The sequence below is a fragment of the Desemzia sp. FAM 23989 genome (genome assembly GCF_045528345.1).
GTDB lineage: Bacteria > Bacillota > Bacilli > Lactobacillales > Carnobacteriaceae > Desemzia.
This window is the reverse complement of sequence record NZ_JBGQQT010000017.1, coordinates 1-57,671: the sequence shown is the minus strand read 5'-3', so window position 1 is coordinate 57,671 and position 57,671 is coordinate 1. Positions and strand designations below refer to the sequence as shown.

Annotated in this window: 49 protein-coding genes, 1 pseudogene and 1 CRISPR repeat array (1 of these 51 running past the window's edge); of the genes and pseudogenes, 12 read left to right on the top strand and 38 right to left on the bottom strand. The window is 37.4% G+C overall.

The window, feature by feature from the left end; all coding sequences use genetic code 11:
- From ACEN36_RS09865 to ACEN36_RS09810, 12 genes are all read right to left on the bottom strand, one after another.
- Positions 1-729: the start of a lipopolysaccharide biosynthesis protein gene (locus ACEN36_RS09865; RefSeq protein WP_407126514.1), read on the bottom strand. Its footprint begins 774 nt before the window's first position; the window shows 729 of its 1,503 coding nt (coding positions 1-729); its start codon is at positions 727-729; the stop codon falls past the left edge of the window.
- A gap of 16 nt (positions 730-745) precedes the next feature.
- Positions 746-2,128 carry a hypothetical protein gene (locus tag ACEN36_RS09860; RefSeq protein ID WP_407096548.1) on the bottom strand — a complete coding sequence of 461 codons (1,383 nt, stop codon included), beginning with the start codon at positions 2,126-2,128 and terminating at the stop codon, positions 746-748.
- A gap of 32 nt (positions 2,129-2,160) precedes the next feature.
- On the bottom strand, positions 2,161-3,357 hold the full coding sequence (locus tag ACEN36_RS09855) for a glycosyltransferase (RefSeq protein ID WP_407126513.1): 1,197 nt from the start codon (positions 3,355-3,357) through the stop codon (positions 2,161-2,163).
- Between the two features lie 67 nt (positions 3,358-3,424).
- Positions 3,425-4,456: a glycosyltransferase family 2 protein gene (locus ACEN36_RS09850; protein ID WP_407126512.1), complete on the bottom strand. Its 1,032-nt coding sequence runs from the start codon at positions 4,454-4,456 to the stop codon at positions 3,425-3,427.
- Between the two features lie 11 nt (positions 4,457-4,467).
- A complete protein-coding gene (locus tag ACEN36_RS09845) occupies positions 4,468-5,691 on the bottom strand; it encodes a glycosyltransferase family 4 protein (RefSeq protein ID WP_407126511.1) in 1,224 nt (407 codons plus the stop codon).
- Between the two features lie 42 nt (positions 5,692-5,733).
- Positions 5,734-6,933, bottom strand: coding sequence for a DegT/DnrJ/EryC1/StrS family aminotransferase (locus ACEN36_RS09840; RefSeq protein WP_407096552.1), 1,200 nt, complete (start codon positions 6,931-6,933; stop codon positions 5,734-5,736).
- A gap of 66 nt (positions 6,934-6,999) precedes the next feature.
- The gene (locus ACEN36_RS09835; RefSeq protein WP_407126509.1) at positions 7,000-8,031 is read right to left on the bottom strand and encodes an ATP-grasp domain-containing protein; all 1,032 of its coding nucleotides are present in this window, start codon (positions 8,029-8,031) and stop codon (positions 7,000-7,002) included.
- Positions 8,028-9,608, bottom strand: coding sequence for a hypothetical protein (locus ACEN36_RS09830; protein ID WP_407126508.1), 1,581 nt, complete (start codon positions 9,606-9,608; stop codon positions 8,028-8,030). Before ACEN36_RS09830 ends, ACEN36_RS09835 begins: the two co-directional genes overlap by 4 nt.
- Positions 9,605-11,233 carry a hypothetical protein gene (locus ACEN36_RS09825; protein WP_407126507.1) on the bottom strand — a complete coding sequence of 543 codons (1,629 nt, stop codon included), beginning with the start codon at positions 11,231-11,233 and terminating at the stop codon, positions 9,605-9,607. The genes ACEN36_RS09830 and ACEN36_RS09825 overlap by 4 nt, the downstream gene beginning before the upstream one ends.
- Positions 11,172-12,185 carry a 1-aminocyclopropane-1-carboxylate deaminase/D-cysteine desulfhydrase gene (locus ACEN36_RS09820; RefSeq protein WP_407102933.1) on the bottom strand — a complete coding sequence of 338 codons (1,014 nt, stop codon included), beginning with the start codon at positions 12,183-12,185 and terminating at the stop codon, positions 11,172-11,174. Before ACEN36_RS09820 ends, ACEN36_RS09825 begins: the two co-directional genes overlap by 62 nt.
- A gap of 22 nt (positions 12,186-12,207) precedes the next feature.
- Positions 12,208-13,173, bottom strand: a complete 966-nt coding sequence (locus ACEN36_RS09815; RefSeq protein ID WP_079650522.1) for a GNAT family N-acetyltransferase — start codon at positions 13,171-13,173, stop codon at positions 12,208-12,210.
- A complete protein-coding gene (locus ACEN36_RS09810; protein ID WP_407102931.1) occupies positions 13,170-13,859 on the bottom strand; it encodes a sugar transferase in 690 nt (229 codons plus the stop codon). Before ACEN36_RS09810 ends, ACEN36_RS09815 begins: the two co-directional genes overlap by 4 nt.
- A 669-nt stretch (positions 13,860-14,528) precedes the next feature.
- Between ACEN36_RS09810 and ACEN36_RS09805 the strand changes: the two genes are divergently transcribed.
- From ACEN36_RS09805 to ACEN36_RS09785, 5 genes are all read left to right on the top strand, one after another.
- The gene (locus ACEN36_RS09805; RefSeq protein WP_407126506.1) at positions 14,529-15,335 is read left to right on the top strand and encodes a hypothetical protein; all 807 of its coding nucleotides are present in this window, start codon (positions 14,529-14,531) and stop codon (positions 15,333-15,335) included.
- 281 nt (positions 15,336-15,616) lie between these two features.
- Positions 15,617-16,435, top strand: coding sequence for a DUF3100 domain-containing protein (locus tag ACEN36_RS09800; protein WP_407126505.1), 819 nt, complete (start codon positions 15,617-15,619; stop codon positions 16,433-16,435).
- On the top strand, positions 16,422-16,883 hold the full coding sequence (locus tag ACEN36_RS09795) for a hypothetical protein (protein ID WP_407126504.1): 462 nt from the start codon (positions 16,422-16,424) through the stop codon (positions 16,881-16,883). The genes ACEN36_RS09800 and ACEN36_RS09795 overlap by 14 nt, the downstream gene beginning before the upstream one ends.
- Positions 16,884-16,898: 15 nt before the next feature.
- On the top strand, positions 16,899-18,101 hold the full coding sequence (locus ACEN36_RS09790) for a M20 family metallopeptidase (protein ID WP_407126503.1): 1,203 nt from the start codon (positions 16,899-16,901) through the stop codon (positions 18,099-18,101).
- Between the two features lie 792 nt (positions 18,102-18,893).
- Entirely contained in the window at positions 18,894-19,421 is a 528-nt protein-coding gene (locus tag ACEN36_RS09785; protein ID WP_407096562.1) for a DUF421 domain-containing protein, read from the top strand.
- A 36-nt stretch (positions 19,422-19,457) separates the two neighbouring features.
- Here the strand turns inward: ACEN36_RS09785 and ACEN36_RS09780 are convergent, their stop codons facing one another.
- The 6 genes from ACEN36_RS09780 to mazE all read right to left on the bottom strand — a co-directional run bounded on the left by ACEN36_RS09780 (position 19,458) and on the right by mazE (position 25,350).
- Positions 19,458-20,315, bottom strand: coding sequence for an AAA family ATPase (locus ACEN36_RS09780; RefSeq protein WP_407096563.1), 858 nt, complete (start codon positions 20,313-20,315; stop codon positions 19,458-19,460).
- A 64-nt stretch (positions 20,316-20,379) separates the two neighbouring features.
- Positions 20,380-21,351 (bottom strand): diaminopimelate dehydrogenase, encoded by a 972-nt coding sequence (locus ACEN36_RS09775; protein ID WP_079650484.1) that lies wholly within the window; start codon positions 21,349-21,351, stop codon positions 20,380-20,382.
- A 110-nt stretch (positions 21,352-21,461) separates the two neighbouring features.
- Positions 21,462-21,836 (bottom strand): DUF1801 domain-containing protein, encoded by a 375-nt coding sequence (locus tag ACEN36_RS09770; RefSeq protein ID WP_236746822.1) that lies wholly within the window; start codon positions 21,834-21,836, stop codon positions 21,462-21,464.
- A gap of 337 nt (positions 21,837-22,173) precedes the next feature.
- Positions 22,174-24,078, bottom strand: a complete 1,905-nt coding sequence (locus ACEN36_RS09765; protein WP_407126502.1) for an endonuclease MutS2 — start codon at positions 24,076-24,078, stop codon at positions 22,174-22,176.
- A 686-nt stretch (positions 24,079-24,764) separates the two neighbouring features.
- Positions 24,765-25,130, bottom strand: a complete 366-nt coding sequence (locus ACEN36_RS09760; RefSeq protein WP_079650631.1) for a type II toxin-antitoxin system PemK/MazF family toxin — start codon at positions 25,128-25,130, stop codon at positions 24,765-24,767.
- Positions 25,120-25,350, bottom strand: a complete 231-nt coding sequence (gene mazE, locus ACEN36_RS09755) for a type II toxin-antitoxin system PemI/MazE family antitoxin (protein ID WP_207558043.1) — start codon at positions 25,348-25,350, stop codon at positions 25,120-25,122. The genes ACEN36_RS09760 and mazE overlap by 11 nt, the downstream gene beginning before the upstream one ends.
- A 440-nt stretch (positions 25,351-25,790) precedes the next feature.
- Between mazE and cas9 the strand changes: the two genes are divergently transcribed.
- From cas9 to ACEN36_RS09725, 6 genes are all read left to right on the top strand, one after another.
- Complete coding sequence (cas9, locus tag ACEN36_RS09750) at positions 25,791-29,075, top strand: type II CRISPR RNA-guided endonuclease Cas9 (protein ID WP_407126501.1); 3,285 nt, start codon at positions 25,791-25,793, stop codon at positions 29,073-29,075.
- Positions 29,076-29,217: 142 nt separating this feature from the next.
- Positions 29,218-30,120 carry a type II CRISPR-associated endonuclease Cas1 gene (gene cas1 / locus ACEN36_RS09745; RefSeq protein WP_407126500.1) on the top strand — a complete coding sequence of 301 codons (903 nt, stop codon included), beginning with the start codon at positions 29,218-29,220 and terminating at the stop codon, positions 30,118-30,120.
- On the top strand, positions 30,104-30,433 hold the full coding sequence (gene cas2, locus ACEN36_RS09740; protein ID WP_223156040.1) for a CRISPR-associated endonuclease Cas2: 330 nt from the start codon (positions 30,104-30,106) through the stop codon (positions 30,431-30,433). The genes cas1 and cas2 overlap by 17 nt, the downstream gene beginning before the upstream one ends.
- A complete protein-coding gene (locus tag ACEN36_RS09735) occupies positions 30,430-31,386 on the top strand; it encodes a hypothetical protein (protein ID WP_407126499.1) in 957 nt (318 codons plus the stop codon). The genes cas2 and ACEN36_RS09735 overlap by 4 nt, the downstream gene beginning before the upstream one ends.
- A gap of 10 nt (positions 31,387-31,396) precedes the next feature.
- A CRISPR array of direct repeats spans positions 31,397-35,848; the repeat unit is 36 nt; unit sequence ATTTTGGTACTCTCTCAACTTTTGGTATGAAGGAAC.
- A gap of 147 nt (positions 35,849-35,995) precedes the next feature.
- Positions 35,996-36,361, top strand: coding sequence for a type II toxin-antitoxin system RelE/ParE family toxin (locus ACEN36_RS09730; protein WP_407126498.1), 366 nt, complete (start codon positions 35,996-35,998; stop codon positions 36,359-36,361).
- A 2-nt stretch (positions 36,362-36,363) separates the two neighbouring features.
- On the top strand, positions 36,364-36,639 hold the full coding sequence (locus ACEN36_RS09725; RefSeq protein WP_079650787.1) for a helix-turn-helix transcriptional regulator: 276 nt from the start codon (positions 36,364-36,366) through the stop codon (positions 36,637-36,639).
- 57 nt (positions 36,640-36,696) lie between these two features.
- On the opposite strand, the gene pglZ is transcribed toward ACEN36_RS09725, so the two are convergent.
- From pglZ to ACEN36_RS09675, 10 genes are all read right to left on the bottom strand, one after another.
- Positions 36,697-39,249 carry a BREX-1 system phosphatase PglZ type A gene (gene pglZ / locus ACEN36_RS09720; protein WP_407126497.1) on the bottom strand — a complete coding sequence of 851 codons (2,553 nt, stop codon included), beginning with the start codon at positions 39,247-39,249 and terminating at the stop codon, positions 36,697-36,699.
- A 17-nt stretch (positions 39,250-39,266) separates the two neighbouring features.
- Complete coding sequence (gene pglX / locus ACEN36_RS09715) at positions 39,267-42,809, bottom strand: BREX-1 system adenine-specific DNA-methyltransferase PglX (RefSeq protein WP_407126496.1); 3,543 nt, start codon at positions 42,807-42,809, stop codon at positions 39,267-39,269.
- A gap of 11 nt (positions 42,810-42,820) precedes the next feature.
- Complete coding sequence (gene brxC / locus ACEN36_RS09710; RefSeq protein WP_407126495.1) at positions 42,821-46,480, bottom strand: BREX system P-loop protein BrxC; 3,660 nt, start codon at positions 46,478-46,480, stop codon at positions 42,821-42,823.
- 21 nt (positions 46,481-46,501) lie between these two features.
- Positions 46,502-47,083, bottom strand: a complete 582-nt coding sequence (locus ACEN36_RS09705; protein ID WP_407126494.1) for a DUF1788 domain-containing protein — start codon at positions 47,081-47,083, stop codon at positions 46,502-46,504.
- Complete coding sequence (locus tag ACEN36_RS09700) at positions 47,080-47,688, bottom strand: DUF1819 family protein (protein WP_407126493.1); 609 nt, start codon at positions 47,686-47,688, stop codon at positions 47,080-47,082. The genes ACEN36_RS09705 and ACEN36_RS09700 overlap by 4 nt, the downstream gene beginning before the upstream one ends.
- Before the next feature lie 288 nt (positions 47,689-47,976).
- Entirely contained in the window at positions 47,977-49,155 is a 1,179-nt protein-coding gene (locus ACEN36_RS09695; protein ID WP_407126492.1) for a DUF1186 domain-containing protein, read from the bottom strand.
- Positions 49,156-49,240: 85 nt separating this feature from the next.
- A complete protein-coding gene (locus ACEN36_RS09690; RefSeq protein ID WP_407102118.1) occupies positions 49,241-49,381 on the bottom strand; it encodes a hypothetical protein in 141 nt (46 codons plus the stop codon).
- A 581-nt stretch (positions 49,382-49,962) separates the two neighbouring features.
- Positions 49,963-50,253, bottom strand: coding sequence for a hypothetical protein (locus ACEN36_RS09685; RefSeq protein WP_407126491.1), 291 nt, complete (start codon positions 50,251-50,253; stop codon positions 49,963-49,965).
- 67 nt (positions 50,254-50,320) lie between these two features.
- Complete coding sequence (locus ACEN36_RS09680) at positions 50,321-50,596, bottom strand: hypothetical protein (protein ID WP_407126490.1); 276 nt, start codon at positions 50,594-50,596, stop codon at positions 50,321-50,323.
- Positions 50,597-50,695: 99 nt separating this feature from the next.
- On the bottom strand, positions 50,696-51,274 hold the full coding sequence (locus ACEN36_RS09675) for an alpha/beta hydrolase (protein WP_407126489.1): 579 nt from the start codon (positions 51,272-51,274) through the stop codon (positions 50,696-50,698).
- Between the two features lie 46 nt (positions 51,275-51,320).
- Between ACEN36_RS09675 and ACEN36_RS09670 the strand changes: the two genes are divergently transcribed.
- Positions 51,321-52,286 (top strand): VOC family protein, encoded by a 966-nt coding sequence (locus ACEN36_RS09670; protein ID WP_407126488.1) that lies wholly within the window; start codon positions 51,321-51,323, stop codon positions 52,284-52,286.
- Positions 52,287-52,364: 78 nt separating this feature from the next.
- Here the strand turns inward: ACEN36_RS09670 and ACEN36_RS09665 are convergent, their stop codons facing one another.
- From ACEN36_RS09665 to ACEN36_RS09620, 10 genes and pseudogenes are all read right to left on the bottom strand, one after another.
- Positions 52,365-53,078, bottom strand: a complete 714-nt coding sequence (locus ACEN36_RS09665; RefSeq protein WP_407126487.1) for a B3/4 domain-containing protein — start codon at positions 53,076-53,078, stop codon at positions 52,365-52,367.
- Between the two features lie 2 nt (positions 53,079-53,080).
- Entirely contained in the window at positions 53,081-53,611 is a 531-nt protein-coding gene (locus tag ACEN36_RS09660) for a GNAT family N-acetyltransferase (RefSeq protein ID WP_079650817.1), read from the bottom strand.
- 26 nt (positions 53,612-53,637) lie between these two features.
- A complete protein-coding gene (locus ACEN36_RS09655) occupies positions 53,638-54,090 on the bottom strand; it encodes a MarR family transcriptional regulator (RefSeq protein ID WP_407126486.1) in 453 nt (150 codons plus the stop codon).
- 252 nt (positions 54,091-54,342) lie between these two features.
- Entirely contained in the window at positions 54,343-54,603 is a 261-nt protein-coding gene (locus tag ACEN36_RS09650) for a metal-sensitive transcriptional regulator (RefSeq protein ID WP_079650570.1), read from the bottom strand.
- Positions 54,603-54,899, bottom strand: a complete 297-nt coding sequence (locus ACEN36_RS09645; RefSeq protein WP_079650573.1) for a rhodanese-like domain-containing protein — start codon at positions 54,897-54,899, stop codon at positions 54,603-54,605. The genes ACEN36_RS09650 and ACEN36_RS09645 overlap by 1 nt, the downstream gene beginning before the upstream one ends.
- A complete protein-coding gene (locus ACEN36_RS09640; RefSeq protein WP_407126485.1) occupies positions 54,899-56,551 on the bottom strand; it encodes an FAD-dependent oxidoreductase in 1,653 nt (550 codons plus the stop codon). The genes ACEN36_RS09645 and ACEN36_RS09640 overlap by 1 nt, the downstream gene beginning before the upstream one ends.
- Positions 56,551-56,856 carry a rhodanese-like domain-containing protein gene (locus ACEN36_RS09635; protein WP_079650811.1) on the bottom strand — a complete coding sequence of 102 codons (306 nt, stop codon included), beginning with the start codon at positions 56,854-56,856 and terminating at the stop codon, positions 56,551-56,553. Before ACEN36_RS09635 ends, ACEN36_RS09640 begins: the two co-directional genes overlap by 1 nt.
- A gap of 15 nt (positions 56,857-56,871) precedes the next feature.
- The gene (gene trxA / locus ACEN36_RS09630; protein WP_407126484.1) at positions 56,872-57,192 is read right to left on the bottom strand and encodes a thioredoxin; all 321 of its coding nucleotides are present in this window, start codon (positions 57,190-57,192) and stop codon (positions 56,872-56,874) included.
- A gap of 26 nt (positions 57,193-57,218) precedes the next feature.
- Positions 57,219-57,383: pseudogene (gene yidD, locus ACEN36_RS09625) on the bottom strand (membrane protein insertion efficiency factor YidD); the annotation flags it as partial.
- Between the two features lie 91 nt (positions 57,384-57,474).
- Positions 57,475-57,671 (bottom strand): transposase domain-containing protein (locus tag ACEN36_RS09620; RefSeq protein ID WP_407126483.1); only part of this gene is annotated, 197 nt, incomplete at its 5' end.

Sequence of the window (57,671 nt, the reverse complement as noted above, 5' to 3'; positions counted from 1 at the left end):
CATAGTGGGGCTGATCACCTTTCCAATCACCAATCCGTATGAGTTGGTGTACAAGGTGTCCAGTAAAGTTGAGGTCAGCATCTTCCAACCGAAAGAAAGCAGTTTTTTGATGCGTTGAAATGAAAAAATCAGCTTTGGCCGCCAGCTCACTGTAAACCATAATACGAAAGTGTCAATAAAAATGTTGGAGAGCTGCTGCCCAACTAATGCCCAGACACCAAATCCTTCATAGGCTAGATAAACGCCTACGACACCAGAAATGAGTGTGCCGCTCAAGCTGCTGAAAAAGAACTTTTTAAATTGCAGTGTGCGGGAAACAATGGCGTATTGGATCGAGTTTAAGGGGCCGCAAAATAAGGAGAGTGCCAGCACTCGGATAACGGGAACTAACTGGAGTTTGCCATAAAAGCCGACAATGACAGGGGCTGTCAAAAATAAGCAGATATACAGCAGAACGGTTAAAAAAGAACTGAAATAAAAAGCTGAAGCGTAGTCCAGTTCATCTATTTCTTTAGCTTGGATCAGCGCAGTCGTAAAACCGGTCTGAATAAACACATTAGCCAAAGCGATAAAAATAGCGATCAGAGCGATCAGACCATAATCTTCGGGAAGAAGCAGACGAGCCAACATCAATTGAATGATGAATTGGATAACCTGATCTCCTCCTCTTTCCAAGAGTTTCCAGACCAATCCGGACAATACATTTTTTCTAGTCGCAGTTTCCTTCATTTGCTCATTCACTTCCTTAGTGGTCTGAACGAATCATCGCCAACCGATTATTTTCTTCTATCTGAACAGGTTTTGCCAGACTGTTAATGCCGATCAAGACTAAAAAGAGATGAACGCCGAAGTAATGCATGATGAAGGAATCTAATGCAAAGTTGGTGATCAGCAGCAACAACAGTGTAATGGATGAATAGTGGAAAAAGGATAAAGAGGTCTGCCGCTTCAGATTAAAACGCAAAATGGAATTCATTTGGAAAAAGAGCTGCAATACAATCAAGATTCCCACTATTCCTAAGTAATACCAAGCAATGAGATACATATTATGTGAAATCTCACCATTCAAGTATTCTCCAGTGACACCATTTCCAAATACCATCAATTTAAAGTCTTTTGTTATTCCGTACAAATAGTGGAGCCAAATTGTGGAACGTCCTGTAGTTAATGAGGAAGCATCTGTTCCTTGACTTAAAAAGCGGAACAGAAATGCTTCATAAAAGTAATCTTTTGCGTAGATAAACCCCACTGCCAATAAGCCTGTCAACAAGAACAAGACTTTTATCAATTGCTTCAGATCTGTTTTGACTAGTTGCAGCAGAAGAAACGTCAACAGTAATCCCAGACTCAATAAAAACATTTTAGAAAGAGACAAAAGGCCAAAGATGATGAGCAGCAAAGACAGCAAGTAATCAATCAGCTTTGCTTCTCTTGCCAACACCAACATCACCAGACAAGATAAACCGATCAAAATTTGGATCGCATAGTAATTGGGGTCAATGTCGAGTCCTGAAAAACGGCTATACAGTTGCCCTTCTGTATTGACTGTGTATGCAGTAGCGTAGCTTTCGAGATAAGTCCTGATCCTAGGAATGAATGAACCGAGGAACGTTATCACGCTGGAGACCGCCAGTCCCGCAGCATAGGTTCTGGCACAACTCTTGAACGTATCGCGCTTTTCAATGAAGATCACTGCTAAATAAACTGCAGCAAAAGTTGCCAGGAAACTAACCGCCCCTTTTAAAGAAGTCGAAGCATTCAACATCAATGAAAAAAGAATATAACCTACAAAAAGCAGCATACTGATTAAGTAATAAGGCGGAATTTGAATTCGATTCATCAAGATCGTCATCAGCATGATCAGACAATACATCATAGTAATGACCGTAAATAAGGAAGTCTGAGTAAAATGAAACTTGATGGCATACGCCCACGGTGTAAAAAACAACAGCAATTTGATTTTATTCTCTGGCTTTTCCAACAGCATTCCTACCCCTGCTGTTGCTAAAAAAAGAATTAAAAAGAGATTGCTTCCTGAAATCATTTTAAGTAGTACAAACAAGGTGCCAAAAAAGCAACTCATACTGCTCGCATTGACGAATGGTGTTTTGCTTGATTCTATTTCCATAAGGACTTCACCTCTTCTGTTCTAACTGCTGACTATCCCTTCTTTTCTAATACGATATCCAGCTGCTCCATAGCCATTTGATTCGTTAGCGGATGTTTTTGAATATAATTTTTAAGTTGCTGAATCTTTGCAGGATCTTCCAACAGCCTTTTCAGCTGTTGGTACAAATCTTCGATATCCATTTTAGTGATGATTCCGTTGCAGCCCGACTCAACTTGCTCTGCAGCTGCTGCATAAGGAGTCGTAACTACTGGAACACCTAAGATCAATGCTTCATTGACGACCATTGGATACCCCTCATATTGCGACGTCAGTACAAATAAATCACTTTGCGCTATTGCAGGGTACGGATTCAACTGTGAACCGCGGTATACGATAAAACGCTCTAGTCCAGCCAATTGAATTTGTTCTTGATTGCTTTTTAAATCTGGCCCTTCCCCAATGATCTCCCAATGAAAGTTCGTTACCTTGTTTTCAATCAACTTTTTCCCAACTTCTAAAATACGATCCAGCCGTTTTTGTTGATTATCGATGCGAGCTACTGTCACTAGTTTTATAAGTGGCGTATCAAGAGGGATCTGCATTGCTGATTTGATAGACTGTGCTTTTTCTAGAATCTCTTCTAAAGGAAAAAAGTTGTAGACCGTTCCAATTTTACCGGCATATTCTGGTAAAAATTGTCTGAATTTCACAGCACAAGCTTCCGAAACACAAATGATCCGATCGAAATTTCCATATACTCGGCGGCAATGATCTACTTCAAAATGCCCTTCAAATGGATCGTTGTGAATCCAAGCGATCTTTTGTCGAGCTTCTACAAAGTCTGCTACGTATTGATTGGTTCCTTGATTGAAGTAGCCATGTGGGATATCTGTAAAATAGGAAATCGCAACATCATAGCCCCCAAACATTTTTTGACGCTTGAACAAATCAGCATAGAATCTATGAGGATTTTTAATCCGAACTGCCATTGTTAGTCCTAATCGATACCAATAATCGAAACTGTTTTTTTTCTGGGCTAGTTTATGATAAGGCGTAGCCACTAACTGCAATCCCTTAGTACCTTGGTAAAAATTCACTTCTGGAGGCACTTCTGAAGCATAGTCCCCAGTGCCGAATAAGAAAAGATCGATCGTATGTTGTTGCTTGACCAGTTCTTTTAATGTATTGACCAAAGCAATCTGGACACCACCTTGCTGCAAATTTTGTCCAACAAAGAGAATTTTCATCTTACTTTCTCCTTTCCCGACATAAACGCCATCAACATTTATGTTTTTTTATCTTCCATCAGTAGACCTATCTTTTTACGAGCCTTGAAGCAGTCGGCAGTAAAAATCGGGTCGTAAGATAAAATAAGTGTGTGCGTCTTTTTTTTATCAGCTGGTAATAAACTCGTTTGTAGCGATTCATTTTCTCTTCTTCCATGTAAGGGAAACATCCTTGCAGTTCTTGGTGTCCAAATAGTTCCTTCAGCTGCCGAATCGTTGCTCGATAAGAAGCCGGGTTTTCTTCTGAACAAATATTCAATGCCTGCCATAAGCTGATAGAGACCTGCCTTCTGCGCAATTGCTGCTCCAATGATAATTCCTGACTGATTGGCTGGCAATACTGATCAATAGCAACTGTGGCACTGTCAAAATTTTTATTGGGTTGGAATCGACTCGTGACAGATTCAATTTGTTTTCGATAGCCGTATACGTGCTGGTCACTCAAATAGCAACAGCTGGTTGAATGAAGCAGGTACATGACATTGAATAAACCATCTTCATTTAAAGCCACTTCTTCTTGAAACCGAATGTGATGCTGCTCGATCAATGCTCTTTTGTACAAAGCTGCCCCCACCGATCCAAATAAGATGCCGGATAAGGTCCCATCGTCGATCAATTGTGACCTGAGCTCTGTTACAGGATAGATTCCTCCTGGTATTCGGGGTCCGCGATAAACTTTTCGATCATTGTAGAGGTAAAAATAATTGGCAAAAACAACCTCTACTTGTTTTTCTTCGAGTGTTTGAACGAGTATCTCTAACGCCTCTTCAATCAGCGTGTCATCAGCATCCAGAAAAGCAATGTATTCGCCTTTTGCCCATGCCAGACCTAGATTTCTAGTTGCCGAGACTCCTTCGTTTTCTTTATTGATCACAGTGACTCGTGAATCCTGTTGCATAAAATGCCGACAAATAACCGCTGAGCTGTCAGAAGATCCATCATCTATTAGCAAAACCTCGATATCTGTCAACGTTTGTGCTAAGACACTTCTAACACAAGAAACTAAAAATGCTTCAGCATTGTAAATCGGAACAATGACACTCACTTTTGGATTGATCATGTTTAACACCCTCATCTTGTCGTTTTCTTTTGTTCTGAGGTCAACGTTGCTGCGGTAAAAGACATGGAGATCGCCGTCTGCAACGTTTCTTGATAAAGAGTTTTCATTTTAAGCGAGATCGTGTTGATGCCGTATTGCTGTACCAGCTCTAAGCTCTGAGCTCCAAATGATTTACGCAGAGCTTTTGATGCATACAGCTCCTTGATTGCTTCAGCAAACTGAGCCGCTTCTTCTTCGACCACAAAACCGTTTTGTCCGTTGCGAACCAAATCTCGGTTTCCACGGCAGTTGCTGACTACTAAGGGCAGACCAGTTGCCATTCCTTCCATGATATTGACGGGCAGTCCTTCTTGTTTGGAAGAAGAAACTACGACATCCGCCATCTGCATCAGTTGGTTCACATCTCCACGGTAGCCTAATAGTTCAACTTGTTCTTCCACCCCAAGTTCACTGATTTGGTGAATATACTGTTCTCTTTTATCTCCTTCTCCGACCAACAGCAGCTTAAGATCTGCTATATCCGGTGCCAGCAACTTTGCAGTTTCAATAAGTACCCGTTGATTTTTCCGGGTGCACAATTCGCCGACATAAATCAGAATAAACGCCTCTTTTGGGAAACCAAGTTTTGTTCTGACCTCTTTTCGAAGTGCATCATTCGTGGGGATAAAACGCATTTGATCGATCCCTACTCCTTCCATCATAGTCAGATAACCGACTTTAAATTTGCGAAGGTGAGCCGCTTCATAGTCTTCTCCATTAATAGTGATCAAGCAGTCGGTATAACGCGCTAACCATTTTTCAACTGGATAGTACAACAGCCAATTTTTTCTAGGAGCCCCATTAAAGAAATGAAAACCATGAGCCGTGTAAATAACTTTTGTGCCGCTTTTCCGAGCTTCTGCAGCAGCCAGTCGAGTCAACACACCTCCTATTGGTGAATGGCAATGGATCAAAGCATAGTGTTCTTGGTCAAAGATTTTTTTGATGTGAAAAAATACTTGCAGGTTGGTTTTTTTCAATGGATTTCGGTCTATTGCAACATCAAAGACCGTTACGCCTTTAGCTTCTAACTCTTTTCTAAACTGTTGGTTCCGGCCTGTTGGCTTTTCACTGTCTTCAGCAAAATTAGCTAGTACGTGGACTTCAAGCCCCATTTCTTGCAGCAAGCGAATGTTGTCGCGATTAAAAGATGAGATCATAGGAGCGATGGATGCCATCACTAAAGCTTTTGACATACTGGATTCCTCCTTTTTCAATGAATGGTTGAGATAAGGAAGTTAGTAATCAGAGAATGCTGGTGTTTTGATGGTTGGTGCGTAGATTAGTTGAGGATTAAAGATTTGATGGAGTGTTTCAATGACACGGTATTGCTCTTCCAGTCTCAAATTGCTTCCTGAGGGGAGACATAAGCCCATAGCAAACAGTAAATCAGATACAGGACTCGTTCGTTCATTATGGCGATAGAACTTAGCTTGTTTGAACAGAGGTTGCAAGTGCAGTGGTTTCCAAAGCAAACGCGTTTCGATGCCCACTTCATTCATCAGCTGCATCACTTCAAACGGCTTTTGCTGAATGATAAAGGGATCAATCAGCAACGTCGTCAGCCAACGATTAGAAACAGACCCTTCTAGTTCAGGCATGAACCGGATTCCTTCGATGTTGTTCATTTCCTGTGTATAAAGATCGAATACTGCTCTACGGCTGGCTACTCTTTCTTCCAAGACTTGTAATTGAGCGATCCCAATACCTGCTGAAATGTTGCTCATCCGGTAGTTGTAGCCTATTTTTGAATGTTGGTAATAAGGAGCTGAGTCTTTAGCCTGAGTAGCCAAAAATCGAGCTGTTTCGACTAATTCTTCATCGTCCGATACTAGTGCTCCTCCACCAGATGTAGTAATGATTTTATTCCCATTGAAAGAATAAACACCGATTTTACCTAATGTTCCGCTCTTTTTATCTTTATACGTTGAACCTAAGGACTCAGCAGCGTCTTCTATAATCGGAACACCATATGCATCCGCAACTTCAAGCAAGGCTTCCATATTGGCGCTTTGTCCGTATAGATGGACAACAATGATGGCTTTTGGCAACTGATTCTCCCGCTTAGCTGTTTTTAAAGCTCTAGCTAGGGCAATAGGCGACATATTCCAAGTGTTTGGCTCTGAATCAATGAAAGCCAAGTCGGCTCCTAGATAAAGAACTGGATTGGCACTAGCAATAAAAGTAAACGTAGAGCAAAATACTCTATCCCCTTTTTGGACACCCAAGACAGCTAACGCTAGATGAATAGCAGCAGTTCCTGAGTTGGTCACTGTAGCTGCTTTTGTTCCAGCGTAATGAGCCAAGTCTGTTTCAAATTGATTCACATTCGGTCCAAGCGGGGCGATCCAATTGGTTTGAAAAGCTTCATCAATGTACCTCAATTCGTTTCCCGACATATGCGGGGAAGAGAGTAATATTCTTTTTGGTTGCTCCATAGCGTTCACTCCTGTTTCGTCTATTTTTATTTTTAACCGCTTTTCATCAGAGCGTTAAACAACGAGTCAGCTCTGAGAAGAAGCGGCGTCTGGAATTGGTAAGGAAATCATCATCTCTTTAGGCAACTCTGCTGCTGGAATAATCTTGATCTCATTGTATTTGGCCATATAGATATCTGCTTCATACTCTCCTATCTGAGAAGGATTTACTTTTCCTTCCAGATTATTGAGGAGCATGCGAGGAAAAGATACGCCACAGCCATAAGCGTGCGGATAGCCGCCGCCGAAGCGCGGGTTGATTTCAGAAATCACATACTCATCTCCGACTTTGAATAAATCAATATCCAGCATCCCGGTCAAACCGACCTTCTCAACAACAGATTGAATAAGATCAAATAATTTCCCCTCTTTTATAGAACGGGCTTTGTCTGTCTCTCCGGCACGCATTTTGATTTTTTCTTTGGTGAAAATAGAGACCACTTTTCGAGAAAGCAAATCAACATAAACATCTGCCCCTATTTCAATACCATCCATAAATTCTTGGATCATCAGATGATCGTCACATACCATCAAGTCTTCCATTTCATCACTGGAATGCACTTTATGAATCTGCATACTGGCACTGCCATCATAAGGTTTTATAATGACCGGAAAAGAGATCAGCCCTTTTCTCATATCCTGTAAAAATTTATGTTCTTCCAAATAACTTATTGGAGTAGGAATCTGTGCTTGCGTCAAAAATTCATATAAAGCATACTTATTAAAGCACATCGCAGCTTTTTCTACATCTGAAATAATAGGGATCGTGCCGATGGCTAAAAAGTCTTTTTTGTATTTCGCCAACAAATTGAGTTCAGGATCGATTAAAGAAAAAACAGCTTTGATCTTTTTTTCTCTACACAATGACAACAGCGTCTCTAAATAGTGCTTGTCTTTGATAGACGGAACAATTACCGCCTCATCGGCTTCATAGAGCGCTGGAGCAAGCGGACTGGAATCAGCTGCAACGACCTTTCCTTTACCAGCTAGTTCTTGTCTGAAATACGCTACGATTTTATTGCGTGTACCGCAACTTAGGATAAGAATATTCGTACTCATGATTTAACTACCTCCTGTCTTTTATACGATCGGTTTCTAACTGTTTCTGGTAACGTTTTGGGCTGCCTTTCTAGTCCTGTTCGATATTTTTCCATCTGTTTGGCAACTCCCCAAAGAAAAAGATAGGAAGGGAGCCCCGGATTTGAAACGCCATCAAATTCAATCTCTTTAAAAGGAACTTTGATTCCTAAGCGATGAAGCAATACACCACTATAGATTCTTTTAGTATTCCAAAAATACTGAGCCCAACGGAAAATATTTTGATAAGATTTTCGTCTATGGGTAAGAAAATACGTGTAAAAAGAGTGGTACGAATGAGGAGACATCCGTTTTTTCAAACGATTAGAATTGTCATAGCGATAATTAAAACCAGCACCGGCCTTTTTAAATCCAAATTCTTCCCGATTCACTCCTCTTGTTTCAACCATTCTTCTAGGAATAGGTCGATCATAGTCCCCACCCACCGAATAGGGCTCCATCTCTGATGATTGTGATATTTGATCTAACGAAGGCCACTGTACTGCCCCATAATAAGGAACAGGAACCAAGATGTAATCTGCTTTCAGTCGGTTTTCTACTTGAGAAGTTCCTGCGAACACAAAATCATTAAAGCGCAGATCGTTATTAACATCTAGTGCATTTTTGCCCCAAACACAATCACCGCGGTGTCCAATAAAAACCAATTTCCTTTTAAATTCCTCTTCAAAAGCTGCATAAACGATCCCGGTTCCCAAATCACCTGAAGAAACGAATTCAGATTCAAGGAATTCTTTATTCTCTAGGTACCTATTGGCATCTTTTTGAATGATGTGAGGATAATTTAATTGTCGTGCTACTTCTTCTCCAGAATCTGTTGCATACTTTTCAGGCTGATTAAAGGTCACTGCTATCTCGCAGCCGATTTCTTTAGCCAGAGCAGCGCAGGCTGCAGAATCGTACCCTTTTGAAATGGTAGTGACTAAGCCATAAGTAGTTAACCTTTCCGATACACTGGCATTGTCTCTCAAGCGCTTCAACGCAGTTAACAAGCGATCTTCATAGTCTTTGAAGTCAGCAAACGGCTCCATATCCCTTTTTTGCTGAACTGCCATTTCCAATTGGCTGTTCACTAGAAAATTGCAATGATAAAACAGTTGCAGCCGCTTGTTTCCAACCAGTGGAATCCATTTTTTGACTGATTGAAGACCGTTTAGAATCGTGTTGAGGTCTTCTTCATATCGAGAATAATGTCCGTCTAAATGGGTTTCTGATTGAACGAGAATAAACGGCAGCGAGTTTGAGACGTATAAATTTCTTTCAACTCTAACAGCATACAACCGTTCTAAAGTATGCGACGGAGTAGCAAATAAAAGTTGTTCCTCACCCTCCCTTGTTACATGCTTTCCCCCCGACCCCATCAGAAAATCGGCCAAATCAAATTGAAAACTTGTAAACTCTCCATCCCACGCACCTTCTACAAAACCTTCTTTTCTTGTTTCAACTTTACTGCCATGAGTTAATTCCACAGCCAGCGTTTCTTTTTCAATTTTGGCACACCAAGCTAAGGGTGCGATGCTTTCTGTTTCAATAAACTTCATTTTCCATTCCCCCTTCCAGTCTCAACAGTCACCTTGTCCAAATGTTGGTTGCCGTTTTCACTTGAGACTGTTTCAGCCCTCAGCGCTGTCAAACGTCTTTTATCTTTCTTTTCAAATGCGCTTTGATATCTTTTCTGTATTTCTTCGACTCCCCAATGAATCAAAAAAGCAGGAGCACCGGGATTTGTCTCACTTTCTGCATTTGGCATGGTTAGATTGCTCTCCACCCCAATCTTTCGAAGCGCTACATGTAGGTAAACATTTTTAGTATCTAAAAAGTAACGCAACCAGCGTTGTAAGTATTCCTTATCAAATTTCCGATGGGTTTTGTAATAGTCTGTATAAGAATCAAAAGATTTTTTTGACATTCTTTCTTTCAAGCGTAAAAAGCTGTCATACCGATAATTGATGCCTACACCTTTTTTCTCTACCCCAAAGGATTCTCTGGGAATTCCGGCTGTTTCTATAATTCTTCTTGGAATAGGCCGATCATAAGAACCGCCGACAGAATACGGCTCCATCTCAAAAGAGTTGCTTAGCTCCCACAAACTTTTCCATTCGACACCGCCGAAAGTCGGAAGTGGTGCAAAAATATATCCTACTCGCAACCGATGCTCGATCAGTGATACACCCGTCATAACGTCATCCGGAAATCGAAATTCCGCATTGGCATCCGAGCGATCTTTGCCCCAAAATTCGTCTCCTTCTTCTCCAAAAAGGACGATATTATCGGTCATTTCCTCTTCAAAAGAGGCATATACAACGCCACTTCCCAACTCACCGGTAGATACAAATTCTGTCTCTATCAGTTGTTCGTTGGCTAAATAAGCCGAGGCATCTTTCAAAATGATGGAAGAATAGCCTAACTGTTGGGCAATTTCCAGTCCACAGTCTTCTTCATAAGTAATCGGTCGACCAAAGGATAGTGCTGTGTCACAGCCAACTTCTTTCGCAAGAACAGCACAAGCCGCTGAATCATAACCTTTGGAAATAGTGGTTACAATCCCATAAGAAATTCGCCTGAATGGACTTTTTGCATTTTGTACAAATTGTTGAAGCGTTTGACTTAAGAGGGTTCGGTAGTGAGTGAAATTTTCAAATGGCTCCATGCTAGCTTTCTTTTCTTTACTAATGGAGAGTTGTCCATCCACTATCAAGTTGCAATAATAATGCAATTTGAGTTCTTTGTTTCCTTTTAATGGAATCCAGTCTTTGTAGTGATAAAGTCCTTTTAGAATCGAGTTTAAGTCTTTTTCGTAATCCATATATCGAGGATTCAATCGAGTATGTGCCAAGTGTAGCGCAAACGGCATTGAGTTGGAGACGACCAGTTTATTTTTCAAACGAATCGTGTGCAATCGATCTAGTGTATGGCTGGATGTGACGAACATAAAGGACTTTTTGAATGTTTTTTGATTCATTCTTCCGCCTGATCCATTAAAAAAATCGGCTTGATCAAACCGTCCTTCTGCAAAGTCGCCTTCCCACGCACCTTCCACAAAAAATTCCTTTTTCGTCTCAACACTTCTGCCATGATAAACGACTACATCAAGTGTACCTTTCTCAACAATTGCTCCCCATGCCATTTTCGGAAGCTCTTGCAGTTCGATATAAGTGATCTTCATTTCTCACACTCCTTGTAAGACAGTATTTTTGAAAATAATCAAAGAATAGAGGATTACTTCCTGTGTGGATAAATAAAATTGTTTGGTTTTCTATTTGATGCTCTTTGATATATTGCATCATGCCCCAGTAAGCTTTCCCAGTATATGTGGGATCTAGTGCAATGCCTTCGTGAATAAAAACCTGCTTGATAACATCAGTAATGTCCTCGTGATGCTTACCATAACCACCTGCTCGGTAATGGTCATCAAAAATGACTGTTTCCTCTAAGATGGGTGGTAATGAGCAACTTTCCAGATAAGCATTCGCTGATTCCAGTACGACCGGTCTTCCGTTTTCCACATCTCTTGCAATACTGATACCGACGATTTTCTTTGAATCTTCAAACAACCGATTGCCGCAAATTAAACCAGCTTGGGTAGTCCCCGTTCCAGAAGCATGAAAAATCCTATCAAATGACATACCTTTTTCAGCTTCAGTTGCCTTGATTTCTCGATAGGCATCCACATAAGCTTGTGTTCCATTGTTTCCATGTCCACCACCTGGAATAAAATAAGGCTGCAGACCATCGTGCTTCAATTGTTCCATCGTTTGCTGAATCGTTTCCCTGACTTGGGATAAAGGGGTAAAAATCAGTTTTGCATTGAGGGTCTCAACGAGTTGCTGATTCATAGTGGGGGTATTTTGTGAAGAGGGAGAAATAATCAGACAAGGATAACCTTTTGCTGCTGCAACCGCAGCAATAACTCGGCAATGGTTGGAACTGCTGCTGCCATAAGTCACCAGACAGTTCGCTTGCAGTTGCTCCATTTCTTGGATAAAGTAGTAAGCTTTACGCGCTTTGTTGCCACCGAAAGATAGGGGTATCAAATCTTCTCTTTTGATGTAAAATCGATTGTGTTGGAAATCTTCTGTTAGTGGCTGAATCGGTGTCGGTGTAAAAAACGGCTCCATCTGCTTTCACCTCACTTCGTACTTATTTGCGGTATGCGGGGAAATACCCTTCTTGCACATCGCTCGCCTGCTCAACCAATTGATCATAAACACCTTGGTTGCGAACTTTTGTGCCTCGATAAAACGGATAACTTTTTACTTTAGCAGTAAACCGTTTTTTGTACTTCTCCAGACTGCTGCCGGCTTTAGCCGATCCGAGATCAAATAATCGTTTGCCGTAAGCTTCTCCATAACTGGCAGCTTCATAAATCAGCAAACTATTCGGTTGAAGGTGTTTGTATTCAGGATCTGTGGCAGCAAAGTGGTAATGGACGATATCCTCCCCTATTAACAGCATGGCTGCTGAGATCACTTTTTCATTTAATAGAGCTACTGCGAATACCACTTTGTCTGGGTAAAAATCAAAATAACGCTGTAGAAATCTTTTATCGAGCTGATAATATTCGTTGAATTGTTGTTCTTTTGCTGTCATTTGATACAGTCTTAAAAACTCATCAATAAAATCAGGATTAGAAGTAAAACGTATAATGACGTTATTTTTTATGGCTTTTCTGATTTGCTGGCGTAAAGCTGAGCTGTATGCTTCATTAAAAAAATCAGTTGTCAGGTCTGTACAATACACTTCTCCAAAATAAGAGATCGTATAGTCTTCTTCAAACCATTTCGCCTGATTCAACCAAGGGCTGAAACGAATGTATTCAGCGATGATATGTTCACGAGTACAATAATCGTCAAAAACTTTACTAAATTGATGAATCAAAACCTTTTCTTTTCCCTCTTGCGCTTGTTCGATCCAGATACCTCCTTGTCCACGCGGAGTCACTAAATCATAATATTGTGTGCCATCTACTATTCCTGCTGGACGTTTGATAAAAGGGTAAACTACACGCCCCTCTTCTCTTTCAAATAGGAAATGAAGTGTTTCTCCTCCTTCTTTGTCCTGCTGAAGCACACCCCATCCTTTATCCATGTAAATACTTTTTATCATTTGATAACCTCCTTGATCTTTTCCTGTTGATTTATTGGTGAGCTTCCCACTGAATTTTGTTCGGGTTCTTTCTCAACAAACTTAACGGCTGTTTTGACTATGAGAAGCAGATCTGTCACAAAAGAGAGCGTTTCTAAATAATGGATATCTTCTATCATCCGCTGATCCCACTCCACATTATTCCGGTATTTAATCTGAGCAGATCCAGTCAGACCTGGTTTAATCAAAAATCGATTTTTAGCCCACTCAGGATAAGCCTTGTATCCGATATATGGTGCATATGTCACTGGGGGCCTTGGACCAACCAGTGACATATCGCCTTTTAAAATATTGATCAATTGCGGCAGTTCGTCTAGGCTGGTTGTGCGCAAAAACAAACCGACTTTGGTGATACGTGCGTCCTTAAAGCTGTGAATCTGCAGCCCGCTCCCTATATGCTCAGCGCCAACAATCATTGTACGGAATTTAATGATCCGAAAGGTTTTGCCATATTGGCCGATACGTTCTTGCAAAAAAAATACAGGTCCCTTAGAATCCAAACGAATCAGTGCGGCAATCACTAGCAGAGGCAATAATAACATCATCAATCCTATGAAAGAGAGCGTAATATCCATTAGACGCTTGATATAGCGTGCATAAAACGAACGGTGCTTAAAATTTAACGAAGAAATTTTCTCCATAATCATAGCTATCACACCTTTTGGTAGATTTGTTTTTTGGGGTGGACAAATAGAAGCCTAATGGGAAGTGTAGAAAAATAAGTAGAATTATTAGGTGAAGTCTAAAACGAGAGGGTTTACTGATGAGAAACTAAATAATCGTAGGTATGCTAAAAAGAGGTCGATTCGGTTCAACAAAATCGCACAGATAAAAAAGGGTATTCAAAATAGTATAGAAGAGTAAGAACTTGTGTTACCTAAAAATAAGTGTGTATGAAAGAGTTATCCAGAGTGGATAAGAAAGAAAAGCGGCTATCTTATGAAAGATAGACAAGATGGGTTGAAGCGAGGTGAATATGAGAGTATTGCCATTTCTTTAACTTGGCTACAGTATAACCGCTTTATTTTATGATTGGAAACCATTGCACTAGCAAGACATCCTTTTGTCACAAAGTTATGTCTAAAAATTGACAAGGGTGTTGATGTACCAGAAGGGGTAGCTTTGATTTGAAGCTCAGAGAATCCTTCTAAATAGTAGTGTAGAGTTGTTTTGACTTGTGTTTTTTTCTATGTACATTGAATAAAAGCGATAAAGAATGAGACTAAAATTCCTCCCTTGTGTACCTATAATCAGATTGATTTACATCTTATTTTGCGAGCGGTACTATAAAAGTAAGAAATAAGGAGGTCTTTTTTATGGCAAAAGCATCTTACAAACCCTTAGTCGTTCTTGGGGTATGCGGTATGCTGCTTGCTGGCTGCTCTTCTGACTCTGATTCAGAGCCGATGGAATCTTCTGCGCAAATGGAAGAGTCACAAAGTAGTGAAGCTGCCAGTAGTATGAGTAGCGAATCTAACGCCGAGTCATCTAGCAATCAGGAAGAATCGAGTGATACGTCAAAAGAAGAAAGCGCATCATCTGAATCGGAAGTCCGCTCTGAATTAGAAATGGATCCGGCGGTTGTTTTCCTGCCAACATATATGCCGGAAAACAGCCATGCCAATATCGTAACCAATAATGAAAATGAATATACCGTTGCGTACACTGACGAGCAAGGGAATGATCTAGCTGCCGTGTCAGGAACCATTTATACAGATGCCGATACGGCTTTAGCTGAAATGGACGCCAAAATGAATGGCGCTGTTTCTGCAACTCCTGATGAGGAAACCGCCGTTGATTTAGGTTATGGGATTACCGGTTATGGAGAAGGTGCTGCAGGAAGCCAATACCTCAGTTGGGAAGAAGGCAATTGGGACTTCACCATCCATTCTCTATCTGTAGATAAAATGGACGCACCGGAAATAGCTAAGAGAATCGTTACTTACTTGGAAGAAAGCAGCCTCCCCGCACCAAGTGAAAAAGGCCTGATCCTCATTGATTATCCACAAGGAGGAGACTCCGTATTCGTTGACATCATGTGGCAAAAAGAAAACCGTGTCTACGAACTCTCAACTCATCAAGTACCGCTAGAAGCATTGGAAATGGTCGTGTCAATGGAATAAGATTCTTTTTCTTAAAATAAATCGTTAAAACAGCCTTACAAAGTGGCTTCTGTCACTTTGTAAGGCTGTTTTTTTGAACGTATAGTTAAAGAACGCTCATTATTTTCATTTAGTTTTCATTTTATTTCTAAAAAGTATTGCTCTTAAGACTAGTTAGATGTTACACTAGCGTCTAATATTAAATTTTCATTAAATAGTTTCATAATAAAAGATACTAATTTAAGTTCTTCCAAGTAAAAAAGGCAGATACAGAGATTAGGAATCATTTAAGGAGGATGAGTATGGAAAAGAAAAAAAGCTGGCAAAATTACCCACTACAGATTATGGTGTTGATCTTCACCGTAATCGCTGAGCTGATCGGCACACAACGTATACCTTTGGGGAGATTTTCTTTCACCTTGGCGCCACTGATTTTTTCTATGATTTTAATGACCTTATTTTACTTAATTCCCAAGCAAAAAATAGTGACAGAAAAAAGTACTCATCACGCTTCTGAGATGATGGCTTTAGCTGGCGGGTTGTTGTTGGCTAAGCTGGGGGTTTCTAGTGGCGCTGCCATAGAAGAAGTCCTTAGTGCTGGAATCCCTGTTATTCTGCAAAATTTAGGGGAAGGTTTTTCCTTTGCCATTGGATTACCGCTTGCTGTTTTAGTTTTCGGTATGGGACGCGAATCTGTCGGTATGACATTCGGAGTCAGCCGTGAAGCAAACGTTACATTGATTTCAGAAAAATATGGTGCTGAATCACCAGAGTTCCGTGGTGTTATGACCAACTATATCGTTGGAACCGTATTTGGTGTTATTGCGGTTAGTTTCTTAATGTCTGTATTGGCGGAGCTGTCATTTATTTCACCCATCTCGTTGGCCTTAGCTTCGGGTATTGGTTCAGCTTCTATGATGGTTGGAGGTTTAGGAACACTGTTGGAACGCTATCCTGAAATGGCGACCGAATTAGAAGCCTACGCAGCAATTTCCAATCTTGTTTCTTCAGTAATCAGTATTTATACCGCACTATTTATCGGTCTGCCTCTGACCGAGCGAGTGTATGGTTGGTTGACTAAAGAAAAAAAGGAACAGGTGAGTGAATATGGAGAAAGCTAAATTAAATAATACAATGATTTTAGATTGGTCAATGGCTCTTTTGATATCTGGGTCTATAGCCCTTATTGGGAATGTCCTCGGTTATGGAGCCACAATAACCCAATCGATTTACGGCATTCTTTGGTTGTTGTTATTTACACTGGTCGGTTTGATTTTAAAACAACTCATTCCGTTTAATTTGCCCGCTATGGCGTACATTTCAATGATCGCTATTCTCTTTTCCATTCCCCTTTCGCCAGTTTCCGCTGTAGTGGTAACACATGTAGAGCAAATCAGCTTACTGGCATTATGTACTCCTATTTTGGCTTATGCCGGGGTATCGGTTGGGAAAGACTGGCCAGCATTTCGTAAAATCGGCTATAAAGGAGCGATCGTCAGTATTTTGGTCATCGTGGGCACAGTATTGGCTTGTGTTGTATTTTCAGAAATTTTATTCCGTATGTTCTAATAAGGAGGATTTAGTTTGGCTCAAATAGATGTTGTTCAATTGGCAAAAGACACTGAAACAGATATTATCCACTGGCGGAGGGACTTACATCAAATTCCTGAATTAGCGTTGGAACTCCCGCGCACTGTGCAATATGTCGCTCAAGTATTAGAAACTTATGGAGTTGACTATGATGCTTCGTATGTAAACGGAAATGCGATTGTTGGATTGATAAAAGGGACAAAATCCGGTCTAAATAAAGACCGGGTATTGGGCATACGTGCCGATATGGATGGATTACCTGTCCAAGAACAAACAGGACTTCCCTTTCAATCGCTGAACCAAAACATGCATGCTTGTGGCCATGATGGACATACAGCAATGTTACTGGGTGCAGCAAAAATTTTACAAGAAAATCGTCACCTTTTTAGCGGTTCCGTTAAATTATTGTTCCAACCAGGCGAAGAATATCCTGGCGGTGCTAAACCGATGATTGAAGAAAAAGTGCTGGAGAATCCTAAAGTGACTCGTGTCCTAGGATTTCACGAAGGACAAATCGACCCGCATACACCAAAAGGCAAAATCGGGTATAAATTCGGACCGATGATGGCTTCCATGGATCGCTTTCTCATTGAAGTCAAAGGCAAAGGTTATCACGGTGCTTATCCTGAGCTGTCAGATGATCCTGTGAACGCTATCGGATACTTGATTACCGCAATCCAATCGATTAAGAGCCGAAACTTAAGAGCCATCGATCCTGCAGTGGTCTCCGTAACACGGGTGGACGGTGGTTTTAATCAAAATGTTATTCCAGATAATGCAGAAATTGAAGGCACAGTACGAGCATTTGATGATGCCATCCGGCAAAAAATATGTGCTAAGTTAGAACATATTGCTAAAGGAGTCGGAGAAACATTTGGCGTGGAATGCACTGTAACTTACGACTACAAATACCCTCCTGTCATCAATGATAACGACGTAACCGCTGAAGTTGTCGGTAATTTAAAAGAGATTTTCGGCGATGATGTGCTGACGGAAGTTCGTGAACCTTTGATGGGCGGGGAAGATTTTGCTTTTTTCTTGCAAGAAGTTCCGGGGACATTTCTCTTTTTAAGCAACCCGCGTGAAATTGAAGGCTCTTTCCATGGTCATCACCACCCGAAATTTGATATTGATGAAACTTACTTATATATGGGTACTGCTTCCTTTGTGCAAGAAGCTTTGACATATTTAGAATAAAGAGTCTTAAAAACAGAGTTGTCTCAAGATAAAATGAGGCAGCTCTGTTTTGGATTGCATAGGGCTATTTTGGCTAAGTAAAGTGTTTTTGTGCGTTTGCTGAGCGAATAGCGTCCATTCGGAGTGAGGCGAAGTATTCGGATGGCTCTTACTAGGTGAATAACATCTATTTGGGGTGGCACGAAGCATTTGAATGGCTCTTACTAGATGAATAGCATCCATTTGGGGTAGACAATGCCTCCCAAATAGCTCTTACTTGGCTAATAGCGTCCATTTTGGGTAGACGATGCCTCTCGAATGGCTCTTACTTGGCTAATAGCATCCATTTGAGGTGGCATGAAGCATCCGAATGGCTCTTACTAACCAAATAGCGTCTATTCGAAGAGGAACGAGGCATCCAAATGGTCCTTACCTTTACTAGACAAATGTCTATTTGCCCATTCAATAAAAAACGAAGCTGTTTCACTTTTTGTGTACTTAACAGGAATAAGGGCTTGATCGAAAAGAACTAGCTAATATAAAGGAACCACTCTATTCAAATTTACACCAATGTTCTTTAAAGAAATCATAATACGTGCGCACATTGTCCAGTTCGGTCCATTTTTTGACATCTACAGGATCACTATAAAAATCATATATTTGAGTCTCTTTAAATGCCAGCAGAAATGGCTAATACGTGGAAATTAACAGTGCGGGGCTGTTACTATTTAACAAAAGTATCTCTTTTCTGTATAATTTGAATACACTATTACTAAATCAAAATTATCAACATTTAATGAAAGGAGATAAAAAATGTTTACTAGCGACTCTTCTTCACTCATCCGGATTCTTGTTGTGGGCACTCTTTCTTATATACTGATTCTGCTCGTTTTGAGAATTTCCGGCAAACGTACCTTATCTAAAATGAATTCCTTTGATTTCATTGTTACTGTCGCGTTAGGCTCTGTATTAGGAAGCATATTAACGAGTCAAGATATTGCCTTGGTGGATGGAATACTGGCTTTTGGCCTGCTTGTCTTACTCCAATTTATCACTTCATGGCTTTCAGTTCGTTCAGATTTTTTTAGTCAGCTAATCAAATCGTCTCCTAAGTTACTTTATTACGATGGACAGTTCAATAGATTTTCTATGAAAAAGGAACGCGTTCCTGAAAAAGAAATATTACAAGCCGTCCGTTCAAATGGTTACGCTTCTCTTGATGAAGTAAGGGCAGTTATTCTCGAAACAGATGGCACCTTTTCAGTTATCAGCAATTCGTCTAATGAAAAACCAACTATCTCAAGTCTTAAAAACGTAAAAAAAGGGAAAGATGATAATTGAAATCCATTTTCCGTCTTATCTCTGGTCACTTACATGTTACTCGAACTCCATCCAATGTTCTTTAAAGAAATCATAATACGTGCGCACATTGTCCAGTTCGGTCCATTTTTTGACATCTACAGGATCGTTGTCCAAGTCATAGATTTTCGCCCCTTTGAGAGCTAGCAGAAATGGCGAATGCGTAGAAATGACAAACTGACAGCCAAAGAAACGCGCGTAATCTTCTATCAGTTTCATCAATTCCATTTGCCGCTGGGGAGAAAGGCTGTTTTCCGGCTCATCAAGAAGGTACAATCCATTCTCTTCTATCTTCTCAGTGAAATAGCGAAAGGCATTTTCACCATTGGAATATTCCCGGACATTGTCCATCAATTCATTGCGAACGTATTTGGACTGTGTCTTCCTTCTTGCATCCACCACTCTGCGGAGTTGTTCATAATCATCCAATGATTTCATTTGAAACTTGGAGTATTTATTTTCCAAATATTCTTCAAACAGGTCTTCTCGTTTATAATCGATTCCCTCATTAAGATTCCGAATGTTTAAAATATAATCAAACACATCATCACTTGTGATAATACGGCTATGAGTGGGAATCGTCTGCACTAATTCTACAGAGCAATAGTTCAAATAGTCTGAAAAGAAATTCGATTGATTAAATATTGCCTCTCGCTGCAGCTCTGTTTTCTTTGCAATGATATTTAAAGCGGTCGTCTTGCCTGAGCCGTTTCCTCCATATAAAATCGTGATTGGTTCAAAATCAATCCGTTCAAATCGGTGCTTCGGCATGATTTGAAAAGGGTAAAATGAGTCATATACCGTTCGTTTGATCGCGTTGAAAAAATCAAACTCTACTTCTGCATCAGGAAAGGTAAAATAATCTAAATAGCCCACAGCTGCCCCCTCCTTTTATGTACAAAAATCTCAACGAAACCGGTCCGCTGAGATTCTATGTTGATTACAGTAACTCTCTTCTTAATTCTTCCCCAGATTTAGGAGAAAGATAAGCTGGTGCGATATCAAAAACTGATTTAGCTCCATAATTGCCTTCTTTGTCTAGACGGTGTGCTGCTCGCGCATAAGCGATCGCTGCAGCTGCAGTGAATTGAGGATTACTTTCTAATTCCAAATTAAATTCGTACACTGCCATATTTTCATCATCCGTATAGCCACGACGAATTACGCGTCCGCCATGCGGCATACCTGTGTGCTGTTGTTTGAACTCAGCTTCATCAATAAAGTGGACTTCTGTTTCATAGCCTTCAAAATAATCTTTCATGGTAGAGATACTTTGAGTAATAGCTTCCTGGTCTGCCCCCTCATCAGCCACCACATAACAAACCCGTTTGTGTGAAGAAGTTTTGGTATACGAAACGTCTTTGCCATCTTTGATTTGGGAGATCAATTCATCATTTGGAATCGTATATTGCACACCCATTTTGACGCCGTCTACACGTCTGATGGCATCGCTGTGGCCTTGGCTGACTCCTTTGCCCCAGAAAGTATACGTATTTCCATTTGGCAACACTGCTTCCGCCACTAAACGGTTCAATGAAAAAAGCCCAGGATCCCAACCAGTGGCAATTACTCCAACATTATTGTTCGCAAGAGCTACCTCATTAATACTGTCAAAGTGAGCTGGAATCTCTCCGTGGTTGTCGTAACTGTTTACTGTCGTAAAGTCTTTTTGCAATTCAGGAGCTTGTTCCGGAATATCTGAACGAGAGCCTCCGCAAAGGACCAATACATCGATTTTATCTTTAAATTGTTGGATATCATCTAAGTGATAGACTGCTGATTCACTGGCTACTTGAGCAGGATTTCTTCTTGAAAAAATCCCTAATAATTCCATGTCTGGGTTAAGCTTTAACTCCGTTTCGACACCTTTACCTAAATTTCCATAGCCTACAATACCGATTTTGATCGTCATTCTGTTTCTCCCTTCGAAACTATCTGATTTCTTGTTTTATCTTATAGTTTATTATAGCTAAAATACCCAACTAAAAAACAGCAAAACATAAGAAAATTATTCAGTCCTAGTTACTTATTTTTTGCTTTAGTTAGATTCTCTTTTACACGAGTTTTTATCATTTGTCTGATTAAGTCATATCGAATAGGTTTTGAAAGTAGAAATTGGACAGATCCTTTAGCGTGTCTGTAGGGTTTTAATTGCTCTTCAAATTTGGCAATGCCGCTTGGAGTAGGATAAAAGCCAATATGATTTTTATAAGCTGCAAAGTGAACCAATACACCCTTGTACGAAAAAGTCGGCATCCCATAACTGATTTTTTCTTGTGCCTCTGGCGCTTCCTCTTTCACGATAGCTCGAATTTTTTGCAAGATTTCTTGCACTTCTTTAGGAAATTCTTGAATGTACTCTTCTACTGTTATTGGATTTTTTTTGGTATCAGACAAAATGATCCCTCCTATCATTCACTAGATGCTTATTACTGATATTGTACCTTTATCTGTTGTATTATCAAAAGGAAAATAGTCATCGGCTAATTTTTTTATACCAATAGCTAAAAGTAAGTTAATCTGCAATGGTTCAAAAACGCGTTGCTATTTTTGAAATTGGAATAGCTTTTAATTTTATATTTTATCGACAAGAAGAAAGTTTTCCATCTGAAAAATAATCTATGTTTTATTGAATGTCCGCTATTTAAATTACCCTATAGACTAAAAAAACACTAGAACCTCTAAAGTATTATGCTTAGCGATGCTAGTGTAAATTTTTTTATTCAGTTAGCCTTTATATTCTGTCATCGAATTTTCTTTCTTTCATCTCTTTGTCTAATTGTTTTTGGGCTTTTTTGGATCCACGATCTAAGTCTCTTCGTGTTTTTCTCGTTTGGTACTCTGTAAATAAAATATCCAAATCATATCCTTCTGGATACAGTTCGTTAGCTGAAGTTAACAGTTGGACTCTTTGTCTCGGTACTTCTACAACTTCTTTATTAAAATAAACATAAACGTTATCTGAACCCTTGTCTTCATATACTAGCCCTTTTTGTTGGCTTTCTGTCAGAATAACACGGTCCCCTTTTCCTAATAAAATCTTTTTCTCTATGCCAGCTTCGAACTTCACTTCACTTTTCATAAAAGATTTTTTCTGGGTTGGATAATCTTTTTTATCCATATATTTTTTTGCTTGTTTAATCAATGACGAAGCCATATTAACTTTTTTAGCAATCCACAGAGCTTGGCTGTCGCCACTTTCCCCCAAATGAAGAATAAATTTAGGCGTTAATGTTTCTCGATCAAATTCCATTGCTGCTGGAATAAAATCCTCATGTTCTTCAGCAAAACGTTTAATTTCTCCATAATGGGTTGTCGTAACGACCAAAGCTCCTTTAGCATATAATTCTTCCATAATCGCGATAGCTAAAGCTGCACCCTCGTTCGGTTCCGTCCCGCTGCCAATTTCGTCTAATAGAACTAAAGTATTTCTTTTTGTCTTATTTAAAATAGAAGCGATATTGTTCATATGTCCAGAAAAAGTACTTAATGCATTTTCCATACTTTGCTGATCTCCAATATCCACAAATACTTCATCGAATACTGCTATTTCCGTTCCCTCTGCAACAGGAATCTGTAAACCAAACATTGTCATCAAAGTTAATAAACCAACTGTTTTTAGCACTACAGTCTTGCCTCCAGCATTTGCTCCAGTAATGACTAACCCGCGATGTTCTTCACCTAAAGTGAAATCTAGCGGAACCGATCCTTTTGGTAAAAATGGATGGATGCCTTTTTTTATGACAATAGTCTCTGATTTATTCACCAATGGAGTGATTCCATTGATTTCTCGGCTATATTTTGCTCGCGCAAAAATCATATCAAATGCAGTGATTGTTTCTATAATGAATTCAATCGTAGTTTCATTCTCAGCCAGAAAACCTGTTAACTGAGCTAATATTTGATATTCTTCTGCAACTTCTTCGGCTTTTAACATAATCAGCTGTTCATTTAGTTTCGCTATGGCCGCTGGTTCAACAAAGACTGTTGTACCTTTATTGGATTGTTCAATCACACTTCCAGCTACTTTATTTTTATAGCTTGACTTGATTGGGACTGTGTAACGTCCGTCTTTTTGAACTATTATACCGTCTTGAATCTTATTCTTATTACTCGAATGCTTTAAGAACTTCGTTAACTTATCTTGAATCTCTTTTTCATTTTCCCGCACTTGCCTGCGTACTTTTCTAAGACTTCTTGATGCATCATCACTGACCTTTTGGTGCTGGATTTTTTGATAAATCTCTTCTTCGATTTCTAATAAGCTCGGCAAACTCTTACTATATTGGTAAAGCAGCGGAGTTTGATATTGGTTTTTATCAAAAAACTGCTCGATCATACGGCTACTTCTAAGGAAATCAGCGTATTCAATCAAGTCCCCTGGAGACAATACCATCCCATTTTTCACTTGCGTCATTAAAGCGTCAATTCTAATTAGTCCCATAAATGGCACATGCTGATTGCTTTCCAAAATCAAGCGAGCTTGCTGTGTTTCTTGCTGCCATACTTTTACCGTTGCTAAGTTCGTTTGTGGTGCAAGTTCTTCAATTCGGATTTTACTGTAATGCCCAATCGCTCTAGATTGAACTTCTTTTTGAACTTTATCAAATTGTAATTTAGTGAGTGTTTCTTTATCCATTCTTCTCTCCCTTTCGATGAAGAGATACCTGTCCCAAAATAAATCATTAAACCTAGAGGGTACAAAAAAAAGACCATAGTCATACATACTATCGTCTTTAGAATACAATATTTTATCTATCGACAGGTATCACTTATAAGCATGCCAAATAAACTGATAGTTTATCGGCTATTCAACTTACTGGTTAGATACCTGCTACACTCACAAAAAAATCCCCATTCGTCTAGGTTTATATTTATTCTCATTTAGAACTATAGCAAAAAAAACATTGTTCTGTCAATGAGTCATTTAAAATGATTGCGTTAAAATTCTATACAAAATATTTTACACTCTCTGGCTCCTGATAGGATATATTTAAATTAACAGTCTATTTTATTACATCAATTTCATATAAGACTTCCAAAAAAAGATATTGAGCAAGCAGAATTGCTGAAAGAACTCAACTTTTTCAAGTGCAAATTGTCAGATTTGAAACTTTGGCTCCTATTCCTTCTATTGAACTAATAGCTAAAATTGAAAATTCATTAAATTTAGAGCTTACATGTATTGATAAAAACACTAAAAACCCATAAGCGCTCCAAGATAATGAATTAATCTTGACTAACTGAAATAGAAGTCCCCACCTATTGTGCTGAAGAGGGTGACTTCTATTTTGTTTAATTAAAATACAAAAACCTCATGGAAGCTTAAATTTTGAAAGAAAAATTATACATAAACATCTGAACAATGTGGTAAAAATTTTCTTCTTCAAGTCTATCTATAAATTGAATATTTCTATTTGCCTGTTCTGTATAATCTAATGAAAAAACTTGATTAGTATTTACTTTACTAACAGCTGTTCCATTAGCACGCAACTTCTCTGATAAAATTGGGATGAGAAAAACTTTTTCCTTTTCTGTTGTTGTAATCGGACAAACAATAACAAGATTGGTAGCTCGATTATAGTCATCACTACTCATTACAAGTGCAGGACGTCGCTTATTAATCTCATATCCTTTAGACGGTGCAAAATCAATGATGACTACATCTCTCTGCTTCGGTTTATAACCCATCTAGTTCTCTTTCAGCAGGCATGTAATCAACGTTTAGATCTGGATCATAAAATTCTCCATCTTGAGCATTTTTAAAAGGGTCTTCAATTTTAGGTATCATCGTAATTGCACCATTATCTTTTTTGATAAAAAAGAATTCTTCTCCTTCTTTAATACCAAACGAACTAGGAATAGTAATCATAATTGAATTGCCTTGTTTTCTAGCTTTTATCGTAGTCATCAATAGCCCCTCCATTTCAGCGTTATTATAACACGTAATTACTACCCTTTACAATTAATTAAGTAGTTATCCTTAATATAGTGAAGCTAGCATTACCTTTATAATAATTTACGCAAAATGAGCAGATTTTCTTTAATTTTTAATTTTATTTAGGTCTAGCTAAACTCCATATCTCTTATGCAATAAGTTAACTTTTAAGTAAACAATTTCTTTAAAACTCATCTATATAAAACAAACGCTATGCCTGTTCAGACGCTGCTGCTGAAATTCATATTAAAAAACGATAGCCCTATTTCGCATAACACAAGAGTTCGTCTTACAAAATCGATTTCTTCATTTATGATAAAGATCGTTATATTTTCCTTTTTGCTCTATTTTTTGTATTCCCTTTCATGTTAAAATCTTATTATACCAATTATCAGTTAAAGAGGAGGATTTTTATGTCAAACTTAGTTTTAGGATTAGATATCGGTATTTCAAGTGTTGGATGGGGAATTATCAATGAATCTACTGGAGAAGTTATTGATGCGGGTGTACGTTTATTTGAAGAAGCTACGCGAAACGCAAATGAAGATCGCCGGTCTTTCCGTGGAGCCCGTCGTTTAAAACGGAGACGTAAACATAGACTAGAACGTACTACAGATTTCCTTGAACAAAATGGCTTTTCCTGTTCGCTTATTCAAGAGACAGATCCTTATGAAGCTCGGTATAAAGGCCTAAAACAAGAATTATCAAAACAAGAACTAGCAGCTGCTCTTTACCATCTTGTTAAGCGTAGAGGAACTACTATAGACACTCCTGAAGAAGACGAAAAAACTAATGGCAGTGAACTATCTACTAAAGAACAGCTGAAAAGAAATGCAGAAAAACTAAAAGAGAAATACATAATCGAAATTCAATATGAAAAACTAAAAAACGATGAAGTTGTTCGCAATCATACCAATCGGTTTAAAACCTCTGACTATGAAAAGGAAGCTCGGGCTCTTTTAGCAACACAACAAGAGTTTCATTCAGATATCACGGAAGAATTTATTGAACAGTATATTGAGTTAATCAATAATCGCCGAGAATATTATGATGGACCAGGATCTGAAAAGTCTCCTACTCCATATGGTCAATGGTTCTTTAACAAAGAAGGAAAACTTGAACATGAAAGTATGATCAATAAAATGCGTGGTCGCGGAACTTATTTTCCTGAGGCATTTCGTATTCCTAGAGGAGCATATACAACAGACTTGTTTAATTTGCTGAATGATTTAAATAATCTTAAGTTCCCAAGTGATGAAACTGGAAATATAGAATCACTGACTCAAGAAGACAAACACTATCTTATCGAAACATATGCAAAAAAAGGAAAGAAAATTACGTTAAAAAACATTGCTAAACTTAAAAGCATTCCAAATGAAGAAGAAATCAAAGGAGCACGCTTAGATCTAAAGACAGACAAACCCGTATTTACAGAATTTAAGGGATACAATAAATTAAAAAAATTATTGAACGAGACAATAATTCCAGAAGATTTTCTAGAAAATAGAGATTTGTTAGATGAAATTGCTGAAATTTTAACTGCTGAAAAAAGTTTAACTCGTCGTGAAGAACAATTACACGAATTATTTTCTACTTATTATGACGATCCGTTACAAGAAGTCGCTTTGGCTTTAATCAATGATACTTCTTTTAAGGAATACCATGCGTTGTCAAAAAAAGCGATGAACTTAATTTTGCCTGAATTATGGGAAAAAAACAAAAATCAAATGGAGCTTTTTACTGAACGCGGGTTAGGCAAAAGTCGTCTGGAAAAGCTTCAATCAGGCAGTAAAATACAATTTGATGATGAAGCTATTTTAAGTACTGTTGCAAAACGGGCTCACCGTGAAGCCATTAAAATTACCAATGCTGTACGCGAAAAATATGGTGAATTAGATTACGTAGTAGTAGAAATGGCTCGTGAAAAAAACAGTGATGAGGAAAAGAAAAAATACAATGATATGCAACGGAACCAAGGAAAATTTGAAAAACGAATGTCTGAATTGCTTGAAGTGGATAACTTAAAAGATTTATACCTGAATAGTAAACAACATCTAGCTTTGAAACTTTGGGATGCTCAAGATGGAAAATGTATCTACACTGGTAAAGGGATTGCAATTACGGATATTGTACATGACCATACTAAATTTGAGGTTGATCATATCATTCCTCTTTCTTATTCCTTTGATGATAGTCAGCAAAATAAAGTCTTGTGTTACCAAATGGAAAATCAAGATAAAGGACAATTGACTCCTTTCCAATACTTTCAAAGCGGAAAAGCAAAACGAACTTTTGATGAATTTAAAGTAGCATGCTTGAGTTTATTTCAATCCAGAAAAATTAGTAAGAAAAAGCTCGGCTATTTATTAGAACAGCGTGATATTCAACATGATGAAGAAATTCAAAAGAATTTTATTAATCGTAATTTGGTAGATACACAATACGCTATGCGCAGCTTCTCTTCTTCATTACGGACTTTTTACCAAAATAATGAGATTCCTACTAGAGTGTTATCTATCCGAGGCAGCTTTACAGCCGCTTTGAGAAGACGAGCTAAGCTAAATAAAGACCGAGACGCAGGTCATGCACACCATGCATTAGATGCATTGATTGTAGCAGCAATTGGAAGAATGCCCTTATTCGAACAATTCAAGAGTATTGAAATGAACCAAGAAGGCGTTGTAGTAGATAAAGATACAGGAGAAATTCTCGAGGAAGGTGAATTATTTAATAGTCCAACTATTAAATTTTTACGAGGATTGCGCAACTATGAAAGTAAAATCAAATATTCTCATAAAGTAGATCGCAAACCAAATCGAACTATGACAAACCAAACGCTTTATTCGACTCGTGAAAAAGACGGCGAAAAATATACCGTTGGAAAAGTTAAAAATATCTACGAGTTAGATAAAAAGGGTTTTGATGGTCTAAAGAAAAGAATAGAGAAGAATCCTCAAGCTTTTCTTATGGCTCAGCATGATTCAAAGACTTGGGAATTAGTTTTAAAAGTTATGGAAGAACATGCTCATGCAGACAATCCATTCCAAGATTTTCACAAAGAACATGGATACATTTTAAAAGATGGGAAAGTACCAGTGAAAAGTTTGAAATACTTGGATAGTAAATTAGGGATTCATGTAGACATTACTAATAAGTACCCTGGAGCTAAAAAAGATGTTGTTCTCCTTAGTCGTAAGAGCATCCGCGTAGATATTTATAAAAATGAGGATGGAAAGTATAAATATCTTGGAGTTCCGTATAATTGGTTAAAAAAACAAGGTGATCAGTATGTATTAGATATGAAAAAATATAATGACTTAGATGGCCGTCAAGCTCCATATAAACAAATTGATAATAGTTATCATTTCCAATTTAGCCTATATAAAAATGATCGTATCTCTTATGATAAACAAGAAAAAATGGAAGATCCTGAGACTGGTGAAAGAATAAAAAAACTGGTTCATTACGACAAAATATTTAGAGGTGATAATAATCCTAAAACAAGTCGTATTGAAGTAGATGACATTGCTTTTAGAAGTGATAACCAACAAATGCCAGCTATTGGTCCTCTACAGAATATAATAAAATATAATGTTGATATTTTAGGAAATGAATATCCTATCTTCTCTGAACCTTTTAAAGAAGTATTAGAATCTATCACTTTTGACAATGAAAGTGCTTTACAAAAAACAAAATAGGCGTTATACTATAATTGTCTTCGACGGAAGACATCTTCATACCAAAGGTTTGAGAGAACCTACCAAAAAAAGGCTTTATGCCGAAATCGCCCCTTTATTGGGGCTTTTTTTATATCTATCTATCCTAAAATGAGGTGAGAAAATGAGTTGGCGTATCGTTTATATTGAACAATCTGATTATCTAAAAGTTTACTTAGACAATTTAAAAGTTGTGCGTGAAGATGCAGAAATACTGATTCCTCTTTCCGATATACATACTATTATTGTGGATAATCAGCAAACAGTCGTTACTGGCCGTTTGATCAATAAATTAGCAGATTACCATATTTTATTGATCTTTTGTGATGAAAAACACCTTCCTAACATATACTCTCTTGCTCCCCATAGTCATCATCAGTCATCCCTTGTTTTGAATCGTCAAGTTAATTGGTCAGCAGCAACTAAAGCTGTTATGTGGCAACGATTTATCCAAATAAAAATTTATAATCAAGCTTCTGTTCTAGCTCACTTTAAAAAAGATCCTGTAATTATACATACTTTATATGCTTTAGCTGAAGATGTTACAGCAGGAGACAAGACGAATCGAGAAGGTCATGCTGCAAAACTTTACTTTAAAACTCTTTTTGGTACAGACTTTATTCGGGAAAGAGAAAGCTGGGATGGTATCAATTCTGGGTTGAATTACGGATATATAGTTCTTCGTTCTACCATTGCACGAAGTATTGCAGCACACGGACTCCATCCAGCATTTGGAATCGGACATCACAATCAGTATAATGCGTTTAATTTAGTAGATGATATTATTGAATCGTTTCGTCCAATAGTTGATTTATGGGTCTATATTTTAATGAATAAAGAAGATTACCTTGATAGCAAAACTAAACATAAATTGGTTCATCTTATTAGTACAAATAAAATTTTGATTGGCAATCAAAAACAAACTATTCTAAATGCAATCGACATTCTCGTTCAAAGTTTTATTAAAAGTATGAATGAAGAAAATCCAGATCTGTTGGTCTACCCTGCCAATGGCATCGCCTTATAAATTTATGCGTTTAATGTTATTTTTTGATTTGCCAATGAATACTAAACCCGAACGAAGAACTTATGCTCGTTTCAGAAAATATTTAATCAACAACGGTTTTACTATGGTTCAATTTTCTGTCTATGCTAAAATTTTTCCAAATCGCTCAAGCTTAGATACATATATGATGAGTCTGCGCAATAATTTACCTGCACATGGATCAGTTCGAGCTATGGCTGTGACAGAAAAGCAATACAATAATATGTTTTTATTGGTAGGAAATAAAACTCTAGTAGAAGAAACATTAACTGATAACCCTATGGTGATTTTATGAAAGAATGGCATATCACTGATTCCAATCAAACTGACACACTCTTAACTGATAAAGTAACTTTATTAAAAGGAAGCCTAGAAAAATGGAACTCTATTATTGAAAGTTTATCTATGTATTTTAGTAATAAATCCTCAAAAATAGAGGTCAAAGAAAACCAAACGTTGCTTCCTAAGCAAGATTATCAATTCTATATTCTCTCTTTTAGTGAACAGATGATTTCTAAAGATTTTGATAAAGTCGTTACTCAAATCCAAACAGAGTTCTTTGGTTTGCTGCAGTTATCCCCTTTTTACAAACAATTAGTGGATAGTTGGGAGGAATTAATGGAGGAAGTCGAATTGGTAAGCAATGATTCCCATTTCTCTCCTTTACCTTTTAGACTACAGCCTTTCAATAACGATATGGTTAAAAAATCTTTATCTATAGACAGTGTGAATCAAAATAATTTATCTACTCTCAATCAATTACTATTGCACTTAAAAGTGATGGAGCGAGTAACTAAACGAAAGATTTTTGGTTTAATTTATCCTGAAAATCAACTGACTAATTCTGAGTTACAACAGTTAGATAATCATTTACAGTCAACTTCTAATAGTTCTCAATACTTTATTGTATCAAATTATCCTTTTAGCGCTGCTCAAAACATTCTTTACAAAAATAGAATTGTTAATATACATTCTTGTGTACTTCAAAAAGATAAACTACAGGATATTCTTCCTATTAATTGGGAAGATCACCTCTTCTCTCAAGCTTGTAATTGGTATATCAATCTTGTGGATAACTTCCAAGAAAAAACGGTTATTTTGAGTCTTCCAACTGTGGATAACTTAGAACAATTTATTTACGTTTATTCACTATTTTTATTAACTGACACTCCTGTAATTGTTGATTTAACAGGAGTTCCAACATCTTTTCTTAATTACTTTGATACCTTGCTAACTGATAAGGTATAATGAAATTGGCATTTTGGTACTCTCTCAACTTTTGGTATGAAGGAACCCAATAGAAAGGATTGAAACCGTTGACCGTATTTTGGTACTCTCTCAACTTTTGGTATGAAGGAACATAAAATGGGAAATATAGATCAACGAGTAAATTTTGGTACTCTCTCAACTTTTGGTATGAAGGAACAGCATCTTTCTATAGTCATCCCGCCAAGTAATTTTGGTACTCTCTCAACTTTTGGTATGAAGGAACGAGTCCCTTGCACGCTTTAAATGTTTCACGATTTTGGTACTCTCTCAACTTTTGGTATGAAGGAACCAACAAACTCAAAAATAGATATTGTTAATAATTTTGGTACTCTCTCAACTTTTGGTATGAAGGAACTTCATAAGCTTCTTTTAAGCTCCAGTCTGATTTTGGTACTCTCTCAACTTTTGGTATGAAGGAACGTAGAACAGTATATAAGCCAAAAACAAGCTATTTTGGTACTCTCTCAACTTTTGGTATGAAGGAACCGTATCGTTATCAAGCTCTACATCAGCAAGATTTTGGTACTCTCTCAACTTTTGGTATGAAGGAACTAGATTTGCTTTTGTTAGCTGGCATTAGCGATTTTGGTACTCTCTCAACTTTTGGTATGAAGGAACAATCATACGCATCTATCACAGCCCTTAACATTTTGGTACTCTCTCAACTTTTGGTATGAAGGAACACTGCAGCGCTTCAACAATCCTTAGGTGGTATATTTTGGTACTCTCTCAACTTTTGGTATGAAGGAACTTCCCGCCTTTATTAGTTGGCAACTCAACAATTTTGGTACTCTCTCAACTTTTGGTATGAAGGAACTGATTTGATAAAGAGTTATAAAGACAACCCATTTTGGTACTCTCTCAACTTTTGGTATGAAGGAACATTGAAGCCCTGGCAGAACTTGACGAGACGATTTTGGTACTCTCTCAACTTTTGGTATGAAGGAACTTTCAGCAACAAGCAAGCAGATTACACTGAATTTTGGTACTCTCTCAACTTTTGGTATGAAGGAACACCAGTTATCACAATCATTATGCAAGCAGATTTTGGTACTCTCTCAACTTTTGGTATGAAGGAACCATCTTTTGTTATGCCTTGTACGTTCATGAATTTTGGTACTCTCTCAACTTTTGGTATGAAGGAACATGAATCGATATAGATTGATGTTTAACCTTATTTTGGTACTCTCTCAACTTTTGGTATGAAGGAACTCTTCGTATTCTCCAATGAATTCGTCCATCATTTTGGTACTCTCTCAACTTTTGGTATGAAGGAACAGAAAAAATGAACTTACAAAAAATCATTCAAATTTTGGTACTCTCTCAACTTTTGGTATGAAGGAACAGCGAGCATAGGCTAACGATATGCCAGCAAATTTTGGTACTCTCTCAACTTTTGGTATGAAGGAACAACTATACAACTACTATATAAGTATATACATTTTGGTACTCTCTCAACTTTTGGTATGAAGGAACTAACAAAAACAAATATAAAAAAAAAGGTGGATTTTGGTACTCTCTCAACTTTTGGTATGAAGGAACAAAAGTGGCTGCAGCTGGAGAGCATCATACATTTTGGTACTCTCTCAACTTTTGGTATGAAGGAACAAAAAAGTTTAGTATTTTTCTAAATTCTTTTATTTTGGTACTCTCTCAACTTTTGGTATGAAGGAACTGTACTATTAACGGTGTTTTGGGAACTATATTTTGGTACTCTCTCAACTTTTGGTATGAAGGAACTAATCATAGCTGCAGTAGGTGACTCCTCTATTTTGGTACTCTCTCAACTTTTGGTATGAAGGAACTTTTAGAAATTCTGGGTTGTTGGACGTTCCAAATTTTGGTACTCTCTCAACTTTTGGTATGAAGGAACGATTCTAGAGAAATGCTAGGATTTACACGCATTTTGGTACTCTCTCAACTTTTGGTATGAAGGAACAACACGAATGATTTAACATCTTTTCAACTCATTTTGGTACTCTCTCAACTTTTGGTATGAAGGAACTGATGACATCATCGACGGACACGTCATCCAATTTTGGTACTCTCTCAACTTTTGGTATGAAGGAACCAAGTGAATCAAGTAACAGAGTTATCGAAGATTTTGGTACTCTCTCAACTTTTGGTATGAAGGAACCTGGAGGCAACTGTTGCCGGTCTACCTGCGGATTTTGGTACTCTCTCAACTTTTGGTATGAAGGAACACCTCGCCCGAACTGATAGTTTGTTATGTTATTTTGGTACTCTCTCAACTTTTGGTATGAAGGAACACGAACCGAATGCCGAGGCTTTTAGACTGATTTTGGTACTCTCTCAACTTTTGGTATGAAGGAACCAAACCCATCAACAAATAATCAGTCTATCATTTTGGTACTCTCTCAACTTTTGGTATGAAGGAACAGTACAAGCCCTATAATATTAAGTGAGTACATTTTGGTACTCTCTCAACTTTTGGTATGAAGGAACTCGGGTTAGCAGACTTACACTTTGGTATCAATTTTGGTACTCTCTCAACTTTTGGTATGAAGGAACCAGATGAATCAAGCGCACACATTAAAGCAGATTTTGGTACTCTCTCAACTTTTGGTATGAAGGAACTTGGGTCTACTGTAAATCTTATATCTCTGTATTTTGGTACTCTCTCAACTTTTGGTATGAAGGAACGAAGTCGAAGAAGAGTTTTTAAGCGGAATGATTTTGGTACTCTCTCAACTTTTGGTATGAAGGAACAAAATGTTTTAGGAACTATGTTCACACTAATTTTGGTACTCTCTCAACTTTTGGTATGAAGGAACTGGTCATCTTTAACTTGTCCTAATCATAAAATTTTGGTACTCTCTCAACTTTTGGTATGAAGGAACGACCTATAGTGACATGTACAGCTCACTAGATTTTGGTACTCTCTCAACTTTTGGTATGAAGGAACTCCAACGTCCATTCTCTCTTAGTATCTGATTTTGGTACTCTCTCAACTTTTGGTATGAAGGAACATCAGATATGCGCGATGTCGAGTTGTGGTAATTTTGGTACTCTCTCAACTTTTGGTATGAAGGAACTCTTTCAATCGGTTGGTATCTTCTTTGCCTATTTTGGTACTCTCTCAACTTTTGGTATGAAGGAACAGAAACACTTTGCATTCGTTGTCACAACAATTTTGGTACTCTCTCAACTTTTGGTATGAAGGAACTTGGACGCTATTACTGAGATTGCACCTTCTATTTTGGTACTCTCTCAACTTTTGGTATGAAGGAACAACTGAAAGATAAAGATAATCTGCTGGAAGATTTTGGTACTCTCTCAACTTTTGGTATGAAGGAACGTTTATCTCCTTTATACATCGCATACTCTTATTTTGGTACTCTCTCAACTTTTGGTATGAAGGAACCGAGATCTTGCTTTGCCAGTCGATAGCCTTATTTTGGTACTCTCTCAACTTTTGGTATGAAGGAACCGAGATCTTGCTTTGCCAGTCGATAGCCTTATTTTGGTACTCTCTCAACTTTTGGTATGAAGGAACTAATGTATCTGTATTGTAACTACCGTAAGGATTTTGGTACTCTCTCAACTTTTGGTATGAAGGAACTTTAACTGTTGACTTATATTCTTTAGGGTGATTTTGGTACTCTCTCAACTTTTGGTATGAAGGAACACAGCAATGGCGATAATTATATTTCGTTCTATTTTGGTACTCTCTCAACTTTTGGTATGAAGGAACTAGCAGGCTATAACGTTTATGTGAATGGTGATTTTGGTACTCTCTCAACTTTTGGTATGAAGGAACAAGCTACATTTTCTTTAGAACCTTTCATAAATTTTGGTACTCTCTCAACTTTTGGTATGAAGGAACATACTTTAGCGAATGCTGCATGGTTGACTCATTTTGGTACTCTCTCAACTTTTGGTATGAAGGAACACCGTCTCTACCTAAATTAGCTAGACAAGCTATTTTGGTACTCTCTCAACTTTTGGTATGAAGGAACGAACGTGCAAAGCGCAAAGGAATTGCTACAATTTTGGTACTCTCTCAACTTTTGGTATGAAGGAACTAAATTTGGGGAAGAAGTTATCAAGTATGATTTTGGTACTCTCTCAACTTTTGGTATGAAGGAACCATTAAAAAGAGACAAATGGCTGATAGCAATTTTGGTACTCTCTCAACTTTTGGTATGAAGGAACATTGCCGCTATGGAAAGAGCTTCTGGTTGGATTTTGGTACTCTCTCAACTTTTGGTATGAAGGAACGATGGGTTTTAATTAATACCATCTTCAAACGATTTTGGTACTCTCTCAACTTTTGGTATGAAGGAACCGTAAGAAGCAAAATACGGCTTGAATGATGATTTTGGTACTCTCTCAACTTTTGGTATGAAGGAACTAGTCACCTCTGTCTATACTGGAATAGATAATTTTGGTACTCTCTCAACTTTTGGTATGAAGGAACGCAAATTAGTTATGTTCGGGTATGCGGTAGATTTGGTACTCTTTCACTTTTCAATATAAATAATTACCGACTTAAGACATAGCAAATCATTGCTTTTATAACATTTTTGTTATAAAATAACTCTATAGAAAGATCATAGGAGCTTATATGAAAAAATACGAAATTGAGATTTATGAAGATCGTAATGGAAATAGCCAAATTCTAGAATGGATTCAATATTTAGATGCTCATCCTTCCAAACTCAATTCTTCTATGTTAAGAAAATTCTATTATCAAATTGAACGTTTAGAACATGAGGGTCCATTTGTAGGAGAACCTATTGCCAAGCGAATCGACGGAAAATTGTGGGAGCTTCGTCCAGTTCCTAATAGAGTCTTTTTTGGTATCTTAGAAAATAATCAACTGATTTTACTGCATCAATTTCGGAAAAAATCTCAAAAAACTCCACGAAAAGAAATTGAACAGGCTAAACGCGAATACGATGATTGGATAAAAAGAAAAAGGAATGATTGAAAATGAAATGGGCAGAAGTAAAAAAGGATATCCAGAGTATTTCTGAAGATGAAAAAAACGTAATAGAATTAATGGCTTCGCTAGCAAGCATTCGTAAATCTAAACATATGACTCAGCAAGACGTGGCTGAAAAAGCCCAACTTTCTCAAGTACAAATTGCCAGAGCTGAAACACTAGCTCATACTCCTTCGATTGAAACAGTGGCTAAAATTGCAAACTCTTTAAATTTAGAACTTACTTTTGTAGATAAAAGTACTCATCAATTGATTGAACAATAAGAACCTTACAAAAAGGCACGGTCTCCCAATAAAGTAGGAGCCGTGCATTTTTTGCTTTTATACAATATCAATTTTAAATATCTCTTTAGTGATCTCTGTTTTGTCATTTGCATTTTCCATAACAAAATAATAGGTTTGGCTTACTTGATAATTGTTGCTTAGCAGCACAAATTTTTCATTAAATACACGATCTTCGCTTGACCCGTTTTCGCTATCAGCGATCAGTGTGACTTCATTGGAAATTTTTCTTCCTTTGCTGTCTTCGAAGTACAAGTTCAATCGTTTTTCTTTTTTCGCTTCACTGATTGGTTCAAGTTGTAAGAAATTCAACCAAACAACTGAATTGGTAATGGTACGAGTTTGGCTTACTAACGCTACTCCAACTTCTGGAATTTCATTCCGTCCTCGCTCCGTCTTGATACGCAACAATGGGACCATCATTTCTTGAGGCAAATGACCTCCGTGAACGTATTGGTAGCCGCCGCCTTGTAACGCAAATCGATTCATGCCTCTTGGAACCGTAACGTAGCCCTCCGTCTCTAACCGTTCAGATAACTGAAAGCTCAAGCTGCTGTACTCTTCTACGGACTTTTCAGATAAGATAAACCGTTTATTTTTTATCCAAGCATCTATGTCTTTTTCTACGACTACTTTTTCAGTCGGTTGCACTGAACTTCGCGTATACAAATACCCATGATCTGCTGTCACTAAAAATTGGCTGGCGCTCACTTCAACTGTCAAACGACTCATGAGACGCTTGATTTGATCAATGGATTCTTCAGTCGCTTGAAAGACTCCATGTTCAGTTGGTCGATGATCTCCAATAGCATCTACTCTATTATGGTAAATGTAGACAACTTTTTTACCTGCTACTAGATTTCTCAGTTCTGCTTGATTCATTTGGTTCAATTGATCTGCTTGAACGGCAATAGAGTCTGGATGTCCGTTTTCTTTAAGAATAGCTTCTCTGTTTGCTATTCCACTAGTCAATCTGCCGTCCACCAAAGCTTCGCCATTTTCCATTAGTTGAACTTTCTTGTGTGGCAATAAGCTGGCCATTCCGACTGCTGTAATAGAAGGCAGCTCTGTCTGGATCCAATCGATTTCTCCGTTGAATCGTTTTTCTTTCGTCAAATTCAAGAAGAGCTCTTTACCCGCTTCATACCTTAACCCGTCTGAAATAATGACAAAGACTCTTCGATCATTTTCTACAAATGGTTGTACTTCTGTGGAGAAGAAAGTGCTTTGCAATTTTTGATTGGAAAACGACTGGTTATTCGTATACAGCCGATCCCATTTTTCAGAAAAGACAGACAGAAATTGATGGGTATACACTCGTTCCATTTGCGATTGCAATTCAGACGCAGCCTCTTTCCATTCGTTGTCTAACTGATCGTAATAGGTATACAGTTTCCTATAAGCTTGATCAACATGATACATGTGCTGGTAGTAATGATCCCATACCTCTTCTGCCTGTGTTAATCGTGTAAAAGATTCTGTAAACTGCTCCATATAATGTACCAAACGGATTGCCCAATGTAAGAAATGATACATGTCTCTGAAACGTGGATACCAAAAAGTGTTGCGTCTTTTTGAAAGAAGATGAGCTTGCCGTTCGGTATCGATCACGCCGCTGCTGACAGAAGCAATCATTTGATGGATAAAGGCTTGGTCAAACCACTGGAAAGTCTCTGGTTGAGCCAATACAGTGCTAGGTGTTCCTTCGAATAATTTATCCATCGTAAAATCATCTTGAATCGCATTAGCCACTTTTACGTAAGACTCTTCCTTGTCGCGCGCGTTCATCCATTGGTTTAAAAAGACCATAATAGGGTTAGCTTTCGGCAGCAAATATTTTTTCACAGCACTAGGGCTGTCCCCTTCTAACTCTATATCTAAATGAGTCAAAAATACTTGATGCATTAACTCTTTAATAGACCGCTGACCTGAGACGCTCGTTTCTTGGCTATAACCAACAAGATTCTCGACTAACTCCCAGAAGCGCTCTGCATTACCGAATTTCACTACAGCATCCCATTTGGTCTCTTTACTATCGGTTTCTTCCTCAAATAACTCGATCAAAACAGCCATCCAGTCGGGTGAAGCTGCTCTCACTAAAGCTGCCAATATACTGTATTCTACCGCTTCTTTTGTCCGAAATGGACTTAAATGAAAGATACGCTTAAACCGCTGTATTCTTTCTTTTGAACGAAAGAATACCGGATAAGTTTCGACTACTTCTTTCAGCTCAGTTTCATCAGGATTGATGCCGATTGTTAAATAAAGTTGGCTTTCTTGGTCCACTTTTAATTCTTTGCTATACAGCAAAACATCCAGCAAAGGATTCTCTTGGATAGAAGGTTCTTGCATTGAATAATATAAAAAGAGATGATCATCCGTCAATTTTCGCTCGATTTGATATTGGACATAAAAATAATTCGTTGGATAGACTTCTAACACTTTGAATAGTTCAGTTTTTCTACTCAACTCATTGATCGTCTCCAAATAAGTCTGTTCTTCATCAAATAAATAAAGAATCTTCCGTTGCTCCCCTTCTTTTAGAGGAGACTGGAAATAACTCTTGATCCGTTGTTCAATATCTTTTGACATCAGATACGTCCTCCTTTCTATTTCAGTTTTTCAAAAATGTTTCGTTTCACTACTTTACCCATTTTATCTTGAACAGCTTCAATATTTTGGAATTTCTCATAATTCACTTTTACGCCATCGTCTAGATCCAACTCAATTCGTTGTTTAGCGACGTGATCTAATAGTTCTGCATATTGAACAATTTCTTCTTTATCTTTCAAATAGTTTTCAACCGCTTTTTGCGCTTGTGCTTTTTGAGATTTAGAACTGGATTCGTCATCCATGACATGCTGCTCTAATGTAATGAGATTATCTATGACTTTACTTTCTTTCAACACATAATCAGTCCGCAAACGCGCTATTGTGTCTCGATCATAGCGATGCAAATACATCAATCCTTGGAAAGCTCCACGTTTGCCGCTTGAGAATTGCCAATAAATCGGTCGTTTTTGATAAATTTGCAAGTGATCTTTATAGAATTCTTTACGGAAGTAGCGCCTTATACGTTCTCTTGAGCTTTCATTATCTTTCTTATTCAAAGCTTCCGCAATAAACAATAAGTTTTCTTCCAATGTCTCTTCACTATAGATCAAAGCAACCAATTCTTCTATTTTTCTAACAATATCATCTTCAAATATAGATTCTTCTGTAACCGTAAGAATATTATCTTCATCTGGTTGATACTGAGTATAAGCAGAACTATCCCATTCTCCGCCAGCATATGCTAATCCTTTTTTATCTAGAGAGTAACGGCCGAACATTAAGCCTACTAAGTAAGATAAGAAGCTCTTTGCGTCGCGTTCTTTATCTGCTTTACGAATTTTGATATCTTCGTCATCTACTTCTGGAACCAATTCATCTTGTAACTCATACATATCAATAAAGATATGATTTAGTTCCATTTCTTTAGTTTTTAATTGCCAAAAGCGGTTTCTAGCCTCTTTTTCCCAGTTAAAAAAACTAGCACTAATAGAATAAGTGTTCTCCTTAAATGTAAGAAATGGGTGTTGCTCAAAATCCCAAGAGATTTCAAAAGAATCCCAATCCTTTTTTGAAATTTCTATGTTATCCTTACTTTTTATAATTACTTCATTATGTTTACTAGGAACTGGAATTCTTAATAAATCTCCAACAAGGAAATTCATAGTTCCATTAAGAATTTTAATGAAATAACTAGATACTGAAGAATTCAAAAAAGCTAAATAACTATAATTATTTTCCTTATTAGTCGGAAACAGTCCCGAGCCTCCTCCTCCGAATATTGCATTCTCCATATATCTCACAGATAAAGATTTACTTGAAATCGAAGAAAATGTGAGTCCTTCTTTAAAATAAAATTTAGTGTTTTGTGGCCTCGCTTTCATCTTTCCACTTTTAGTTCTTAAATTTCTCAAAACAGTTCCATTATTTTCCCAATTAACTATCATACTGATATTACCGTACCATTTTCTATATCCGCCTCCCTTATTATAAGGGTACCATTTATGATTAAAAGTATTATTATTATCATCAATAAGGAAACCTATATCATTTATATTAACTTCGCTCCAATGTCTTAAATAAAGTTCATTGTCACAAGTGTCTAGACCTTTAACTACATCAGCACTACTTTTAAGTAACTCCATATCATTAAATGCATCTAGAATATGATTAGGCGCCCAATACGTAATAGGTTTTCCTGGAATTTTGCTAAATTTATTCTTTGAACTAAGGTAATATAAATTTAAATTTCTAAAGGATTTTCTTTTCATTTCTGCATTATTTATATCTGTCATTCGAATGTATTTTGCACTATAATTCGAAAGTTCATATTTCCTTAGTACAAAAGAAGTATTTCGAACAACTTCCCCACCAATTTCCTCAAAAGTTCTTGTACCTAAATGGATCATATTGACTATAGTTTGCGTGTTCAAAAGTTTATTTCTCAGTTTTTCATAAGACGATAGAAACATCCAAGAATGCTGGTTAATAGTCGCAGTAAAATAATTTTCTCTTGTAAGATTTCTTGTTACTTCCATAAACACCGCAAATAAGTCACTTTTTTCTTCTGGATAGTGTTTTTTCACATATTTAGAGAGCTTTGAATCCATTCCTTTGGATCCCATATATGGTGGATTCGTAACCACCACCTCATATTGACTAGCCAGTATTCTATACTGATGAATTAAATCTTCCAACAAAGGCAAAGTATATTCTACTAATTCAGTCGTAAAGATATCTAGGTCTGCTTCATTACGAATAAAAGCCATTTGCTTTTCGATACTATCTACATCTATTTCTGGAACTTGAATAATAGACCCATATAATTTGGCATCATTGAAAGTTTCAACTAAGATTTTTGTTGCTTTTTTAACTTCTTCATTCTCTCTAGCAAATAAGTGGATGTCTTCTTGAGTGATACTGTTGCTTTCTTCAATACTGTGAACGTGAACAGTGTACTCTCGGCTAAATAAACGCCGATCGTATTCACGAGCTTTCATAACTACAGCGAATGTGGCCAACTGAGCAGCTCTTTTATCAATATCCAAACCATACAAGTTATTTTCTAAAATCAATTGAGGGATTTCTCGTTCCAAATACCCTCTTGATAAATACAATTTGTAGAACAAATCAAAAGCATAAACCAAAATGTGCCCCGAACCACAACTTGGATCAAGAAACTTGATGGCTTCCACATCTAAGTTTGGATCTTTTAAGCTGTCTAATTCTGCTTTAACTTCTTCCGTTTGTTCTGCATCTTCTAAATAATACTCGAGTGATTCTTGTAACTTTTCATCTGGATGAGACTCCAACCATAAACGTCCTAAAGAGTTATCTACCATATATTCCACTATCCAACGCGGTGTAAATAATTGTGTGGCAGGTCCGATATCTTCTTTGCCGATTTTTTGGTTCTTTTTTAAGTTGGAGAAGACTTCATCTTTTTGTTCTGAAATGTAAAACTGATACAACCAACCTACGATTTCGACATTTGTCCAATCTTCTTCATTAATCATCGTCACGACATCTCGGATAATACTATTTTCATTCAATAAATAATCCGGTAAAAGAAGGGCTATGTCATCTGAAATGGGTTCAAATACATTCGGAATGATTTCCCCTAATTTATTGCTTTGTTTTACCAGCAGGTATTGGTATAAATTGTTAGATTTATTATCATCTTGAAGTTGGTAAATCCGTTCACGATTTAAATTTAATTCATCCGCCAATTCAAGAACGTTGGTCAATGCATCTGGTTCCGTTTTACCAGGTTGTTCTGAAGATAGGATACGCATATGGATCGGTAAGAAGTCATTCACTTCCATATACCGAAGCGCCACAAAACGGTTGAACCAAGTGTAAGCAGCTTCCTCCATCACAGCATTGTAGCCTTCTGAAACAATACGGTTTTTTAAATGTGTATATTGTTTCAGTTCTGTCTCCCCTAAAACAGTTCCGTTAATAATCAATCCGTCTTGAAGTTCTTGAATAGGAGTTGTTCCTTTTTCGGTTATGCCAAATGTATAAGCCTTTTGCTTAACGGCATCTACTAATTTCTTTCTGGATTGTACTGCGAATTTTCGCAACGCTGTCTTGTTCATGTTTATCCCCTTTACGTTAACTTGATAACGTCTACCTCACCAAGCTGTTCCAATAAGCTTTGTCTAACCGTTTTAAGGTAGTGTTCAATGTCTTCTTCCGTGCGCAACTCAACCATTCGGCGCGGCAATATTTCCTCTTTTCCCATCACCAATGTTTTTTCTTGTTTGATTACTTTCTCTGGTGCTGGAGGAATAGGGTCAATGATTTTAGGCTCCGGTTGCGTCCCAGAATTGCCACTACCTGTTTGTCCATTCTCTTTAGCTCGTTTTTCTGCTTCTTCTCTTCTTTGACGTTCTATTTCCTGTTTCTTAGCAATGGCTTGTTTGGCGTCCTCAATTTGACGCATGATCATCAATTTGATTTCTTTGCTTTCATCTTTATACGAACGCAATTTTCCGACCGTATTAGCATTCGTTACCTTTTGTTGCAAATCATCCAATTTGAATTGATAGTTGCGTTGGATTTTATCGTGTTCCACAAAGCCGTTTAACTGAGTCAATTCTCTTTCAATGTCTTGTTGATCTTGTTCAATCAACTCTTGAATAGGAACAGCTACATTTTCCAGATGTTGACTCAACTCATTATTAAATTGATCAATCAGATCATTCAACTGTCTGATTTTGCCATATGGACGAGCCATTTTAAGAATATCGCTCACTTGTTTCATAATGTGGTCAATTTCTTCATTATTCAAATAATTGCGGTCTTCCTCATACAACTTATATTTTTCTTTAGCATTGATATAGATATTTTTTTTATTGGAGTTGAAAAAGTCTTTTACATCATGTAGATCATCAAAAGTATCCAGTATGACTTGGCCTTTTTCAGCTAAATAAGTTAAGAATTCACTAGAATCTTTAATGTTCAACAGACTAGTGATTTCTTTTAGCCCTTGTTCGACCAACTTTTGATCTGGAAACGCGTTATAGCGATAACGTTCTTTTAGAAGATCCAAGTCTTTTTGTTCTTTACTGAAACGATCAGCAATCGATGCATACATCTCTTCTTCTTTTTCACCAATAGCCGTAATACTAAATAACTCTTTCGTTAGACGTTTGACTTTATCAATGATACGAGAATCCAATACTTTACGTTTTATAACCACAATGCGTTCTTGCGTATCTCTCTTTTGGATTTGCTTCATAAAGTCTGATTCTTGAACATCCATTTTCCGGCTGTTTAAAGTGAAAACAACTTTTTCTTCACGGATTAATCGAATTAAACTAGCCTGGATATCCAGGTCTTTCCAACCATACGGTTCATTTTGATAGCGTTCCATCAGTTCTCGTAACGTAATAACCATATTGCGTTCTTTTTGGATATCTAAATAACGTTCCATTTCTTGTGTGGCCATACTGTTTTCATCATCGTATTGATCTTCTAACAAGCCCATTTCGCGATCTTCAATCAGTTTTTCAATCATTTCTTTGGTGTAGGATTTTTCCATATAATTCATTTTAGGATAAGTAGACTCCACTAAAACACGAAGACCTTCTTCCATCCGTTTCAATGGTGAACCTGTTGTTTCTACTTTATATCCGTTCACATAAATAACCGCTTCTTCAACAGCAGACTGCAATTTCGATTTGAATACTTGTTGGATTTGTCCACGTTCATTGGTCTTTCGATCATTGATTTCTTGAACAATAGGTGTTTTGGTTTTTGCGGATTGGTTCCGTAAGTATTGAGTGATTTTTAAGTAATACTCTAAATCTTTAAAGCTTTCATCTTGCGGCAATTGGACTACTACTTTTGGTTCGCGTTGCGACAAAGCAATCACTTCAGGTTCTTCTGTATACTCGGAATGGATCGTCACAAAGCGAATACCCAAATCAATAGGCGCGTTGCGCAATGCTCGATCATCAATCCATTGAGAAACCTCCATTAAGTATTGAATATTTGGACGATCTTGGAATGGTTTATATGTGTATTTCTTGAGATTTAGTATCTCATCTACCAAGGTTTTCCCAGCCTCATGAACTAGTTCAGAAGTCGGAATTTGAATCCGACTGATTTCTCGATTCACATCTTGTTCCTCATTCGTTAAGAAGAGATATTTATTTCCAATACGTTGGATCAAAAATTCTCTTTCCAATAAATTCAGTGATTTATTGATACGTTTTCCTAGTTCTAGTGTGTCTTCTTCCAATTCTGAAATCATTAAAGTGGTCATATTTTTGATGGTTCCAGGCATTTCATCTACATATCGAATTAAAAAAAGCAATTTTAGTACATTCACGTCAAAACTTTCCAACGATTCATTTTGGTTGGCTTTAATAATAGTTGAGCGTACAGAATGTTCTAGTGCTTGGTCAATATTTTCGTAAAACGTATAAAATGGAATCAATTTCCCAATACTGTCTTCTTGGTATTGGATAGTTGCTTGTTGGACAGATTCCAATAAGTTTCTTTCTCCATCAGACAAGTGTTTCCCAGCAGAACCGTGTTCACGAATTCCTGTAAAAACTTTTTGCAGCAAATTGAATTGATAAGGCACAAATGGGTATACACGAGCAAAGTCTTCTCTGTCTTTATAAAAACGCATAGTAGCAGTATTTTCAAATTCCATTTTGTTTTTTAACGCTGCTTCATGTTCATCATACGTTAAAGTTAGAGAATCAAATGCCGCTTCTCTCTTATCGAGTAAACGAATCTTAATAACTTCATCCGCATTCGCACTGCTTAAACTGACACGTGTATTAAAACGACCTTGGATTTTAGAAAAGTCAGTTGTCGATAGGTCTTCTCTTAAACTATCGATGTCTTGTTGAGAAGTGACTAACACCCAAACTTTTCCATGGCAATATTTCCCTAGATCCTCTACTACAGTTTGTAGATTCAACATCAATTGTGTACTTCCAGAAATAAACTGGCCCACTTCATCCGCAGCAAATATCAATCGAAAATCATCTTCTTTTGTATCAACATATTCTTTCAATCTTTGAGCAAAACTGTCTACTGAAATGGAGTAATTGTTTTCGCCGTTTTCAATCCAGCTTCGAGCGCTTTCCTCTGACATATTCGTAGCTTTAGATAAAGCTGTAATGGTCTCGTCCATGTTATAGTACAGTTCATCTCGTCCTTCAGACCAAGTAAACCCTGTCTCTTCTTCAAAATGACGTTGAAAATCTGCATACGTTCCATTTTTTTCTAATGTTTCTTCCAATTGTGCCAGCCAAGGAATACTAGCTGAAAAACCGCGCATTTCGTCAAAAACTTTATTAAAAACTTTTACGATAGCTGTTTTATTTTGTTTGGTATCTGATTCTGCTTTTGAGTCAATATTGAATAACACCACTTCACTAGGTGATTCAGACACGCGTTTCATATTTTCTAAAACAGATGGATTATGTATTTTCTCTTCAAAATACGACACAGCTTTTTTACCGTCTAGCTCTACAGTAGAACTTAATAAGTAAGATAGAATCTTTAAAAAGTGTGATTTACCAGAACCAAAGAAACCAGAAATCCAGACTCCTACCTTATCCGTCGGTCTATCATAAGCACGCATATAGGCATTGAAAAACGTTTCAAAATGGTTTGCCAGTTCTTCCGTCACGACATATTCTTCTAATTCTTGACGAATATTTTCTTTCTCTTTTTGTCCAATTTTGATAACTCCTTGAATCTCGCGGTTAATGTCTTTTTTGAATAACTCTTGGATCTTCATTCCATTCCCTCCATTGCTCTCTTAATTTTCAATAAGCTTAAACGCTCGATAATAATGATCATCTAATAAACGAGAAAATAATTTCAAGCTTCCCTCTTCATACTTTCCAGGATAAAACAAAATCAAGGGCTTTTTCTCTACAACTGTCTGTAGATTATTCAAAACAGTATGCGAGCGAATCAAAGGAAATGCCTTGCCGACTCCTGTAATAAACACCATCGCTTCTTCATCCAGGTGTTCCGTAATATACTGAATAATCCAATCCCTTTCAGTAGCAATTCGCATAGCTTTTTTCATTTTATCGAACAAAAATTCACTGCCTTTTTGTTCTTCCATTTTAAAATTCTTTTCCATATAGCCTTTTTGTTCAAAAAATTCCAATACAATATCATAGAGATCAAATACTTGTATCTTAGCTTCTGGATTTTCACGTTCAATATATTTTTTGATATCTGGTATAGATTCTCGTACAACTAGCTCTTGCTCTGGTTCGTAATCAAATACATAAAATCCAACTTCGTTTCCCAGACCTTTGTTACTCAGCAATTTCGGTTCTACAAGTTTATCTTTTAATTCGTCCAGTCGTACATTTATTGGTCTCATCCTAAAGACTCTCCTAACAAAATTTCTACGATGTTTTTTTCTTTGTTTTCTTTTAAATAATCCCGAACACTCGGACTAACGATAAGAGGTTGCAACTGTAGCCCTTCATCAGTAAACACTGCATATTCAGCGTCTACTAGTGTTTTATGATAAGCACTTGCTAAACGTTTTTTAGTGGCCTCTCCCCAATTTTTAATGACTTCATTTTGTTCAGATTTGGTTTCAAAAAAAGCCATTGTTTCCTTTGTGGTAAGATGCCATTCAATGATGATTAATTTATCCCATGCTACTTCGCGCATCCACTCATAAAACAGCTGATCTTTTTTCAAAAGAGCGTATAATAAAATAGCTTTACTAGTAGAAGGATCAGACTCAATAAAATGATCCATCAAAAAAATATCTAGTTCTTTTAATCGTTTCAGAATTTCATTTAAAAACTTGATTGCTCTATCATTACTTGCTAACTGGAAAAGGTTTTCCTGAAGAACCATTTTTCTGATTTCTTCTGTAGCTATTCCTTGAACTATTAATCCAGCTATTTCTTTTGTTTCTTTATACAAAAAAGGACGGGTGTTCAATGTTGTAAGATACTTTTTTGTCGTCATTTTTCCTCTCTTTTCCTAATAATGTCGTTATTTCCATTATAGCATTTAGAATTAAGTCATAAAATGCATTATTGGATTTTCCTAGCGATTTACTCATGTATTTTTCACAGTTTAGAAAATAGAAATTCAAACCTAAAACAATAGCCCTTTTAAGTTTAAAACATCCCTCTATATAACACAGTTTGTTAGTTTAGCAACATTACTGTTATAAACGAAAAGAGCCTCATCAGGCATAAATCCTGATAAGGCCCTTTTAAATCATTGGAGCATCTTTCTCCTCTTATCCTCTTATCTCCCACAGCATTTCTTATACTTTTTGCCGCTGCCGCATGGACAAGGATCATTACGACCTACTTTCACTTCATTTACAATTGTTTTATGATTCAATGGATTTTTCGGCAGTGGAATAGCGAAATCAAGCAAATCCAGAAATTCTTCTCCAGATTCTTGTTTAAACATTGCCCAGTGTTTCAATTCACTAATAGTATCCTCAATCATTTGCAACTGTTTATTTTCTGTAGCCATAGTTAATACTTCTGACTTCCCATAGTTCATCATCATATCTACGAATTTTAAATCAATTAGAAAAGTGTCTACTTTTTCATCCTTAAAAGCTTTTTTTATCTCCTCATACAGTTCTCCTGGATAAATATCAGTAACAGTAGATATTAACAGCGTTAGTATAGTCATATTCTCTATCTTGTTAAAGAGTTCTCTATAATAAGCAATGACTTCTTCTCGTCGGATATTATTATTTAACGCCAAGACAGCTAATGCTTGTATAGCTTCAGCTCGGACATACTCATCAATTTTTTCATTTTCGATCAATTCTTTGATAGGTTCTAAATCATTTCCGCAAATGGAAGCTAAGATTCTGCCCCCATCCTCAACTATCGTATCTCCAAATAAATCGTGCGGTATTTCATCTGGCAGACTGAATAATTCAACCACAATTGGATAAACTGCTGTTACTTTAAATTGAGCTAACAGATAAATAGCATAAATATGCCCCACATAGTCTTTATCAGAAGAATAGGTTTCTGGATCATTTGCTGCTCTCTTAAGGGTATCCATCAACACAGGAATAGCTTCTTCTTTTCTAGCAATTATTTCTTTCAGTTCTTCTTCAGGGAAAGCTCTGTCAGCAATATATTCAATTTGCTTTATTATTTCAGTGACTGCTTTTTTTGAAGATTCGGTAGGAGCTCGATTTGGTTCCTCTTTACCCTCTATACGGTTTAACTGATTTCTAAGCTTTTCTTCATCAAACTGCTCTTTCCCCCTTTTTAAATTAACGTATATTTCTTCTAGCAAAACCTCAGCAATCTGCTCTTTTGCTTCATGCTCGGTATATCCTGAAATAATAAGACGTTCGAAAGTTTCAGTTGTACACTTTGGTTCTTCCATCTTCAATTGATTGTCTACAACATCTAATATAATGTCTTTCAGCCCTTCATTTGCTATCATAAGCACCTCTCTTTTGATATAGTATAGACTTTAAGTTATCAATAATTCTTTTCCAGCAGTTAGTTTACTGATACTGAAGCTTTTCCTAGTTATTTTGTTCTGGTTCTATTAGTCCTTCTTCTTCTGCTTGTTCCCAAGTTATCCCATACGGAATACCATTACTTGTATAACCGGCAATAAAATAAAAAATTTCATCTTGATCGTAATTAATTTCTTCTTTTTCCATGCTCTTTCTCTCCCTTTTATAAAAAAACAGTTGTTGCATAATGATTGATTTCAGCTTATCCAACTCTTTTTTCTCTATTAGAATTATAGCCTATTTTCGTATCTTTTTCTGCTAAAATAATATCAACTCAGTCTGAATTTTACTATATTAATTTGCTGATTTGTTCAGAAAAGACAGAAAAAAATCTATTTCTGCAATATAGTAAATATTCACCTCCAACTTCAGATTCCACCACATGACGGAATCAACCTGTAGATAGCTTCTATCCCTAAATAATCTCTTATGTGAACACAGCAAAAAAACCTCACCAGAAATTTATTTTGAGACAACTTTTTCAATTTGCCAATTTAGTCTTTCACAATCCTAAACTCATGCACTTTTTCCACTGCACGTTCTTCATCTTCTTGCAGATCACCATAGACTTGGTAAATTTCTACCGTCAGTTCATTTCCAGCTACATTGTATACGGCAAAGTTTTGGATCGTAGAATCACGATTATTGGAATGTGAATTTGCGAAAACAACATCTTTTTGCGGTTGAGTTCCGTGAGCAAATAAATTGTTGTAGTAGTCTAGATTTTCTTAAGTCATCCACTCTAAATTCGGTCTTACTTCATGGATATGCTCCAATGATTTGCCATAAAGCTCGTCATACGCTTTTGTTCCGCCTGTATTTGGCAAAACAAATACTGTTCCTGAAAGATTTCTGTAATATTCAACATTGCTTTCATTTAATACAACTTCCGCTTGATCCACAGTCGCATTAGAGAAGTTTTCTTCTGTCGGCACAAAATTCAGTGATTTGGTTCTAGAAACTACAAGGTCATGACCTTGCAACGCTAAATCCACATCTAATTCGTCAATCATTTGCATAAATTTTTCTCTGACTTTTTGAACATCTTCATCTTGCAATGAGTGATACGATTTAGAATACAAAGGCTTATGATATGTTAAAGCCTATTTGTGTTTGAGGATTTCCATTCAGTGTCGTAATGATACGATTGGGTACATTATTGGTTTCAACTTCAGCTACTTCAGGTTTACTATCCAGCAGTTCACCGTTCGTATTGGTTGACTCTGTCACAGCAGATGAAGAGGATTCCGCTGAATCTGCCGATGAAGTGACTTCACATCCAAATAAGACCATTGGTACCAGCATCATCATGGTTGCAATTTTTGAAGATGAATATTTCTTATACTTTTTAAGTATAGACATTATTTTCCTCGCAAAAATGAACTGAAGTTTGAGTAAACCGGGTAAAAGGTTTGAAAATACAAAAAAACTTCTCTTAAACCGCAGAAGTTTTTTGTGTATTTATTCTTTTTTCAGATACTCTGCTGCAGCACGGACTTCAATAAGCGTTACTTCATGCCCACTATCCAACATTTTCAGCTCCGTTGACGGAAATTGTTCAGTCAACTGTTTCGCTAATTTCATCACATCTCCAGGTACAGACAAGGGATCATTTGCGCCAACCGTTAGAAAAATACGGCTGTTTGAGCCCTTTTCAAAAGTGTATTCTAAATTCGATGGGTGTAATAAGACAATGTTTTCCGCAATGTCCGGACGTTTTCCTAGCAACCCTAAAACAAAGTTGGCTCCATTTGAATAGCCGATAAAAGTGATTTTAGCATCAGTCGGTTTTACTGTATCCCAAAGCGTTAAAAAAGCAGCGACTTTTTTGTTGAAATCATCGCGTTGCAGTTGTCTATTGACTAAAGGTTTGAAAAATCTTCTAGTTTCTCCAGCCCCTTCTTCACCAAGAAAACTGATGACAGAAGCATTGGGATCGATATCTCCAGTGACAGTTAATAAACTGTATTCATTTCCTCCAGTTCCATGAAACAACACAAAAAATTCATTTGCTGAAGCGGGTATGTTAATATATTCCATAAGAAGTTCTCTCCAATCATTCATTTAAAGGATGTGCTAAATTACCATGATGAATCATTCTACTATCCATCATGTTTCGGTTATAAACAGAGACATTGAGAAATCCTTCCAATTTTATCATAATATACTTGGATTAGATTTGCTATTAAAAACAGTAAACCAAGATGATATAGAAATGTACCATTTATTTTTTGCGGATACTACAGGCAGACCAGGTACCGAATTCACGATTTTCCAAATGACCAACGGTGCGGATAAAGCATTCGGCACTAATTCAATCGAACGAACTGTTTTTGCAGTTCCTTCTGTTGAGGCTCTTTACTTTTGGGAAAAGCGCTTGAATGACTATGGTTTATTCAATTGCGAAATTGAAGATTACAACGACTCTAAGATCCTGCGTTTTGAAGATTATGATGGCGTGCAATTAGGTCTGGTACCTCTAAAAGGGTCTGGTTCTCCGAGTGATTATTTTGGTAGAGAGACAGCTGATATCTCCCTTGAAAATGCCATCGTCGGAATCGATTCGATTCATTTGAGAGTGCGTTATTCTTTGGCAACAACAACTATTCTAGAACAATTCTTTCATCTATCTGTCACGAAGCACCTGATGCAAGGTGATTTACCAGTAACCGTGTTATCAAAAGCAGATAGCTTCTTGAACCAAGAAATCCACGTGATAGAAGATAAACAGAATCCTTTGGAAATTCTTGGGATCGGAGGAGCTCATCATGTCGCTTTATCCGTGAAAAACAAAGACGCTTTGCAAGCAGTCGAAACATTAGTAGCCGACAAGAACTTTATTAATTCTGGGATCAAGAATCGTGAATTTTTCTATTCACTTTACTTTAGAGAACCCAATAATATCTTGATTGAAGTAGCCACTGAAGAAGTCGCTTTGGATAGAAGCGCCCCTGAATCTTATGATGATGCGGAATTTGACGATGTACCGCTAACCCTTCCCGACTTTTTAGAGCCGCGGAGAGCATTTATCGAGCACAATTTGTTCAAATAAAATCAGTTTAGGCAAAATAAAGAAGCCTTGCTTAAAACAAGGCTTCTTTATTTTGTCTATCTGTTCAATGGAAATCATTCAGTAGATCGAAACTGAAGGATTTTCTCTCGTTAAAGTTAAAACGCGGCTTTCAATTTTAAAATAAGTATCCACCAGATCTTTTAAATCAGCAATAGCTTCATTTGCACGCTGAACTTGGACAGAATTAATAGCCTCCATCACCAGTATCGCATCAGTTGTATGTTCTGTCAGCATTGTCCGTTGAGCTTCTCTCCAATTCAAACACCGGCAAATAGCCCCTGCATCATCGTAATAGATGATTTCTTCGGGCAATGCGGGTGAATCTGCTTCAGCTCCTAAAGGTCGGAACCCTTCTCCGCCTTGAGCTTTTCCAAGATGCAGGTTGCCTTGGATAGAATGCACATCTTCTCCACCACAAGGCAGTCCATAAGTTAGCGAGATACTATTGTAACTATCCACTAATGGATTAATCGGAGTAAAATCTCTATCTTGGCTTACCCTCTTTAACAAAGCTTCGATCGAAGAACGAGCTCCTTTTTTCGTTTTAAACTGACTAAATGCTTTTCGCCATTCAGCTACTACTGGATTGAGGCTAAACGTCTCTTCAGTCAGGTATTTCTGAGCTTCTTTTTTACCATTTTTTAGCAGCTCAGTAAAATAAGCTCGACTTTCTTCACTGTTCTGATTATGGACATTTTTTACCGTCAACACCTTGATTTGAGCATCTGGAAACAATGCCCAAAAATCAGATTCTACTGTTATTTTTTTCATCGTTATCCCTCCACTCTATGGATCCTTTTGGTCATAATATAGTCTACCTGCTCATCGTCCCCCATGAAAAATGAGTGCGCACCCGTTTGAACAAATCCAAGGTTTTGATAAAACACTATCGCTCCAAGATTTTCCTCCCATACTCCCAGCCAGATAGTTGTCTTTTGATATTCTTCTGCTAGTTCGAGAGCTTTATAAATCAGTTTTTTACCTAATCCTTTTCTCTTAAAGTTGGATTTAATGTAAATTCGTTCGACTTCTAAAGCATTTTCTTGTATGGTTTCAGTTTGCGCTTGGTCTGTGTTGATTTTTAAGTAACCCGCAAGTTCTGTTCCATCGTATAAGAAGTAGAACTCTGAACGTGGATTTTCTAATTCTCTTTTTAATTGATTGCTATTGTAAGCTTTGTTTAAATAATCCTGCAGATTTTGAGCTTCGTTCTGATCCAGAAAGGTATCGCTAAACGTTTCGATACTAATCTTTTGTAACTCTGCTAAATCCTCTAGTGTACATCGCTTGATTTCATCAGTCATCTCTCGTGTCCTTTCATATCTCTATTTTAATACTGTCTCTTATGTCCCTTTTTCACAGCGTCCCAATCGGTTTCTACATTCTTTCGAACTCTTTCCAAAAGAAACGAGATAGTTTCAGATTCTTCTTTTGAGAATCCCTTTAAAGCAACCTTGTTTGAGTAGCTGTTTTCTTTAAGAATTATAGTCGCAGTTTCTTTCCCTTTTTTAGTGGGGTAGAGCTTTTTGATTTTTTTGTTCTCAAGGTCTGGCATTTTTTCGATGAACCCATTGCCTTCTAGTTTTTTAACGGCTCTTGCTGCTGTTGTTCGGTCTACTTTGATCATTTCAGCCATTTTTTCTTGAATGATACCTGGATTTTCAACAATTCGCACTAGATACAAATATTGACCACGCGTCAAATCGTATTCTTTAAACTCAATATTCGCAATTGAATCCAATGCTCTGGCGATCACTCCGATATCCCTTAAAATTTCCGTCATATTTCTATCTCCTAAATTTTTCGTCTTCTGTTTTTATCTTAACCTCGTTTTGTTGTATTTGCAACAAAAAAATAATGATGCCGTATTTTATCCAATATTTTTATTCAAAAAAAAGACTCGGCTTCTCAAATGAGAAGCCAAGTCTTTATTCTAGTTTATTTTCCACTTATCAAGAACCAGCAACACCTAGTTTAAATAAAGCTTTATTGCCGCACCGGATTTTGTAGATTCCTATAAATGAGTGGTTTCGGCTTATCTGCTCTTCATCAATAACTGAATCGCTTGTTGGATACTTTCTTCACCGGTATGGCCATCTTTGATATTTGCTTGAACGCATTCTACTAAATTTTCTGCCACAATCAAACTGATTGCACGATCGATACTCGAACGGACCGCAGACAATTGGGTCACGATATCCGCACAATCCTTTTCTTCTTCAATCATTTTTAATACACCATGTAACTGGCCATCTGAACGTTTTAAACGATTGACAATTTTTGCATCGTATTCCATTACACTCTTTCTCCTCTCCAAGCAGAAATTCCTCCCATTACGTTTGTAACTTTGTAGCCTTCTTTAGCTAATTGTTGGCAAGCCATGGAAGAACGCGCTCCTGAGTGACACATTACATAATACTCTTGATTTCTATCTAATGTTTCTTTTGCAGTTGATAGATTGCTTAAAGGAACATGGACAGCTCCATCTAAATGTCCATTTTCCCATTCGTCCATTTCTCTCACATCTACTACAGGAAGGTTCTCTTTTTTCCATTTTTGTTCAAATTCCGGCATTGATATTGAATTATACATTAGTTTACCACCTTTTCTGGTCTAACTGTAGAGTAAAGCGCAAACGCTCCATCTAAGTTTTTCACTTTATAGCCGTTTTGCTTTAAGATTCGCTCCGCAAGATAACTGCGCAACCCGCTGTGACAACTCACAATAATCGGCTTGTTTTTAGGAACTTCTGACAGTCGTTCTCTTAAACTATCTAAAGGAATATTGACCGCTCCTTTTAAGCGACCATTCTTTTCAAGCTCACTTTCATTTCGAACATCCAACAACAAATACCCTTCTTGTTGTTTGTCTTCTAATTCATGCCATTGTACAGAATCGCTTAACCCTTCCATCAAGTTCAATGCAGCGTATCCCGCCATGTTCACGGGATCTTTTGCTGAACCAAAAGGAGGTGCATACGTAAATTCTAATTCCGGCAAATCTTCGACAGTCATTCCTGCTTTGATAGCCGTTGCCAAGATATCAATCCGTTTGTCTACCCCGTCTTCTCCACAAGCTTGGGCGCCAAAAATCTTTCCGGTAGTAGGGTGAAACAACAATTTCAATACAATTGTTCCCGCATTTGGGTAATAACCGGCATGGCTTTTTCCTTGGATATGCACTACTTCATAGGTTTCATCGTTCATTTGCAATTGTCTTTCATTCAGACCTGTTGAAGCTGCTGCCAAATGAAACACTCGAACGATGGCTGTTCCAATACTGCCTTTATTTTTCCGTTCCAAGTCGCTGATCACATCCGCCACTTGTCTACCTTGGCGATTTGCCGGAGAAGCTAGTACGATCATCGTATCTTCGCCATTGATTTGTTGTCTGACCACAATAGCATCTCCAACAGCGTAAATGTCTTTTAAATTCGTTTCATAGTGTTCATTGACAACTATCCCGCCACGTACTCCAGTTTCAATACCAGCTGCTACAGCAAGTGTCGTTTCTGGTTTGACACCTACAGACATGAGCGTAAGATCACTTTCTAATCGCTCTCCGTTTTCCAGCACAATTACTTTACCAGCTTCTTCAAATGATTCAGCTGCCAGTCCTGTATACAGCTTGATGCCATTCGCTTCTAATTCTTTAGTAATATAAGCTGCCATTTCTTCATCAAATGGCGGCAATACTTGTGGAGCCTTTTCAACAATGGTGACTTCTAATCCCCGGTGTGCCAAACTTTCAGCCATTTCCAAACCGATAAATCCAGCTCCAATCACTACCGCTTTTTTAGGTTGATGAGCATCTATAAATTCAGTAATAGCGTCCACATCCGGTACTGAACGCAATGTGAAGATATTTTGGGCTTCTTCTAGTCCTTCAGCTGGTGGTACAAACGGTTTAGCTCCAGGAGAAAGAATCAATTTGTCATAAGATAATGCATATTCAGCTTCTCCTGATTGCACAGTGACTTCTTTTTGTGCTGAGTTTATTGCAATTGCTTCGCTATTAGGACGGACATCCAATTCAAATCGCGCTTGCAGAGCTGCTGGTGTTTGCACCAGCAAGTCGCTACGTTCTTCGATTTCTCCCGCAACATAATACGGCAGTCCACAGTTAGCAAACGATACATACGGTCCTTTTTCCAGCACAATGATTTCTGCCGTTTCATTCAACCGTCTTAAGCGAGTAGCTGCGGACATTCCTCCTGCTACTCCTCCAATAATCACGATTTTCATTAGTTTTTGCCTCCTCTTTTAGCTCCGGTCCACGACATCATCCCTCCGCGAACATTGATCACGTCATGCCCTTGTTTCAATAATACTTTTGCAGCTCTTTTACTACGCATGCCTGATTGACAGATGACATAGGTTTTTCCTTTTGGAGTGTAGCGAGCTACTTTTCCTAATGGAACATTTTTCGCTCCTGGAATATGACCAGCCCGAAACTCCTGCGGCTCACGCACATCAATGATCTGCGGTTTATCAGATAATTGACGCTCTAATTCGTTGGTCGAAATGGTTGGTGTTCTGTTGAAAAACATGATTTTCCTCCTTAGTTAATGGGCTGCTATTTTTTCTGCTAAATACTCTTTTAACACTTCTTTTGGTTGGTACCCGACAATTTTTTCAATCGGCTGACCATCTTGATATAAAACCATTGTAGGAATACTCATGATTCCCAATTGGCTGGCTACTTCATTGTTTTCATCAATATTCAATTTAGCAATTTTGATGTTTGGTGTAAATTCTTCTTCCAGTTCTTCTAAAACTGGTCCCAGCATTTTACACGGTCCACACCAAGGAGCCCAAAAATCAACTAACGTAATGCCTTTCTTCACTTCTGATGCCAAACTTGTATCGGTTACTTTTACAGTCATATCATTCTTTCCTCTCTATGTGTGTTTTAGTGATGGTTTCTTTTTAATGAAAAATGGTTTGGGACAGGATCGTGTCCGCCTTTTACAAAAGGATGACACCGTAAAATACGCGATGTTCCCATTAAAGTTCCTTTAACTGCGCCATGTTTTTCGATTGCTTCAATAGCATAATGAGAACAAGTTGGATAGTAAGTAAGCCCGTTATAATGGACGCTGCAGAAAAAAAGGAAGACACGACAAAGAGCCTGATTTACTTTCAATTTTGAAATCAGGCTTTTTGGTCTATACTTTTAAAGGTTGGCAGGATTGAACGATTTTCTCAGACCATGGGAGATAGTCTCTGATAAGATTCGGATTTTGGATCAAATCCAAACCAGGAAGTTCCGTAATCAGCTTTTCTAGATATTGCCTAAAATCGATCTTGTTTGCTTTGCAGGTTTCAACCAAACTAAGATAGATGGCATTCGCTTTTCCGCCCC

What these genes read in the sequence shown, in the direction of transcription:
- ACEN36_RS09820 (WP_407102933.1), bottom strand. Translation starts at nt 12,185, where the DNA reads ATGGAGCCGTTTTTTACACCGACACCGATTCAGCCACTAACAGAAGAT.
- ACEN36_RS09835 (WP_407126509.1), bottom strand. Translation starts at nt 8,031, where the DNA reads ATGAGTACGAATATTCTTATCCTAAGTTGCGGTACACGCAATAAAATC.
- ACEN36_RS09785 (WP_407096562.1), top strand. Translation starts at nt 18,894, where the DNA reads ATGTTTACTAGCGACTCTTCTTCACTCATCCGGATTCTTGTTGTGGGC.
- ACEN36_RS09675 (WP_407126489.1), bottom strand. Translation starts at nt 51,274, where the DNA reads ATGGAATATATTAACATACCCGCTTCAGCAAATGAATTTTTTGTGTTG.
- ACEN36_RS09725 (WP_079650787.1), top strand. Translation starts at nt 36,364, where the DNA reads ATGAAATGGGCAGAAGTAAAAAAGGATATCCAGAGTATTTCTGAAGAT.
- ACEN36_RS09695 (WP_407126492.1), bottom strand. Translation starts at nt 49,155, where the DNA reads ATGATAGCAAATGAAGGGCTGAAAGACATTATATTAGATGTTGTAGAC.
- ACEN36_RS09840 (WP_407096552.1), bottom strand. Translation starts at nt 6,933, where the DNA reads ATGGAGCAACCAAAAAGAATATTACTCTCTTCCCCGCATATGTCGGGA.
- ACEN36_RS09815 (WP_079650522.1), bottom strand. Translation starts at nt 13,173, where the DNA reads ATGATAAAAAGTATTTACATGGATAAAGGATGGGGTGTGCTTCAGCAG.
- ACEN36_RS09670 (WP_407126488.1), top strand. Translation starts at nt 51,321, where the DNA reads ATGATGAATCATTCTACTATCCATCATGTTTCGGTTATAAACAGAGAC.
- ACEN36_RS09860 (WP_407096548.1), bottom strand. Translation starts at nt 2,128, where the DNA reads ATGGAAATAGAATCAAGCAAAACACCATTCGTCAATGCGAGCAGTATG.
- pglX (WP_407126496.1), bottom strand. Translation starts at nt 42,809, where the DNA reads ATGAACAAGACAGCGTTGCGAAAATTCGCAGTACAATCCAGAAAGAAA.
- mazE (WP_207558043.1), bottom strand. Translation starts at nt 25,350, where the DNA reads ATGACTACGATAAAAGCTAGAAAACAAGGCAATTCAATTATGATTACT.
- cas1 (WP_407126500.1), top strand. Translation starts at nt 29,218, where the DNA reads ATGAGTTGGCGTATCGTTTATATTGAACAATCTGATTATCTAAAAGTT.
- ACEN36_RS09665 (WP_407126487.1), bottom strand. Translation starts at nt 53,078, where the DNA reads ATGAAAAAAATAACAGTAGAATCTGATTTTTGGGCATTGTTTCCAGAT.
- ACEN36_RS09765 (WP_407126502.1), bottom strand. Translation starts at nt 24,078, where the DNA reads ATGGATAAAGAAACACTCACTAAATTACAATTTGATAAAGTTCAAAAA.
- ACEN36_RS09645 (WP_079650573.1), bottom strand. Translation starts at nt 54,899, where the DNA reads ATGTATAATTCAATATCAATGCCGGAATTTGAACAAAAATGGAAAAAA.
- ACEN36_RS09700 (WP_407126493.1), bottom strand. Translation starts at nt 47,688, where the DNA reads ATGACGACAAAAAAGTATCTTACAACATTGAACACCCGTCCTTTTTTG.
- ACEN36_RS09640 (WP_407126485.1), bottom strand. Translation starts at nt 56,551, where the DNA reads ATGAAAATCGTGATTATTGGAGGAGTAGCAGGAGGAATGTCCGCAGCT.
- ACEN36_RS09680 (WP_407126490.1), bottom strand. Translation starts at nt 50,596, where the DNA reads ATGTCTATACTTAAAAAGTATAAGAAATATTCATCTTCAAAAATTGCA.
- ACEN36_RS09855 (WP_407126513.1), bottom strand. Translation starts at nt 3,357, where the DNA reads ATGAAAATTCTCTTTGTTGGACAAAATTTGCAGCAAGGTGGTGTCCAG.
- cas9 (WP_407126501.1), top strand. Translation starts at nt 25,791, where the DNA reads ATGTCAAACTTAGTTTTAGGATTAGATATCGGTATTTCAAGTGTTGGA.
- brxC (WP_407126495.1), bottom strand. Translation starts at nt 46,480, where the DNA reads ATGAAGATCCAAGAGTTATTCAAAAAAGACATTAACCGCGAGATTCAA.
- ACEN36_RS09850 (WP_407126512.1), bottom strand. Translation starts at nt 4,456, where the DNA reads ATGATCAATCCAAAAGTGAGTGTCATTGTTCCGATTTACAATGCTGAA.
- ACEN36_RS09830 (WP_407126508.1), bottom strand. Translation starts at nt 9,608, where the DNA reads ATGAAGTTTATTGAAACAGAAAGCATCGCACCCTTAGCTTGGTGTGCC.
- ACEN36_RS09685 (WP_407126491.1), bottom strand. Translation starts at nt 50,253, where the DNA reads ATGCAAATGATTGACGAATTAGATGTGGATTTAGCGTTGCAAGGTCAT.
- ACEN36_RS09660 (WP_079650817.1), bottom strand. Translation starts at nt 53,611, where the DNA reads ATGACTGATGAAATCAAGCGATGTACACTAGAGGATTTAGCAGAGTTA.
- ACEN36_RS09690 (WP_407102118.1), bottom strand. Translation starts at nt 49,381, where the DNA reads ATGGAAAAAGAAGAAATTAATTACGATCAAGATGAAATTTTTTATTTT.
- cas2 (WP_223156040.1), top strand. Translation starts at nt 30,104, where the DNA reads ATGGCATCGCCTTATAAATTTATGCGTTTAATGTTATTTTTTGATTTG.
- pglZ (WP_407126497.1), bottom strand. Translation starts at nt 39,249, where the DNA reads ATGTCAAAAGATATTGAACAACGGATCAAGAGTTATTTCCAGTCTCCT.
- ACEN36_RS09635 (WP_079650811.1), bottom strand. Translation starts at nt 56,856, where the DNA reads ATGTTTTTCAACAGAACACCAACCATTTCGACCAACGAATTAGAGCGT.
- ACEN36_RS09805 (WP_407126506.1), top strand. Translation starts at nt 14,529, where the DNA reads ATGGCAAAAGCATCTTACAAACCCTTAGTCGTTCTTGGGGTATGCGGT.
- ACEN36_RS09650 (WP_079650570.1), bottom strand. Translation starts at nt 54,603, where the DNA reads ATGGAATACGATGCAAAAATTGTCAATCGTTTAAAACGTTCAGATGGC.
- ACEN36_RS09775 (WP_079650484.1), bottom strand. Translation starts at nt 21,351, where the DNA reads ATGACGATCAAAATCGGTATTGTAGGCTATGGAAATTTAGGTAAAGGT.
- ACEN36_RS09760 (WP_079650631.1), bottom strand. Translation starts at nt 25,130, where the DNA reads ATGGGTTATAAACCGAAGCAGAGAGATGTAGTCATCATTGATTTTGCA.
- ACEN36_RS09810 (WP_407102931.1), bottom strand. Translation starts at nt 13,859, where the DNA reads ATGATTATGGAGAAAATTTCTTCGTTAAATTTTAAGCACCGTTCGTTT.
- ACEN36_RS09800 (WP_407126505.1), top strand. Translation starts at nt 15,617, where the DNA reads ATGGAAAAGAAAAAAAGCTGGCAAAATTACCCACTACAGATTATGGTG.
- ACEN36_RS09795 (WP_407126504.1), top strand. Translation starts at nt 16,422, where the DNA reads ATGGAGAAAGCTAAATTAAATAATACAATGATTTTAGATTGGTCAATG.
- ACEN36_RS09730 (WP_407126498.1), top strand. Translation starts at nt 35,996, where the DNA reads ATGAAAAAATACGAAATTGAGATTTATGAAGATCGTAATGGAAATAGC.
- ACEN36_RS09705 (WP_407126494.1), bottom strand. Translation starts at nt 47,083, where the DNA reads ATGAGACCAATAAATGTACGACTGGACGAATTAAAAGATAAACTTGTA.
- ACEN36_RS09825 (WP_407126507.1), bottom strand. Translation starts at nt 11,233, where the DNA reads ATGAAGATCACTTATATCGAACTGCAAGAGCTTCCGAAAATGGCATGG.
- ACEN36_RS09845 (WP_407126511.1), bottom strand. Translation starts at nt 5,691, where the DNA reads ATGTCAAAAGCTTTAGTGATGGCATCCATCGCTCCTATGATCTCATCT.
- trxA (WP_407126484.1), bottom strand. Translation starts at nt 57,192, where the DNA reads ATGACTGTAAAAGTAACCGATACAAGTTTGGCATCAGAAGTGAAGAAA.
- ACEN36_RS09735 (WP_407126499.1), top strand. Translation starts at nt 30,430, where the DNA reads ATGAAAGAATGGCATATCACTGATTCCAATCAAACTGACACACTCTTA.
- ACEN36_RS09655 (WP_407126486.1), bottom strand. Translation starts at nt 54,090, where the DNA reads ATGACGGAAATTTTAAGGGATATCGGAGTGATCGCCAGAGCATTGGAT.